This is a genomic window from Paenibacillus sanfengchensis (assembly GCF_036864765.1).
In the GTDB taxonomy this organism is placed as follows: Bacteria; Bacillota; Bacilli; order Paenibacillales; family Paenibacillaceae; genus Fontibacillus; species Fontibacillus sanfengchensis.
This window is the reverse complement of record NZ_JBAGJC010000007.1, coordinates 230,686-288,356: the sequence shown is the minus strand read 5'-3', so window position 1 is coordinate 288,356 and position 57,671 is coordinate 230,686. Positions and strand designations below refer to the sequence as shown.

53 protein-coding genes and 4 pseudogenes (2 of these 57 only partly in view) are annotated in these 57,671 nt (G+C 50.4%); 45 read left to right on the top strand and 12 right to left on the bottom strand.

What is annotated here, in order from left to right:
- Both V4U84_RS17180 and V4U84_RS17175 read left to right on the top strand, forming a co-directional pair.
- Positions 1 to 224, top strand: the 3' portion of a protein-coding gene (locus V4U84_RS17180; protein WP_334074616.1) for a GNAT family N-acetyltransferase. The gene continues 235 nt to the left of window position 1, outside the view; 224 of the gene's 459 nt are visible here — the last part of the coding sequence; its start codon lies beyond the left edge, outside the window; it ends in the stop codon at positions 222 to 224.
- A 107-nt stretch (positions 225 to 331) separates the two neighbouring features.
- Positions 332 to 3,601, top strand: a complete 3,270-nt coding sequence (locus V4U84_RS17175) for a glycoside hydrolase family 44 protein (protein WP_334074615.1) — start codon at positions 332 to 334, stop codon at positions 3,599 to 3,601.
- Positions 3,602 to 3,639: 38 nt separating this feature from the next.
- On the opposite strand, the gene V4U84_RS17170 is transcribed toward V4U84_RS17175, so the two are convergent.
- Positions 3,640 to 4,548, bottom strand: coding sequence for an ArsR/SmtB family transcription factor (locus V4U84_RS17170; protein ID WP_334074614.1), 909 nt, complete (start codon positions 4,546 to 4,548; stop codon positions 3,640 to 3,642).
- A gap of 186 nt (positions 4,549 to 4,734) precedes the next feature.
- Between V4U84_RS17170 and V4U84_RS17165 the strand changes: the two genes are divergently transcribed.
- From V4U84_RS17165 to V4U84_RS17155, 3 genes are all read left to right on the top strand, one after another.
- A complete protein-coding gene (locus V4U84_RS17165) occupies positions 4,735 to 6,234 on the top strand; it encodes an alpha-N-arabinofuranosidase (RefSeq protein ID WP_334074613.1) in 1,500 nt (499 codons plus the stop codon).
- A gap of 6 nt (positions 6,235 to 6,240) precedes the next feature.
- The gene (locus tag V4U84_RS17160; RefSeq protein ID WP_334074612.1) at positions 6,241 to 6,516 is read left to right on the top strand and encodes a DUF6171 family protein; all 276 of its coding nucleotides are present in this window, start codon (positions 6,241 to 6,243) and stop codon (positions 6,514 to 6,516) included.
- Positions 6,517 to 6,687: 171 nt separating this feature from the next.
- Positions 6,688 to 7,575 carry a TetR/AcrR family transcriptional regulator gene (locus V4U84_RS17155; RefSeq protein ID WP_334074611.1) on the top strand — a complete coding sequence of 296 codons (888 nt, stop codon included), beginning with the start codon at positions 6,688 to 6,690 and terminating at the stop codon, positions 7,573 to 7,575.
- A 98-nt stretch (positions 7,576 to 7,673) separates the two neighbouring features.
- Here V4U84_RS17155 and V4U84_RS17150 read toward each other — a convergent pair whose 3' ends face one another.
- Positions 7,674 to 9,125, bottom strand: coding sequence for an MDR family MFS transporter (locus V4U84_RS17150; RefSeq protein ID WP_334077596.1), 1,452 nt, complete (start codon positions 9,123 to 9,125; stop codon positions 7,674 to 7,676).
- Positions 9,126 to 9,749: 624 nt separating this feature from the next.
- Between V4U84_RS17150 and V4U84_RS17145 the strand changes: the two genes are divergently transcribed.
- From V4U84_RS17145 to V4U84_RS17125, 5 genes are read left to right on the top strand one after another with little or no spacing between them, the layout of a single operon-like run.
- The gene (locus tag V4U84_RS17145; protein WP_334074609.1) at positions 9,750 to 11,183 is read left to right on the top strand and encodes an SWIM zinc finger family protein; all 1,434 of its coding nucleotides are present in this window, start codon (positions 9,750 to 9,752) and stop codon (positions 11,181 to 11,183) included.
- A gap of 26 nt (positions 11,184 to 11,209) precedes the next feature.
- Complete coding sequence (locus V4U84_RS17140; RefSeq protein ID WP_334074608.1) at positions 11,210 to 13,054, top strand: HEAT repeat domain-containing protein; 1,845 nt, start codon at positions 11,210 to 11,212, stop codon at positions 13,052 to 13,054.
- A 34-nt stretch (positions 13,055 to 13,088) separates the two neighbouring features.
- Entirely contained in the window at positions 13,089 to 14,192 is a 1,104-nt protein-coding gene (locus tag V4U84_RS17135; protein ID WP_334074607.1) for an AAA family ATPase, read from the top strand.
- On the top strand, positions 14,189 to 16,561 hold the full coding sequence (locus V4U84_RS17130; protein ID WP_334074606.1) for a DUF5682 family protein: 2,373 nt from the start codon (positions 14,189 to 14,191) through the stop codon (positions 16,559 to 16,561). Before V4U84_RS17135 ends, V4U84_RS17130 begins: the two co-directional genes overlap by 4 nt.
- 2 nt (positions 16,562 to 16,563) lie before the next feature.
- Positions 16,564 to 17,787 carry a VWA domain-containing protein gene (locus V4U84_RS17125; RefSeq protein WP_334074605.1) on the top strand — a complete coding sequence of 408 codons (1,224 nt, stop codon included), beginning with the start codon at positions 16,564 to 16,566 and terminating at the stop codon, positions 17,785 to 17,787.
- Positions 17,788 to 17,831: 44 nt separating this feature from the next.
- Here the strand turns inward: V4U84_RS17125 and V4U84_RS17120 are convergent, their stop codons facing one another.
- On the bottom strand, positions 17,832 to 18,011 hold the full coding sequence (locus V4U84_RS17120; protein WP_334074604.1) for a small acid-soluble spore protein H: 180 nt from the start codon (positions 18,009 to 18,011) through the stop codon (positions 17,832 to 17,834).
- A 149-nt stretch (positions 18,012 to 18,160) separates the two neighbouring features.
- On the opposite strand from V4U84_RS17120, the gene V4U84_RS17115 reads away from it, so the two are divergent.
- Complete coding sequence (locus tag V4U84_RS17115) at positions 18,161 to 19,303, top strand: NAD(P)/FAD-dependent oxidoreductase (protein WP_334074603.1); 1,143 nt, start codon at positions 18,161 to 18,163, stop codon at positions 19,301 to 19,303.
- 66 nt (positions 19,304 to 19,369) lie between these two features.
- Here V4U84_RS17115 and V4U84_RS17110 read toward each other — a convergent pair whose 3' ends face one another.
- Positions 19,370 to 21,652, bottom strand: a complete 2,283-nt coding sequence (locus V4U84_RS17110) for a purple acid phosphatase family protein (RefSeq protein WP_334074602.1) — start codon at positions 21,650 to 21,652, stop codon at positions 19,370 to 19,372.
- Between the two features lie 611 nt (positions 21,653 to 22,263).
- On the opposite strand from V4U84_RS17110, the gene V4U84_RS17105 reads away from it, so the two are divergent.
- From V4U84_RS17105 to V4U84_RS17090, 4 genes and pseudogenes are all read left to right on the top strand, one after another.
- Complete coding sequence (locus V4U84_RS17105) at positions 22,264 to 23,727, top strand: Msr family ABC-F type ribosomal protection protein (protein WP_334074601.1); 1,464 nt, start codon at positions 22,264 to 22,266, stop codon at positions 23,725 to 23,727.
- Between the two features lie 202 nt (positions 23,728 to 23,929).
- Positions 23,930 to 24,352, top strand: a pseudogene (locus V4U84_RS17100) (RICIN domain-containing protein); the annotation flags it as partial.
- Positions 24,353 to 24,386: 34 nt separating this feature from the next.
- Positions 24,387 to 25,241, top strand: coding sequence for an AraC family transcriptional regulator (locus V4U84_RS17095; protein ID WP_334074600.1), 855 nt, complete (start codon positions 24,387 to 24,389; stop codon positions 25,239 to 25,241).
- Positions 25,238 to 26,176: a DMT family transporter gene (locus V4U84_RS17090; protein ID WP_334074599.1), complete on the top strand. Its 939-nt coding sequence runs from the start codon at positions 25,238 to 25,240 to the stop codon at positions 26,174 to 26,176. Before V4U84_RS17095 ends, V4U84_RS17090 begins: the two co-directional genes overlap by 4 nt.
- A 79-nt stretch (positions 26,177 to 26,255) precedes the next feature.
- Here the strand turns inward: V4U84_RS17090 and V4U84_RS17085 are convergent.
- From V4U84_RS17085 to V4U84_RS17075, 3 genes and pseudogenes are all read right to left on the bottom strand, one after another.
- Positions 26,256 to 26,348: pseudogene (locus V4U84_RS17085) on the bottom strand (AraC family transcriptional regulator); the annotation flags it as partial.
- Positions 26,349 to 26,534: 186 nt separating this feature from the next.
- On the bottom strand, positions 26,535 to 27,317 hold the full coding sequence (locus tag V4U84_RS17080) for a class I SAM-dependent methyltransferase (RefSeq protein WP_334077595.1): 783 nt from the start codon (positions 27,315 to 27,317) through the stop codon (positions 26,535 to 26,537).
- A gap of 18 nt (positions 27,318 to 27,335) precedes the next feature.
- Positions 27,336 to 28,307 carry an aldo/keto reductase gene (locus V4U84_RS17075; protein WP_334077594.1) on the bottom strand — a complete coding sequence of 324 codons (972 nt, stop codon included), beginning with the start codon at positions 28,305 to 28,307 and terminating at the stop codon, positions 27,336 to 27,338.
- Between the two features lie 223 nt (positions 28,308 to 28,530).
- On the opposite strand from V4U84_RS17075, the gene V4U84_RS17070 reads away from it, so the two are divergent.
- The 11 genes from V4U84_RS17070 to V4U84_RS17030 all read left to right on the top strand — a co-directional run bounded on the left by V4U84_RS17070 (position 28,531) and on the right by V4U84_RS17030 (position 35,785).
- Positions 28,531 to 29,265 (top strand): carbonic anhydrase, encoded by a 735-nt coding sequence (locus V4U84_RS17070; protein WP_334074596.1) that lies wholly within the window; start codon positions 28,531 to 28,533, stop codon positions 29,263 to 29,265.
- Positions 29,266 to 29,566: 301 nt separating this feature from the next.
- Entirely contained in the window at positions 29,567 to 30,103 is a 537-nt protein-coding gene (locus V4U84_RS17065) for a DUF1835 domain-containing protein (protein WP_334074595.1), read from the top strand.
- The gene (locus V4U84_RS26960) at positions 30,042 to 30,233 is read left to right on the top strand and encodes a DUF1835 domain-containing protein (RefSeq protein ID WP_416367260.1); all 192 of its coding nucleotides are present in this window, start codon (positions 30,042 to 30,044) and stop codon (positions 30,231 to 30,233) included. The genes V4U84_RS17065 and V4U84_RS26960 overlap by 62 nt, the downstream gene beginning before the upstream one ends.
- Before the next feature lie 32 nt (positions 30,234 to 30,265).
- The gene (locus V4U84_RS26955; protein WP_416367259.1) at positions 30,266 to 30,625 is read left to right on the top strand and encodes a DUF3658 domain-containing protein; all 360 of its coding nucleotides are present in this window, start codon (positions 30,266 to 30,268) and stop codon (positions 30,623 to 30,625) included.
- A 192-nt stretch (positions 30,626 to 30,817) separates the two neighbouring features.
- Positions 30,818 to 31,849: a zinc-binding alcohol dehydrogenase family protein gene (locus tag V4U84_RS17060; RefSeq protein ID WP_334074594.1), complete on the top strand. Its 1,032-nt coding sequence runs from the start codon at positions 30,818 to 30,820 to the stop codon at positions 31,847 to 31,849.
- Positions 31,850 to 31,873: 24 nt separating this feature from the next.
- A complete protein-coding gene (locus tag V4U84_RS17055) occupies positions 31,874 to 32,263 on the top strand; it encodes a winged helix-turn-helix transcriptional regulator (protein ID WP_334074593.1) in 390 nt (129 codons plus the stop codon).
- A gap of 22 nt (positions 32,264 to 32,285) precedes the next feature.
- Positions 32,286 to 32,642 carry a hypothetical protein gene (locus V4U84_RS27040; protein ID WP_334077593.1) on the top strand — a complete coding sequence of 119 codons (357 nt, stop codon included), beginning with the start codon at positions 32,286 to 32,288 and terminating at the stop codon, positions 32,640 to 32,642.
- Positions 32,643 to 32,839: 197 nt separating this feature from the next.
- Positions 32,840 to 33,547, top strand: coding sequence for a lantibiotic protection ABC transporter ATP-binding protein (locus V4U84_RS17045; protein WP_334074591.1), 708 nt, complete (start codon positions 32,840 to 32,842; stop codon positions 33,545 to 33,547).
- Between the two features lie 4 nt (positions 33,548 to 33,551).
- Positions 33,552 to 34,292, top strand: coding sequence for a lantibiotic immunity ABC transporter MutE/EpiE family permease subunit (locus V4U84_RS17040; RefSeq protein WP_334074590.1), 741 nt, complete (start codon positions 33,552 to 33,554; stop codon positions 34,290 to 34,292).
- A 1-nt stretch (position 34,293) separates the two neighbouring features.
- Entirely contained in the window at positions 34,294 to 35,052 is a 759-nt protein-coding gene (locus V4U84_RS17035) for a lantibiotic immunity ABC transporter MutG family permease subunit (protein WP_334074589.1), read from the top strand.
- Positions 35,053 to 35,188: 136 nt separating this feature from the next.
- On the top strand, positions 35,189 to 35,785 hold the full coding sequence (locus V4U84_RS17030) for a DUF1349 domain-containing protein (RefSeq protein WP_334074588.1): 597 nt from the start codon (positions 35,189 to 35,191) through the stop codon (positions 35,783 to 35,785).
- Between the two features lie 62 nt (positions 35,786 to 35,847).
- Here the strand turns inward: V4U84_RS17030 and V4U84_RS17025 are convergent, their stop codons facing one another.
- Positions 35,848 to 37,740 carry an Ig-like domain-containing protein gene (locus tag V4U84_RS17025; protein WP_334074587.1) on the bottom strand — a complete coding sequence of 631 codons (1,893 nt, stop codon included), beginning with the start codon at positions 37,738 to 37,740 and terminating at the stop codon, positions 35,848 to 35,850.
- A 249-nt stretch (positions 37,741 to 37,989) separates the two neighbouring features.
- On the opposite strand from V4U84_RS17025, the gene V4U84_RS17020 reads away from it, so the two are divergent.
- Positions 37,990 to 38,916 carry a GNAT family N-acetyltransferase gene (locus tag V4U84_RS17020; protein ID WP_334077592.1) on the top strand — a complete coding sequence of 309 codons (927 nt, stop codon included), beginning with the start codon at positions 37,990 to 37,992 and terminating at the stop codon, positions 38,914 to 38,916.
- 109 nt (positions 38,917 to 39,025) lie between these two features.
- Positions 39,026 to 39,955 carry a hypothetical protein gene (locus V4U84_RS17015; RefSeq protein ID WP_334077591.1) on the top strand — a complete coding sequence of 310 codons (930 nt, stop codon included), beginning with the start codon at positions 39,026 to 39,028 and terminating at the stop codon, positions 39,953 to 39,955.
- Between the two features lie 87 nt (positions 39,956 to 40,042).
- On the opposite strand, the gene V4U84_RS17010 is transcribed toward V4U84_RS17015, so the two are convergent.
- Positions 40,043 to 40,966 (bottom strand): AraC family transcriptional regulator, encoded by a 924-nt coding sequence (locus V4U84_RS17010; RefSeq protein ID WP_334074584.1) that lies wholly within the window; start codon positions 40,964 to 40,966, stop codon positions 40,043 to 40,045.
- 181 nt (positions 40,967 to 41,147) lie between these two features.
- Here V4U84_RS17010 and V4U84_RS17005 point away from each other — a divergent pair, with 181 nt between their 5' ends.
- From V4U84_RS17005 to V4U84_RS16995, 3 genes are all read left to right on the top strand, one after another.
- On the top strand, positions 41,148 to 41,885 hold the full coding sequence (locus tag V4U84_RS17005; RefSeq protein ID WP_334077590.1) for an SDR family oxidoreductase: 738 nt from the start codon (positions 41,148 to 41,150) through the stop codon (positions 41,883 to 41,885).
- 383 nt (positions 41,886 to 42,268) lie between these two features.
- Positions 42,269 to 42,511, top strand: a complete 243-nt coding sequence (locus V4U84_RS17000; protein ID WP_334077589.1) for a protein kinase family protein — start codon at positions 42,269 to 42,271, stop codon at positions 42,509 to 42,511.
- The gene (locus V4U84_RS16995) at positions 42,498 to 43,151 is read left to right on the top strand and encodes a phosphotransferase (RefSeq protein WP_334077588.1); all 654 of its coding nucleotides are present in this window, start codon (positions 42,498 to 42,500) and stop codon (positions 43,149 to 43,151) included. The genes V4U84_RS17000 and V4U84_RS16995 overlap by 14 nt, the downstream gene beginning before the upstream one ends.
- 96 nt (positions 43,152 to 43,247) lie before the next feature.
- Here the strand turns inward: V4U84_RS16995 and V4U84_RS16990 are convergent.
- Positions 43,248 to 43,499, bottom strand: a pseudogene (locus tag V4U84_RS16990) (helix-turn-helix transcriptional regulator); the annotation flags it as partial.
- A gap of 182 nt (positions 43,500 to 43,681) precedes the next feature.
- Here V4U84_RS16990 and V4U84_RS16985 point away from each other — a divergent pair.
- From V4U84_RS16985 to V4U84_RS16940, 11 genes and pseudogenes are all read left to right on the top strand, one after another.
- Complete coding sequence (locus tag V4U84_RS16985) at positions 43,682 to 44,593, top strand: tyrosine-type recombinase/integrase (RefSeq protein ID WP_334074581.1); 912 nt, start codon at positions 43,682 to 43,684, stop codon at positions 44,591 to 44,593.
- Between the two features lie 212 nt (positions 44,594 to 44,805).
- A complete protein-coding gene (locus V4U84_RS16980) occupies positions 44,806 to 45,513 on the top strand; it encodes a hypothetical protein (RefSeq protein WP_334077587.1) in 708 nt (235 codons plus the stop codon).
- 148 nt (positions 45,514 to 45,661) lie between these two features.
- Positions 45,662 to 47,356, top strand: a complete 1,695-nt coding sequence (locus V4U84_RS16975) for a M3 family oligoendopeptidase (RefSeq protein WP_334077586.1) — start codon at positions 45,662 to 45,664, stop codon at positions 47,354 to 47,356.
- Positions 47,357 to 47,483: 127 nt separating this feature from the next.
- A complete protein-coding gene (locus V4U84_RS16970; protein ID WP_334077585.1) occupies positions 47,484 to 47,951 on the top strand; it encodes a cupin domain-containing protein in 468 nt (155 codons plus the stop codon).
- Positions 47,952 to 48,047: 96 nt separating this feature from the next.
- On the top strand, positions 48,048 to 48,938 hold the full coding sequence (locus V4U84_RS16965; RefSeq protein ID WP_334077584.1) for a TetR/AcrR family transcriptional regulator: 891 nt from the start codon (positions 48,048 to 48,050) through the stop codon (positions 48,936 to 48,938).
- A gap of 205 nt (positions 48,939 to 49,143) precedes the next feature.
- Positions 49,144 to 49,905, top strand: a complete 762-nt coding sequence (locus tag V4U84_RS16960) for an SDR family oxidoreductase (RefSeq protein WP_334077583.1) — start codon at positions 49,144 to 49,146, stop codon at positions 49,903 to 49,905.
- A 43-nt stretch (positions 49,906 to 49,948) separates the two neighbouring features.
- Positions 49,949 to 51,196 carry a cytochrome P450 family protein gene (locus tag V4U84_RS16955; protein ID WP_334077582.1) on the top strand — a complete coding sequence of 416 codons (1,248 nt, stop codon included), beginning with the start codon at positions 49,949 to 49,951 and terminating at the stop codon, positions 51,194 to 51,196.
- Positions 51,197 to 51,351: 155 nt separating this feature from the next.
- Positions 51,352 to 51,898, top strand: a pseudogene (locus tag V4U84_RS16950) (YitT family protein); the annotation flags it as partial.
- The gene (locus V4U84_RS27035; protein WP_464686146.1) at positions 51,878 to 52,054 is read left to right on the top strand and encodes an ATP-binding protein; all 177 of its coding nucleotides are present in this window, start codon (positions 51,878 to 51,880) and stop codon (positions 52,052 to 52,054) included. The pseudogene V4U84_RS16950 and the gene V4U84_RS27035, both read left to right, overlap by 21 nt.
- 22 nt (positions 52,055 to 52,076) lie before the next feature.
- Positions 52,077 to 53,087, top strand: coding sequence for a helix-turn-helix domain-containing protein (locus V4U84_RS16945; protein WP_334077581.1), 1,011 nt, complete (start codon positions 52,077 to 52,079; stop codon positions 53,085 to 53,087).
- A gap of 115 nt (positions 53,088 to 53,202) precedes the next feature.
- On the top strand, positions 53,203 to 53,997 hold the full coding sequence (locus V4U84_RS16940) for an SDR family NAD(P)-dependent oxidoreductase (RefSeq protein WP_334077580.1): 795 nt from the start codon (positions 53,203 to 53,205) through the stop codon (positions 53,995 to 53,997).
- Positions 53,998 to 54,034: 37 nt separating this feature from the next.
- Here the strand turns inward: V4U84_RS16940 and V4U84_RS16935 are convergent, their stop codons facing one another.
- A complete protein-coding gene (locus V4U84_RS16935; RefSeq protein ID WP_334077579.1) occupies positions 54,035 to 55,429 on the bottom strand; it encodes an aminotransferase-like domain-containing protein in 1,395 nt (464 codons plus the stop codon).
- Between the two features lie 112 nt (positions 55,430 to 55,541).
- Here V4U84_RS16935 and V4U84_RS16930 point away from each other — a divergent pair, with 112 nt between their 5' ends.
- The 3 genes from V4U84_RS16930 to V4U84_RS16920 all read left to right on the top strand — a co-directional run bounded on the left by V4U84_RS16930 (position 55,542) and on the right by V4U84_RS16920 (position 56,969).
- The gene (locus tag V4U84_RS16930) at positions 55,542 to 56,255 is read left to right on the top strand and encodes an AzlC family ABC transporter permease (RefSeq protein ID WP_334074573.1); all 714 of its coding nucleotides are present in this window, start codon (positions 55,542 to 55,544) and stop codon (positions 56,253 to 56,255) included.
- Positions 56,252 to 56,584 carry a branched-chain amino acid transporter permease gene (locus V4U84_RS16925; protein ID WP_334074572.1) on the top strand — a complete coding sequence of 111 codons (333 nt, stop codon included), beginning with the start codon at positions 56,252 to 56,254 and terminating at the stop codon, positions 56,582 to 56,584. Before V4U84_RS16930 ends, V4U84_RS16925 begins: the two co-directional genes overlap by 4 nt.
- Before the next feature lie 61 nt (positions 56,585 to 56,645).
- Positions 56,646 to 56,969: a hypothetical protein gene (locus tag V4U84_RS16920; RefSeq protein WP_334077578.1), complete on the top strand. Its 324-nt coding sequence runs from the start codon at positions 56,646 to 56,648 to the stop codon at positions 56,967 to 56,969.
- A 227-nt stretch (positions 56,970 to 57,196) separates the two neighbouring features.
- On the opposite strand, the gene V4U84_RS16915 is transcribed toward V4U84_RS16920, so the two are convergent.
- Positions 57,197 to 57,671, bottom strand: partial view of a DUF5823 family protein gene (locus V4U84_RS16915; protein ID WP_334074570.1) — the 3' portion only. Its footprint extends 86 nt past the window's final position; the window shows 475 of its 561 coding nt (coding positions 87-561); the start codon falls outside the window, past its right edge; the stop codon is at positions 57,197 to 57,199.

Here is a 57,671-nt window from a genome sequence, read left to right as displayed (position 1 = left end):
TATTCTTGCTCTTTGTTAAACGAGAGTACCACCGGCAAGGGATGGCCAACCGGTTGTTCCGCACCGTGGAGGAACGATGCCGAAGCTTCCCTGGTATACAACGGATTACGGTCAATTCTTCGCGCTATGCGGTTCCTTTTTATCGCCGTCTTGGTTTTACGGAGACCGGGATCGAGAGGACGGTCAACGGAATCAGATTTACGCCGATGGAGTTTAGGTTTTAAATTTGGAAATCTGTTACCTGCCATACAAAATCCAAAAAAAGACCGTGCTAAGATGTTCCTCGCGGCAACGCAAACGAAAACTATGAGGAACAGGAGTTGGTTAGGAGTTGAAAAAGGAAATTGCCATACCCGCAAGAAGTCGATGGACCGCGACAGCCCTGGCGTTCTTGATGCTGTTTAGCAGCTTTTTCGCCGCAGAACCGCAAGCGGCCCTGGCGAAAACGGAGGTGACCGCGACGGCGACCGGCGAGAGCGGGGAAGTCCAGCCGGGATCAAGCACGACGATTCAGGTCCATATCACTTCCTCGGAGTCGACCGCTCTAATGCTTGATTTGGGGATCTACGACGCATCCCTGAAGCGGGTCGACCGAATCATTATCGATCCGGTTCACGTCGTGGCCGGTGAAACGAAGACGGTACCGGTCGTCTGGAACATTCCCGCCACATTGGCCCGGGGCGATTATATTGTCAGCTTCGGCGTCTTCGGTTCGGGTTGGAGTTCGAACGTGGATGCGTGGTTCGCCGGAGCGGCGCAACTAAAGGTTGGAGGCGGCGGCACAGGGCCGGTATCGCTCCCGGCGCCAACCGGATTGACGGCCGAACCGCAACAAGCCGCCATCGCTCTGCAGTGGAATTCCGTTACCGGAGCGACGTATTATGAATTGGAAGCGGATGGAGCCGTACTTACTTTAGGTGCGGTTACAAACTACCGGCATACGGGTTTGGAGCCGGATACGCAGCATGGTTACCGCATTCGGGCGAGGAATGCCGAAACGGCCAGCGAGTGGAGCCCGCTTGTAACGGCACGGACACTGTCCGATGTAACTACTCCGGCATCCGACATCAAGGTGGAGGTATCTTCGGATCCATCGGATCCATCCACTTCCATGTTGGGTCCGAATTTTACAGTTACGAATACGGGAAGTCGGCCGATAAAACTGGGTGACCTGAAAGTCCGGTATTATTTTACGGTGGATGACGAAGATATTCCATTGAACATCGGTTTTTGGAGCACGGTGGCAAAAGAAAGCGTGGTTCCGCGCTTTATTACGATGCCGATCCCTTCGGCAAAAGCCGACACGTATTTGGAGCTCGGTTTTAAACCGGAAGCCGGCAATTTGAGCCCGGGCGGATCGGTGATCATCGGGTCGTGGATCTATAAAAAAGATTACCCTAAGTTCGATCAAAGCAATGATTACTCGTTTACAGGCTCGAAAAATTCAATGGTAACGGCAAAAGTGCCCGCCTATTTGAATGACAAGAGAGTGTGGGGCGAAGAACCGGAACCGCTGGATATGCCTTCTTCTCCGACCGGGATCGAAGCAAGTCCTACGGATACGGCGATAACGCTCTCTTGGCAGCCGGTGGATAGAGCGGTTTCCTATGTGGTTAAAGCGGATGGAATCCCGCACGAGGTAGAGGGAACCTCCTTCACTCATGAATGGTTGAGAACGGGAAGCCGCCACACGTACAAAGTGAAGACGAAAACGGCAACACAAGAAAGCGCCTGGAGCGGCCTCGTCACAGTCAAAACGACGGGAGAGCAAGCCATAGCGGCACCCGTGAACATCCGTGCTACCAAAACGGATACATCCATCAAATTGACTTGGGGAGCTCCACCGGACGCGGAAATCACGGGTTATGACATCGAAGTGGACGGTCAAGTATCGGATAATGGTCTCGAGACGTCCTATGCGCACGAAAATCTTGAACCGGGCTCTGCGCATACCTACCGGGTCCGTGCCAAGGAAAACGCTACACTTGGCGCTTGGACCGATCTGCTGACGCAGAACACGACACGGACGCCAACGGGACCGTTCGACGTACGGATCGACGTGGACACGTCGAAGGACCGCGCACCGATCAGTCCCTACATTTACGGCACGAATGACGATTTGACGAACACGGAGAAATGGACCTCCCGCCGTGTCGGCGGGAACCGTTTAACCACCTATAACTGGGAGAACAACGCTTCAAACTCAGGCCACGATGAAAATTATCACAGCGATTACTACGTTGCTCACTACTACGGCGGTGTGCCGTGGAGCGCGAAACCGACGGAGCCGGGGATCGGCATCAGCGGCTTCCACCAAAAATCGCTGCAATACGGTGCATACACGCTCGCTTCATTGCAGATCGCCGGTTATGCGGCGAAGGATGCGGACGGATATGTGCGTGAAGGCGAACAGGCGCCTTCTGCGAGATGGGTTGAAGTGAAGCCGGAAAAAGGCGCACCCTTTGACGTGACCCCGAATCTGAATGACAATGCGGTATATATGGATGAGATGGTGAACTACCTGGTGAAAAAGCACGGGGACGCTTCGGCCAAAACGGGAATTCGCGGATACGAGCTCGATAACGAGCCGGGATTGTGGGTCGATAACCACAAGTATATACATCCTGGACCGGCGGGTGCGGAAGAGGTCTTGAACAAGGGCTTGTCGGCGGCCAAAGCCGTCAAGAAGGTGGATCCGCATGCTGAAATTTTCGGTCCGGCTACCTTTGGCTTCGACGATATGTACAGCATGCAAGCGGCCCCGGATTGGCCGCAGGTGCAAGGCAACTATGACTGGTATCTTGATTATTATCTCGACAAATTCCGGGTGGAACGCGAAAAGCCGGGCGGCAAGCGCCTGCTCGACGTATTGGATATCCATTGGTATCCGGAGACCTCTGCGGGAGGACACCGTATTCAGGAGCTGGAATCCAACAACGTCCTGGAGACAAACCTGGCCCGCATGCAAGCCCCGCGTCAGCTGTGGGATCCGAGCTATTCCGAGTCGAACAGCCGCTTCTTCCTGTTTCACAGTCAGTTTTTTCCGCTGATTCCGAAATTGCGGCAATCGATCGATACGTACTATCCCGGCACGAAGCTCGCCTTTACGGAATATAATTATGGCGCGGAAAACAACGTATACGGCGGGATCGCCCAGGCGGATGTGTTGGGGATCTACGGCAAGTATGGCGTGTACATGGCTCATTTTTGGCGAATGACGGGCGGGGTGGAACCTTCCGCGTATATCACTTTGGCAATGAGACTGTATAACGACTATGACGGCAATCACTCCAAGTTCGGCGATACGAAGGTGAAAGCCGAGACTTCCGATATCGAAAACAGTTCGGTCTACGGGTCCGTATACCGGGACAGCGACGATAACCTGCATCTTATCGTACTGAACAAAAACAATGATTTCGAAATGAACGCGAGCTTTAATATTGCCGGCGGAACCCGCTACAAGTCGGCCCGTGTCTGGGCGTTCGACGGTGAGAACGCGGCGATTACGGAGCGTCAGCCGGTCAGCGATATCGAGAATAACAAGTTTACTTACAAGATTCCGAAACTGACCGCCTGCCATATCGTTCTGAGCACAAATTGAAATATAGGATCCTCGAGCCCGGCGGTAAGCCGGGCTTCTTATACTTCCGTATAGAACAGCTCCAATATTAAATGATCGTTGTAGTTGCCGAAGCCCTTCCCGAATAAAGTCAGGCCCCCGATATGAAGCGACTCATCCTCTACGGATAGCCGTAAGGTCCATTGCCTCCGGCGAATGTCGATATCCTGCAGCGTAATGTCCGATAGCTTCAATCCATCCATATACGTACCCTTGCCGGTAATACGCAGTTGTTTCAGCAAACCGTACTGATTCGTCTGGGAAGGCCACCATTCGGGTGTATATTTGCCACGCTGATCTCCATAGTCTCCGGGGCTCGTCCAGGTACCTAATGTGATGTCGTTAAACCGGAAGGTGATGTCGGAAGGATAATTGTTATTGGTACCGGGTGCTTCCGAGGCTATTTCCATCGTCAACACCAGCTCTGTAGGCTGTTGGCTCGACAGCAAAAAGTTCGGGGCTTTATATTCAATAAAGCCTTTATTGAACCATAATACGGCGGCTTCGATTCTCTCCGGCTCCCAGAAATAGCGGGGATCGTCAAAGCTGCCGATAATTTTGTCGGTGGTCGCCAGGCCGCAGGTCGGTTCAATATAAAAATCGGAGTAATGTCCGACCGGGATTTCAACGCGATGGCTTTGACGGGACGGGAGAGCGTTCCCGAGAAAATGGATTTCCGCCGCGGAGACGGCCAGCGAGCAGATTTTTTGCAGACCGCTTTTGCCGGGCATCATTTGTGTCGCAATAAGCCTCGCTTCGGAGAGCTTGCGGACATGCATCGTCATGATCGCGCTCGATAGGCCTGTGCTCGCGGCCAATTCTTTAATATTCATCGGTCGTTCCGTCAATAAACGCAGTACGCGTAAGCGTACTGGACTGGCGAGAGCCTCATAGACAGGAAGCGACTCCTGTGAAAGGTCAAGTTTCATATTATACACGCCTTTTCCTAATTATGATTAATGAATATATTACTTAAGTTGAACAGGTTTTGCAACACACCGTAAATTTTTGCCGGGAATTTACGTAAAACAATTGACGAAGGTGGAATTAGGTGGATATAATATTTATGAAATTATAAATTAGTTAATGAATATATTAATTATCAAGGAGTGATAATGGTGGTATTACAAGGAATTTTAAACGCCGATCAGAGCCGAGGTAAGATTAACCGCAATATATACGGGCATTTTTCCGAGCATTTGGGCAGATGTATTTACGAAGGAATTTGGGTCGGGGAAGATTCACCCATTCCGCATACAAACGGCATTCGAAACGATGTGGTGAAAGCGCTTAAACAGATTAAAATTCCCGTCCTGCGTTGGCCGGGGGGATGCTTCGCGGACGAATACCACTGGAAGGACGGCATCGGTCCGAAAGAGAGCCGCAAACGCATGATCAATACCCATTGGGGCGGTGTGGTCGAGAACAATCATTTTGGCACGCATGAGTTTATGGAGCTGTGCGCGCAGTTGGAATGCGAACCATACATCAATGGAAACGTGGGAAGCGGCACCGTACAGGAGATGTCGGAGTGGGTCGAGTATTTGACTTTCGGCGGCGTTTCACCGATGTCTGAGCTGCGGGCTCAGAACGACCGCAAGGAGCCGTGGTCGGTTACCTATTTCGGAGTGGGAAATGAAAACTGGGGATGCGGCGGGAACATGCGTCCCGAATATTATGCGGATCTCTACCGTCGTTATCAAACTTATGTCCGCAATTATGACGGCAATAAGATTCACCGGATCGCCTGCGGCCCGAATGTGGATGACTACAATTGGATGGAAGTGCTGATGCGTGAGGCGGGAAGATACATGGATTCCATCACGCTCCACTATTACACGCTGCCGAACGACGACTGGCACGATAAAGGGCCGGCGACGGGATTCGAGGAGAAAGCCTGGTTCTCCACCTTGAGAAAGGCGCTTCGCATGGATGAACTGATTACCCGGCACAGCACGATTATGGACAAATATGATCCGGAGGGTCGGGTTGGATTAATCGTGGATGAATGGGGAACTTGGTATAACGTGGAACCGGGCACGAACCCCGGATTTTTGTACCAGCAGAATACGATCCGCGATGCCCTGGTGGCCGGACTGACGTTTCATATTTTTCATAAGCACAGCGGCCGCGTAAGGATGGCAAACATCGCGCAAACGGTGAATGTCCTGCAGTCCGTGATTTTAACCGAAGGCGAGAAGATGATTTTGACGCCGACCTATCATGTGTTTGACATGTATAAAGTGCACCAGGATGCCGAATCGCTTAATCTCGACTTGGAAACCGGCAGCTATCGGTTGGACGGTGAAGAAATTCCGGCGGTCACGGCTACCGCGTCGCGTGATGCGGAGGGAAACATCCACATCAGCTTCTGCAATTTGCAACCCCAGGCGGAAAGCCGGTTAGAACTCGCCTTACGCGGTCTGACTTCCGGCGAATTCGCGATTGCCGGTTCCACGCTGGCGGGCGGCAGCTTGGATGCGCATAACACTTTTGACCGGCCGGAAACCGTGAAGCCTCGGGTGTTTGACAATTTCGCGGAGGCGGACGGCAAGCTGTCCGTGACGCTGCCCCCGATGTCGGTAACGACCTTAAAGCTGGCCAGCAAGGGTTGATCCGGCATGGCGGATACGTCTTGCAAGGGTTGCCGCGACGATTATAAAGTGACGGAAGCCCAGATGGAACGGTTGCTCAAGACCACCATGTTCGCTCCAGAACGCCGGGTCAGCCAGGAGCGTTATGAGGAACGGCTGCGGCTCTGCGGGGATTGTCCGAAGCTGACGGACGAGGGGACCTGCATGGCCTGCGGCTGCATCATTCCGGTAGTGGCTTGGCTGAAGGAGCGATCTTGCCCCTTGCCGGGCGGAGGGTTATGGCAGGCCGAAACCGGGTCGTGAATAAGTCAGGGAAACCGGCTTCGATGAGCCGACATTGTGAATGAAACGCTGCCGATGATTCTCGGCGGCGTTTTCCTTTTGGCAGGAATTAGGGCAAAGCTCATTTGCATTCTTAATCCTCTTGTACTATTATTTGACACTGAGAAAGAACGGAGTATCGGGGGGCTCTTAATGAGCATGCAAAAGGAAAAAATTATTCAATCCGCAATCAGACTTTTTGCGGAGAAGGGGTACCAGGCAACGTCCATCCAGGATATTGCCGATGATTGCAGTATTGCCAAGGGTTCATTGTACAAGTTTTTCGCTTCCAAGGACGATTTATATATCCATATTCTCGAGAGACGGCAGCAAGATATGATCCTTGCGGTTGAACGGATCAGACTGAAAGAATTGGGAGCAAGGGAGACGTTTCTGGAGGAAATCGCTTGTCAGATCAATTTCTACATCGAGCATGGCTATTATATCGCACGTGATCACAACGAACTTACGATGATCAACAATGATCGTATCGGCCGCGTGATGAGTCAACTGCGCGTTGAAATGTTTCGCTACTATCGGGATATTTTGCAGCGGAGCTACGGAGACGCCATCGACGCTTGGACATGGGATGCCACGGCTTTATTTAGCGGAATGATTCGGGAATATACCTTTCATCTTCTCTTCGGCAGCAAACCGCTCGAACCGATGGTGCTTGCCGCTTTTATCGCGGACAGAATGGACGATCTTGTAGCCGGCGTCATGGAGAAGAAGCCTGCTCCATTACTGTCGGATGAACGGATGTCGGAGTATGCGCGGGTGGAGAACAAGTCTTTGCAAGACCTTCATGAAGCACGAAAAGTAGGGCTTTTTGACAGCTTGACCTCTTTGATTCCTGATTTGACCGTACCCAATTCCAGAAAGAAAGATTTGCTCGGCGTTCTGGAGCTTCTGATGGCCGAAATGAAGGAGGAGCATCCCAGAGCGTTTCTCGTGCATGCTTTAATGAAGGACCTTGCATCGGAAAGCGAGCTTGCTTACTATGTCCATCAGCTCCGTCCTTTGGTATTGGAGCAATTATAAGACCGAAAAGAACCTCCAGGGGCGGAGGTTCTTTTTGCTTGCCGTTCAATGGGCGGTATTTTGTCGAATTCGGCTCAGCGGCATGGATAAGCCGACTTTTAGGACTCTGGCGAAAATCGTTTCGGCTTTCTCAGGAAAAAACTTAATCCCAAACCCGCCAAGGCGATACAAGCCGCCAGCAGAAAGGTGTCGCCGTAGGCGGCCATACTTCCTTGCAACAAGCCGATGGCATCCGAACTATGCCCCTGATTCGCCGTTAACCTGGACGAAAGGACGCCTGTGAATCCGGCGATGGCAAAGGAAGATACAACCTGTTGGGACGCGCTCGTGAGCGGTGTTACCCTGCTGACCAAGGCCGGTGGAGTCGCGTTGAGCACGTGGGTATTCAGCGACATCATAGAGAGCCCCATACCGGATCCGAGTAAGAATAAGGACAGCAGGATCATGACGAGCGGGGAGTCCATCTTTTGAAACGACATCGTGAATAGTGCGGCCGAGATTAACGTCATACCAACGATAAGGGGAGGCCGAGCTCCGACCTTGTCAAACAGTCTGCCCGCCATCGGCATAAAAATCATCGCGCCTATGGCTTGCGGAAGCATAATCAGTCCCGTCTGAAAAGGCGAGTAAAATTTGATTTGCTGAAGAAGGAGCGGAAACAGCAGCACGGTGCCGAACAAGGCGGTTTGCATTATCCATAAATTAATAATTCCCCGCGTAAAATCCGCCGATTTGAATACCCGCAGTTCCATCAGGGGCTGAGGGTGACGAAGGCAGTTTGCGACAAACAGAACCAGTGCCGTTCCCCCCACAATCAGGCCCGTTAGGGTCCGGGTTGAAGTCCAGCTTACGCTGCCTTCGCTGACTCCAAAAGTAATCATGGCAAAAGCCAGCGGTCCCAGAATCACACCAAGGATGTCCAGAGAAGATCCCTTATTGCCGGGGAAAGAAGGCAGGTGCTTTGCACCGACCAGAATGCCTATAATCCCGATAGGGAGATTGATCAGGAAAATCCATTGCCAATTTGCATATTCGACCAGCCACCCGGATAGAACTGGGCCCAAGGCGGGGGCAAGAAGCATGGGAATGCCGAACATGCCGATAACCGACCCTCTTTTATCGGGAGGCGCGAGCCGATACACCATGGCGGTGCCGATGGGGGACACCATTCCTCCGCCAAGTCCCTGGATGATCCGGAAAAGAATCAACTGTTCCGGCGTTCTGGCGAGACTGCACAGAATGGAGCCCAGCGTGAATAATCCTATGGACATCAGAAAAACGCGTTTGGGTTGAAATTTATCCGACAACCACCCGGCCAGCGGAATCACCGCAGATAGGGCGAGAGTATAGGCGGTGACGGACCATTGAATTACCTGAAGAGACGCGTCAAAGTATCTTACGAGTGTAGGGACGGCTACATTTACAGCAGTACTGTCGAGAATAACCATAAAGGTCCCGATAATCACAGCCATCAGAGGAGCGAACAATTGTTTAATAGAAATGTCCTTGGCCTGTGACGAGCTTGAAGTAGAAATAGATGAACTGGACAATTTACATAACCTGCTTTCCGAGATATTTTGGAAGGTAACCTTCCATGTTAATGAAGGGCATTGATAAAAGACCGATCATTCGATATAATGACCAATAAGTTTTACAAAAAACCGACAAGTCAAATATTACTGCTTGAGAGGGGATTATGTCAAACACCATTTTTAATGAAAAGAGAAAATACTTGAAAAATTAACTTTCGTTAATCGTCTGTCGCGGTTTCCTTTGCTAGAATGACCTTTGGGGTAATACGGATTAAGTCGTGTTTATAGGGTTCTATCCTGTTTCTGGTCATCAAAGGTGTTACCTATGTTCCGGCGCTGGTTTTTGCAAGAGGCTTGGATGCAAGTTAGGAGTACGATAAAAGCAATGCTTCGTTAAATATAACTCTCTCTTAACCTACACCCTTCGGTGATATGATTTTTATATATTTCATAATAAATATTATGTAAACTTAATTGCGGAACCCGTTTTTTGGGTTCCTATTTGTTTAAACCGAATATATGTTCTTATTAGGACTTTAGTAGGTAGGGGAGTTTGTCAATATTAGGTATGATATAGAAGAAAGCCCTATAAGATAATTTTGGTAGTGCTGTAAACTTACCGATGGTGGAGGGGAACGACATTTGATGGAGATTACGGAGACTTGGATCGACTCACTGGCACCCAACAGCGCAGCGATTAAGAACGGTCAAGATTTGAACAAAAAAGGAAAATACATAGAACTGCACCGGTCCGAAGACGGGCGGGTACTTTTTGGACTTTGTGCGGGAAGCGGAAAAACGCCATACGCGCCTTCCGCGGATTTCGCGATTCCGGAGAAACCGGTCATGCGCTGCAGCTGCCCGAGCCGGCAGTTCCCATGCAAGCATGTGTTAGGGCTCCTGTACGCCTATGCGGAGGGAAGACCTTTCACGCCTGCGGAGGTGCCGGAAGATCTGGCAGCCAAACGGGAGAAAGCCGGGAAACGGGAGGAGCAGAAAGTGAAGGAGGCCGCCGCGGGAGTCGAAGCCAAGCCGAAAAAAGTCAATAAATCGGCGCTTAAAAAGAAGATCACCGCCCAACTCGAAGGACTGGAGCTGCTCGAAAAGCTGACGCAATCACTGGTTCGGCGAGGCCTCGGTACGCTTGACGCCAAAGAGCTTAAAGTGATTCAAGAGCATGTGAAGCAAATGAAAAGCCACTATCTGAACGGAGCGCAAATTCAGCTCGGCAAGCTGCTTCTCATCCTGTCGAAAAAGGACAATACGGAGCAGTCCTATACCCACGCGTCGGAGCAGCTTGCGGTCATCCACGCTTTTATCAAAAAAGGCAGAGCCCATTTAACCGCAAAGCTCGAAGACCCCGACCTTGCGCTGGATCATGTGTCGTCGATCGAAGAATGGCTGGGACACGCCTGGCAGCTGACCGAACTGAGAGAGGCGGGGTTGGTCGCTCCGGCGAAGGAACTGATTCAGCTGGCATTTACCAGCTATGACGATGCAGCCCGGCAGGAGTATGTCGACTGCGGTTACTGGATTCAGCAGGACAGCGGGGAGATCCACTATACGGTACAATATCGCCCTTATAAAGCCGCGAAATTAATGCGGGAGGAAGACAGCTTCTTCGAAGTCGCTGTTGTGCCTGAGCTGTACTGCTATCCCGGTGACCTGAACCGGCGTGTCCGGTACGATTCCATGACCTCCAGAGCGGTAGAGGAGCAAGACTTGGATTTAATTCGCCGGCATGCCGCGGCGTCGTTTGCCGAGATCGTAAAGCGGGTGAAAAACCAGCTTAAAAATCCGCTGGCAGACCCCAATCCGGTCGGGCTTCTATCCGTTGATCAGGTGGTCACCGACCCGGAGGGCCGGCTGTTTGCAACCGATACGCAGGGAGAAACGCTGGAGCTTCGCGACGTCTTGGAAGACGGAACCGTGCATTTATTGAAATTTTTGCCGGAGGACGCTCTGTGTGAGATGGCGATGCTCGCGATGTTTCATCATGATTCTCTCAGCGGTCGGCTCGTCGTGCAGCCGCTGACGATTTTGACCCGGGAAGAGCTAGTCCGGTTGCTCTACTAACATGCCGAATTGGAGGAACGCATATCATGAGTCAAACCTTACTAATGGAGCTGAACGATGAGATCCGGCGTCTTTATATTGCGGGGAGCGATTTGGCGGCCGGGGATTTCAGATTAAAAAAATTGCTTCCCTCTTTTCAACAGTTGGGGGAGCGGGCACCCGTGTTTAAAAAGCTTGCCGAAGGCATGGAGGCCTTGATCGGCGAAGACAGCGGAGGTGATTCGGCCCGGCGGCTGCAGGACGTCAATCTTCTCCTTCAGTCGGTGCTGCGTACCCAGGGGAAAAGCTCCGCCGAAGGAGAGACGGCCCCGCTGCGCAGCAAGCCCGTTTCGTTGAAAACGACCCGCTCCTTCCGGAAATTGTCGGCGGTCCGGCAAGCCCTTACCACCCGGGGCGGCGGGCGGCACGAAATCGTCGTCGAAGCCTTACGGGAGGGATTGTTTCAAGATCTTCGCCTGCTTCCGCTAGCGATGGACGCTTTGAACGATCCTTATGTGGAAATCGCCGATTTTGCCATGAACGACATTTTACCGTCTTACGGACCCGAAATCGTGCCGCATTTGCTTGAGAGCTTTCAACCGGGCGGGGGGAAACTTGAATCCCGCAAGTTGACCGTCATCGCACGAAATGGCGGTGATCAGGTGCTGCCCGTGATCTCTGAAGCGGCCGTTTCGGGGTCCGATGAAGTGCGTACGACGGCCATTCGCCTGTTAGCGGGGCATGGTGAATATGAGCAGACCTTGCTTGACTTCAGCCGCGACAAGAAGAAGAGCATCCGCGAAGCGGCCTATCAGGCATTGGCGGACAGCGATTGGGCGAGCGCGGCCGAGCGTCTTTATGAAGCGTCCAAAGGGAAAGACAGCGAACTTGTGAACCCGGCGCTAAACCGAAGCCAGTCGGAGCTGCTGGTCAATTGGCTGGCCCGGGACTATGCGGAGCTGCTTCAATCGATCGAAAATGAGCCCCCCGGGGAAGCGGTCGATCGGGAGGTTTCGCTGCAAAGCAGACGTTATCTTTGGGCATTGCACGAAAAAACCGGCCCTGAGCTGGAGCGGTTGTACTTGAACGTTTTACGGAAATATTCTTTTTACGCTCATACGCTGGGCTGGACCTATTTGGCGAACGAAGCGTTTCAGTACATAAGCGGGGTGGACTCGGCGGAAGGGCGGCAGCTTATCAGTGCTGCGGTTGAGCTTGAAATGAGAAAAACGGCAGGAACCAGCGCCTTTGTGCGGGAAACTTTTGTCAAGGCGCAACCCGTTTTGCCTCCGGATCGACTTTACGAGGAATATGCCGGCGTCCTGAAAGACCGGCTGAACGCTTCCGCCTTAAGCAAGAACGCCACCACCTGCAAACAGCTTCTCGACACGATGGAAGATCTGGTCATTCAGCGGAAATATCAGGAGGCCAGACCGGTTTGGGCGGATGAAAAAAAGAACTATATGTTTGTGGTCGAAATGGTTCCGCAGGAGGTGATCGCAGCGGCTTGGGACCCCCGCTGGCTGGATCACTTTATCGCCCTCGATCATCTGGCGTTGGTCAGCGTTTTTGCCCGGCCGGGACATGAAGGAGCCGCTTCCTATCTGCTTAGCAAGCTGAGCAAATCTCCGGAATTCCGCAACCGGTTTGCAAATTTGGCCGTCATGGGTCTGGTTCGCGCGGGGATCCCGGAAGCAGAGCTTCATGAAGCGCTGATGCGTGCGTTGGAGGATGAGTGGAATACGGAGTGTCATGAAATCGAGCCGTTTCTGTTTCATCAGCTATCCCGTTTGCCGGGATCTTATGCGGGCCGGATTCGGACGGCAATGCCCAAATTCGACTCCGATGCCGCCCTCCAGCTCGGATATATATTAAAAGCGATGGAATCGTAAATCATCCATTCCTTCCTAAAGGAGAGAAAACCTTATGAGTAAGACGGAACCCGTGATGCAGGATATCATGCGCAAGCCTGCGGAGGCGCTATATCAGGAAGAATTGCAGGCTTTGATCCGCGAGGATCAAGGTAAAGTTCCGACGGGGTGGCAAATGTCCCCGCAGTCGGTGCTTAAGTTTATTGTCGGCGGGAAAGCGGGAAGCCGGAGTATCACGCCGAAATACATCGGAAACCCGCGCCTCGTGGAGATGGCGATTGCGACGCTGGTGACCGACCGGGCGCTGCTGTTGATCGGCGAGCCGGGAACGGCCAAATCCTGGCTGTCGGAAAATCTTTCGGCGGCCATCTACGGCAGCTCCGGCTTGGTCGTGCAAGGCACGGCCGGAACGACGGAGGAACAAGTCCGCTATTCCTGGAATTACGCCATGCTGCTTGCTCAAGGTCCGACGCCGGAGGCCTTGGTGAGGAGCCCGATTATGCGGGCGATGGAAGCGGGCGGCATCGCCCGGTTCGAGGAAATTTCCCGCTGTGCTTCCGAAGTGCAGGATGCGCTGATCTCGATTTTATCGGAAAAGACGATCTCCATTCCGGAGCTTGGCAAAGAATTGAACGCGCGCAAAGGGTTCAGCATCATCGCTACGGCCAACACCCGCGACCGGGGCGTCAACGAAATGTCCACGGCGCTGAAACGCCGCTTTAATATGATCGTTCTGCCCGCGCCGGCCGATCTCGAAACCGAAGTGGAGATCGTAAAGAAACGGGTCGCCGAAATCGCGGCTTCGTATGATTTGCAAGCGGCGGCTCCTTCCGACGAGGCGCTGCAAAAGGTCGTAACGATCTTTAGGGAGCTGCGCAGCGGTATGACCCTGGACAAAAAGGAGAAAGTGAAATCCCCGGCCGGCGTGATCTCCACGGCGGAAGCGATCTCGCTGCTCACCAACAGCATGGCGCTGGCGGCGAGCTTTGGCGGTGGAGAGATGACGGATGAGGATTTGGCTGCCGGACTGCAGGGAGCCATCGTAAAGGATGACGACAAGGACCGTCTCGTTTGGAAGGAGTACCTGGATAATGTGATGAAAAAGCGCGGAGCAAGCTGGCGCGGCCTTTACAGCGCCTGCAAGGAGATGAATCAATGAAGACGGAGACGGCTAGCGGCGCTGGGGTGCATATTTTTGGCGTCCGGCATCTGTCGCCGGCCGGCGCTTGTCATGTGGGCGAATTTCTGGAGCGTATCCGGCCCACGGCCGTCCTGATCGAGGGTCCATCGGACGCTTCTTCCGAAATCGTCCATCTGACGAATGCCTCGACCCGGCCGCCCGTCGCTCTGCTGGCTTTCACCGAGGAGCTGCCGGTTCGGACCGTGCTTTGGCCCTTTGCCGTGTATTCCCCCGAATATCAGGCGATGCTATGGGCGCATAAACATGGGGCTTACTGTGCGTTTATCGATTTGCCTTCGTCTTCCGCGGTTTGTTTGCAGGATATCCGCGGCGGCGCCCAGGGCGGGGAGCCTGATGGCCCCAAGGATCAGGCTCCCGTCGCCGGACAACCGGTGGAGGAGCCGGGTGCACCGGGCGAGATCGCGGATTCGGAATCCTCCCTTTACGACAGGATCGCGGCCATCGCGGGCGAGTACGATTATGACACCTATTGGGAACGGAACTTCGAGCACAATTTGAACCCGGACGCGTATCGTCGGGTCATTCTGGCCTATTCCGGCGAGATGCGGGAACTGACGGAGGACAAGGAGAAGCGGAGCGACCGGCTGGAATATGCCTACAATGCGGTGCGGGAAGCCTATATGTGCCGGAAAATCGCGGAGGCGGTCGCGGCGGGGCATAAGCCGGAGCAGATTGCGGTCATTTGCGGGGCGTATCACGCTTCGGCTCTCCAAGATCTTAGCCATGCTATGAGCGATGAGGAGTTATCGCGGCTTCCTTCCCGCAAAACAAAGCTGACGCTTATGCCCTATTCTTATCTGCGGCTGTCGTCGCTTACCGGATATGGTGCGGGAAACGTCGCGCCTTATTATTTTGAAATGATGTGGGAACAGATGCGGCAGGGGGCACTGGGAGAGCTGCCCCATCGGTATCTCGCTTCCGTTGCGGCGGATCTGAGAAGAACGGGGACACACCGCTCCACGGCGGAAGTGATCGAGGCGGTCAGGCTGGCCGAAGCGCTGTCGGCTTTGCATGGCGGCAGTTCTCCAACGCTGATGGATTTGAGGGATGCCGCCAAAACCCTGTTGGGGCGCGGAGAGTTGTCCGTGGTCGCCGAGTCGCTCGCGCGCACCGAGGTGGGTACGGCGATCGGCGCTTTGGCCGAGGGCGTCAGCCAAACGCCGATTCAGGATGATGTAGCCCGTCAACTTAAACGCCTGAAATTGGAGAAATATAAAACCGCCGTTGCTCAGGATCTAGTCCTGGACCTGCGCGAAAACCGGAGAGTCTCTTCAGGGGAGGCGGCTTTCCTCGATTTGAACCGGTCATTCTGGTTCCATCGTTTGAAGCTGCTCGGGATTCATTTTGTCAAAGAGCAGAGAAGAACCGCGGAACAGGCCGTTTGGTCGGAGCATTGGATCGTCCAGTGGTCCCCGGAAGTGGAGATCGAAGTGGTGGAGTCCAATCTGCTCGGCGAGACCGTAGAGACCGCTGCGGGCTACATGCTGCAGCAGCGCCTGGAGGAATGCTCTGCGATCAGGGAGGCCTCCGAGCTGATCGCGGTCGCCTATGAATGCGGGATGATTCATCAAATGGAGGCCGCAAGATCGGTCTTGCAGAGGCTCGCGGTCCAAAGCCAGAATGTCGCTGAGATTGCGGCGACAGCGAGAAAGCTGTCGCAGCTGATCACTTTTGGCGGTATTCGAAGAATCGATACGACGCCGCTCGCTCCGCTTTTGGAGCAGCTGTTCTTGCGCGCTTGCCTGTTTCTGCAAGAGGCGTGCCAATGCAATGATGAGGCTGCGCAGGCGATGGCGGAGGCCATGAATGAACTGAACCATATCTCATCCGAACATAGCGACGGGGTCGACGAGGCGCTCTGGGTTCGGGAACTGACCGTCCTGTCGGACAGGGATGATGCCCATCCGAGATTATCCGGTCTGGCCTGCGCGATCTTGCTGGAGCGGGGGGAGCTGTCGGCCGAACAATGTTCAGCCGAGGTATCGCGCCGGCTCTCGCCGGGCATTCCGGCCGACCTTGGCGCCGGCTGGTTCGAGGGGCTGGCGATGCGCAACCGCTATGCCCTTCTATCGCGAATGAGCTTATGGGACCAGCTCAACGCCTATATCTGCTCGCTGGAGGACGACGAGTTTGTGCGGTCCCTGGTCTTTTTGCGCCGGGCCTTCAGCGTTTTCAGCCAGCGGGAAAAGACGATGGTCGCCGAACTGCTCGGCGAATTGTGGGGCGTGGAACCGGAGCGGGCCGCGGAAATGATCACGGAGGATCTGAAGGAGGAAGAAGCCCGGATGTTGGACGAATTGAATGATTTTGATTTTGAGGATTTTTAGAGATGGGCGGAGCGGTAAACCGTGAGGCCCTGTCCCGATGGCGGCTCATTCTGGGCGCGGCCGCCGAAGGGGACCTTGGCCGTTACGCCGGTCAAGGGCAGGTAGCACTCACGGAGGATGAACTGATTATGGACCGGGCGCTTGCCGCCATATATGATCAGACGGACAACGGCGGTGAAGGGACCTCCGGAAGCGGATCGGGGGCGCGCGGCGCGGGAAAGGGGAAATCCGCCCCGCGGCTTGCGCAGTGGCTCGGGGATGTGCGTACTTTTTTTCCGGAGGATGTGGTCTCCGTCATTCAACACGATGCGATGGAGCGTAAAGGCTGGAAGCAGCTTTTGTTCGAACCGGAGGTGCTGGCCACTGTAAAACCGGATATCCATCTTGTCGGTACGCTGCTATCGCTTAAGGGGAAAATACCGGAGAAGACGAAGGATACCGCACGCATGCTTGTGCAGGCCGTGGTGGATGAACTGGTCAAGCGCATGAGCCACGAGCTCCAAAGAGCCGTTACCGGTTCCCTAAACCGCAGGCAGCACACGCCGCTCCCTTCGTTGAGCGGAATCGACTGGAAGCGTACGATCCAGCGGAATTTGAAGCATTATGATGCCGATCGCAAGGCGATCATTCCCGAACGCTTCTATTACTTTGACCGCGCGAAAAGAAACAAGGAATGGACGGTCATTGTGGATATCGATCAGAGCGGTTCCATGGCGGAATCGGTGATCTGGGCTTCGGTGGTCGGCTCCATCTTTGCGAGTATTCCCGCGCTGGATACCCGGGTGGTCGTCTTCGATACCGAGGTGGTCGACCTAACCGAGCAATGCGCCAATGATCCGGTGGATATGCTGTTTGGGATTCAGCTCGGCGGAGGCACGAATATCGACAAATCCGTCGCGTATTGCGAGCAGTTTATTACAGAACCGAAGAAAACACTGTTCATCCTGATTTCCGATCTCTATGAAGGGGGCAATCAGTCCCGATTGGTTCGGAGAATGCGGGAGATGAAGGAGTCCGGCGTCAAAACGTTGTGTCTGCTGGCCCTGTCTGATGAAGGCAAGCCGTTTTATGATGAGCAGTTGGCCCGAGCTTTTGCCAGGGACGGAACGCCTTCGTTTGCCTGCACGCCTGCGATGCTGCCGGAATTGGTGGAAGGAGCGCTGCAAGGAAAAGATTTGACGGAGCTGGTGAAGAGGTTGGAGGGCCGAGGGAGAACAAAGGTCTGATATGCAGGAGGGTGCCGCGGCTGCGGCACCCTATCTGTTTATTTTTACTGCTCGGTCAACTGGGACAGCGCGACCTCTTGCTCTTGTTCTGGCTGATCGAGGGGATAGATCCGGGCGGTTTCTTTACGATCGTCCACATGCTGAATATAGATGGGTACGCCGTTGCAGGTGACGTTTACCATCGTAGGCGAGGCTACGATTTCCTTGGCGCGTTGGCTGTTCATCGCTTATTCCCTCCTGAGTGAGTATCTCGCATTTCCGTAATACGTTGTCCCACCTTTCTGGAATTTATTCGTCATAAAGGCGCGGCTTCGTACTTTCTTGCCAGTTTCGCTATAATGGGGGAAGTGAGCTATTAGAGAGGGATGCCAACATGAAGAAAATCATCGTCATTGGAGCGGGAATACTTGGAGCGTCAACGGCTTACCACCTGGCAAAAATGGGGGCCGATGTCGTAGTGATCGACCGCAAGGACGCCGGACAGGCTACGGATGCCGCTGCCGGTATCCTCTGCCCCTGGCTCTCCCAGCGCCGGAACCAGGCCTGGTATCGGCTGGCAAGAGCAGGGGCCCGCTTTTACACTGATTTCATCGAGGATTTGAAACGCGAAGGCGAAACGGATACAGGCTATGCCCGAGTTGGGGCTCTGCTTATTCACACTGAAGCGGAAAAAATCGATAAACTGGAAGAGCGGGCGAGGCAACGGATCGCGGATGCGCCGGAAATCGGGGAAATCACCCGCCTTTCGGAGCAGGAAACAATAGCCCGATTCCCTGTCCTCGGAGCGGGCTATCAGTCCTTGCACATTAGCGGGGCCGCCCGTATCGACGGGCGAGCGCTGCGCGACGCGTTACTCCGTTCGGCGCAGCGGAAAGGAGCGGTTATGATCAACGGGGACGCCGCGTTACTACATGAGAACAACCACGTGACCGGGGTTAGGGTCGGAGAAGAGAGCTATTTTTCCGACAGTGTTATCGTTTGCGCCGGGGCCTGGGCGGGTGCATTGCTGCAACCGTTAGGCCTTCGCTTTCTCGTCCGGTTTCAAAAGGCGCAGATCATGCATTTGCGTTTGGAGGAGGATCAAGATACGGGAAATTGGCCGGTTGTGATGCCTCCTTCCGATCAATATTTGCTGGCTTTTGACAGGCGGAAGATCATCATAGGAGCGACGCACGAAAATGAAGTGAAAGGCTATGATACACGGATTACGCCGGGCGGCATTCAGGAAATTGTGAATAAAGGGTTAGCCGTGGCGCCGGGACTGGCAGACAGTGCATTTCAAGAAATACGAGTCGGTTTTCGCCCATTTACGCCGGGATTTCTTCCGGTTATGGGTGCGGTCCCCGGCTGGGAAGGCTTGTTTGCCGCCAACGGTTTGGGGGCGTCCGGATTGACCGCAGGTCCGTTCATTGGAAGCCAGTTGGCCAAAATGGCGCTGGATCTGCCGCCGGATATGAATCTCGCCGACTATGATTTACGACAGGCGTTGGATGATGCGCAGCAAGGACCATCATAACCGAGGGGCTAACAAGGAGGCGTGAAGAGAGCTCGAGGACTACCCCCGAGCTCTCTTCAAAATAAATTAATCGGTGCTGAGTTCCACCGGTTCGGAATTCATCCGGCTGCCGGCCGCGCGAATTACGAACGTATAGTTATCCGCGGCGTTGATGTCGTTAACGGTCAAGCTGTAATCCGTCTTGCCGGACTCGACATTAACATAGGCATTCCAGTAGGGCTTGATCTTTCCGTTTGCTTCATAGATTCGGAAGCCTTGTACCGGTCCGGCGCTTGCGGCGGAGAGCTTCCAGGAAATGGTGGCTTTCCCGACGTTCACCCGGATTTTGGCGTCGCTGACTCGGTCCGGTTTGCTGTCCGTCCGTTTGATTCCGTACTCGTCGTATTTTTTGACGCCGTTGTTGCCGGAGGACTCATCCTTTTTGGCGGCGGTGTATGCTTTGATCTTCAGGAGGTCACCGGATACGGACACATCGGTGAACATCTTTTTAAAAGGCTGTTCATTGATCGCGGCAAAATAATCATCGTATCCGGGATATTTGGTATAAAATTTATCCCCGAAGGCGTTGGACATCAGGTAGACCGTTCCCTTGGGGTTGACGGCATTTCCTTGTGCATCGAACGTGATCTGGGCAGGAGGGACTACCTTGTCGTTCAGCATTTGATGAGATCGCATGTACATGTGGTCATGCGCTTCGAATACCAGGTCGATCCCCATTTGGTCGAAGGCCGGGACGAGGGCTTTTTTGTAAAATTGCACGCGGTCATCCTCCCATTCTCCCGCATTGTCACCCGCGGAATAGGGGCCTTTATGAAGGGCCACGAATTTCCATTTGGCATCGCTTTTGGCCACGATATACTTCATCCATTCGACCTGATCCTGAAACTGCCGGTCTTGCTTCTTGATACTTCCGTTACTGGACAGTTCCCCGGCATACTGCGTGTTGAAAATCAGAAAGAGGGCATTTCCGTATTCAAATGAATACACGGAGCCGTCATGCGTATTAGCTACAACTTGTTTCGGCAAATGGAAATGATTATAAAAATTCGAGTTCGGCGTCGTCTCGTCGCCATCATAGTCCTGGACCTCATGCCCGCCGAGCACCGGCACGATCGGGACATTCAAAAGCTGTTCCTGCGGGAGGCCCAGCATCCATTGCCATTGCTCCTCCAGGTCGCCGTTATCCACGAGATCCCCCGCATTGAGGATGAACTTGGGATCCCCGACCGTTTGCAGCGCTTTTCTGAACGTATCGGCCCAAGGTTCGAAGCCCGCCTTACTGGAGGCCTGCGAATCCGCTCCCGCGATAAAACGGAAGGGTTCGGCCTGGGCCGTATCGGTCGTGAAACTGCCGACCCGGCTCCAGCTGTTTGCGGCTCCGCTGCCGACGCGATATCGATACGTCGTTCCGGGCGTCAATGCGGTTGCTGCCACCTTATGGCTGTAAAACTTCTTTTTCTTGTTCGCTTTCCGGTCCGACTTCGTCACATAAGTGGCAATCTCTTCGGTCGTTCCTTGAAAGGTTAAGGCCTCATGCTCGGGGAAATCGCTCCCGGCTGCTTTGGAGGCCTCGACCACTTGCAGGACGGAAGGCGAATGTACATCCGTATACCACGCAAAACTGCGGCTCGTCTTTGTATCTCCGACCAGCGTCATATTGATCAGCTTAGGCTCCGTTTGCGGTTCCTGCGTACCCGTCGCCGTCCCCGTTATACGGATATCCTTGATCAAGCTGGACCCCGTGTCCCCGATGCCCTGACTCCCTTTGGTGTTCGTATTTGAACTTACGATCCAACGGATATAAAGCGTATCCTGATTCTCGGCGGCTGCCGGCAGAGGAGCATTATCAAGTTTGCATGAATTCCCCGGACAGTTGAAACTGGACCGGGCCATCTTCAATGACAGCTCCGGCACATCCGTCCAATTTTTGTTATCGGTGCTGTACTGAACCTTGAAGTCCCGCGGCCCTGTCCCGGAAGAAGTTTGCTGGGAGGAAAGGGCAATGTTCCCATATCCCTTGGTTGAAAGACTGGCGAGCCAGTACTTTTTGTTTTTGCCGTTGTCCCAGCCTTGATAGCTTATCGAGTGCTGGTCGCTGTCATAATACTCGAAATAACCGCCCACATTCCGGAAGCTGGAGGAGTCTTGATGGACGCCGCCCGTCGCAGGAAAAACGCCTTCATTTCCTTCATCGGAAAAGATCCATTCGGACAGCAGCACCTCCGCTTCCGATGAATCCGGTTCAGCCGCGCGCGAAACGCCTTGAATTTGGACGAAGAGCAGCAAGACAGCCAGTAGAGCACAGAAAAGACGGGCTCCGGTTTTTCCTTTACTTGAGAAAGTTAACATGCCAATCTCCTTCCGCTGAATGTTTAAAGCGCTTTAACTTTTTGGGTGTAACGCATCGAAAGGTCCGGCCGGCCATTCGCTGATAAATATATGGGAGGGGGGAGGAAATCAGAACAGAAAAACTCGCTCCATGAATCAAACCTTGTTTCGTGAACACACCATCACAAGCCGAAACATGGCGTTTATACGGAATTGACACCAGGCGTCGCCCATGTTATCATCCAATAAATTAGTGATAGGAGGATCGTTATCTATGTTGCACTCGATGCGTATTCGATAAGCCGGCAATAAAAAAGCGGATTTTCATCCACGAATGTGGGCTTTTTTTGGGCTGCTTATTTTTACGTATGGACACATAGATGGCGATTTGAATAGCTTGATTTGCTATGTCTGTTTCGCTGTGTTTCTTTCGTGATCAATGCAGATCCTGGCTCGCATAATGGCCTAGATCTGTATTTTTTATTGCAAAAAAACAGTCAAACAGCATAGAAAGGAGCTAATAAGTTATTATGCGAAGGATGCATTGGTACTTCTTTATATAATCCTCTCTTCATAATCGCAGGTGGACCTGCGAATCGACGTTACTGCGATTACTGAAGGAGGCTGCCAAGATGGAACTATTGATAAAAGCAAAAGATATTTATATCGAATATATGGGACGGGACGTCCTGGACATTGCTGATTTGGAAATTTACCAATATGATCGTATTGGTTTAATCGGATCGAACGGAGCCGGTAAGAGCACCTTGTTAAAAGTGTTACTGGGTGAAATTTCAATACCGTATGGAAGGATCAGCCGGGAGGGTGATTTTTCATACATCCCGCAATTAGAGGACGCGGCCATACATGAGATAAAGAATTATGCTTTAAAGGGTAAGCTTGGGATCGACAGAATTGAAAAGGATCATATGAGCGGTGGTGAAGAAACACGGCTTAAAATTGCACAGGCTTTGTCGAGTGAGATGCACGGGATCCTTGCCGATGAACCGACCAGCCACCTGGATCGGGACGGAGTAGACTTTTTGATTCATCAGCTTAAATCTTATCTCGGAGCTTTGCTCATTATCAGTCATGACCGATACTTTCTGGATCAAGTCGTCGACAAGATCTGGGAGTTAAAGGACGGGAAGATTACCGAGTATTGGGGCGGATATTCCGAATACTTGGCTCAAAAGGAAGAAGAACGGCAAAAACAAGCCGATCAATTCAGTCGGTTTACCGCTGAGCGTGAGCGCTTGGAGAAAGCTATTGCGGAAAAACAGCATCAGGCCCGGAAAATGGAGCAAAAGGCGAAAGGGGCTTCCCGAAAAAACAACACCGAGAGCGGTGGGCGGCTCGGTCACCAAAAAACGACGGGCAGCAAGCAAAAGAAGCTCTATAATGCCGCCAAAAATATGGAGCGCAGAATTGAAGCGATGGGTGAAGTAAAACCGCCCGAGACCATTCGTTCGGTCTTGTTCAGACAAAGTAAAGCCCTCGAGCTTCATAGTCCGTTTCCGGTCACGGGGACGGATATCTGCAAAAAGCATGGGGGCAGGGTCATTTTTGACAAAGCTTCATTTCAATTTCCGCTGGGTGCCAAGATTGCGATTACCGGACCCAATGGTACGGGGAAAACAACGTTGCTCAGGATGATACTCGATCGCGAACCCGGCATAACAGTATCTCCTAAAGCGGTCCTTGGTTATTTTGACCAAAAGGGTTATAGGTGCGACTGTAGCCAAAGCGTTATGGAGTTTATGATGGAACACAGTGATTATCAGGGGACGGAAATACATGCCGTCCTTGCATCCTTGGGATTTTCTCAACATGATATAAGAAAACGGGTATCCGTATTAAGCGGCGGTGAACTGGTTAAATTGCAGTTGGCTAAAATGATGCTGGGACGCTACAACATTTTGCTTATGGACGAACCGAGCAATTACCTGGATCTTCCAGCCGTCGAAGCCCTGCAAAATTTAATGATTCGCTACGCAGGAACTATCGTTTTCATAACGCATGACGTACAGTTAATTGAGAACGCTGCCGATGTGGTATATGAAATTGAACAGCAAAAAATCATACGGAAAACCTAATGGGTTCCCGCGAAAAAAGCGGGTCTGATTTATCCGTGAACATCATTTCGAGCTTTAGCAATGGACGCTTGTTTATTCCTCAGGCCGGTTTCTTCAGTGGGAAAAACACAGTGAACAATGGGGATATGTCCGTGGGGTACTATAAACTGGTTAATGTGAAGAGCGGTAAACCGGTAGCCCCGCTTCGCGTGATCAAAACTGGTTTATCGTCCCGGCCTCGGAGGGATTCGTTAAATTGATCAATACCAACAGCCGCAAAAATCTTGGGATCCTGGGAGCATCCCTCTCTTCCGGTGCTCCAGCCGTCCAATGGGCTGATAACGGATCGAAGGATCAGCAGTGGCTGTTGGAAGCAACGGGCGGTTATTTTATCGTCAACAATACGGGGAGCGGGAAGGTTTTGGCGGTGGAGCAGGCTAAATGGCGGACGGGGCCAAAATCGTTCAGATGGATGCAACGGGAGTGGCCGACCAGCTCTGGGAGCTGGTTGCAAATCAATAAAACCGGAGCTCGGAGGCGGATGCTTTCGAGCTCTTTCTTTTTAATGATGCGTGGAGGCATTCAGATATTGAGGTTGATGGGAGAGCAACATTGTACAATCGCGGTAAAAACCTTTCTGGTATAGTGGATAAGGTGGAATACATACGAGGAGGTACATTATGAGCAAGGAGATCCGAACGGTCTGTTACGACGCTGAACTGGACGTGGAAGCCTACCGGTTTGAGGGGATTATGCAGAAGTTTCCGCATCATTTTCATGACTATTACGTCTTTGGGTTTATAGAGAAAGGACAGCGTTACCTGGAATGTAACCAACGGGAGTATATCATCCATCCCGGTGATATGATTATTTTTAATCCGAAGGATATCCACACCTGTATGCAGGTTGATGGTGATGTGCTTGACTATCGCTGCATCAATATAGAGACCGACCGCATGCGAGAACTGTCCCTCGATATATTGGGAACGGAGGAGCTGCCGGTTTTTGCCGGACCTGTGCTGCGCGGAACCGAGTTGGCTCCTTTACTGAAGGAACTGCACCAGCTAATCAGTGAGGGCGAAGCGGACTTTATCAAGGAGGAATTGTTCTTTGTATTGATGGGGCAGATCGTCCAGGATTATTCGGAAGTTCGGGCAGAGTCTGCGCGAAGCGGGAAGGCGGCCGAATTTCGCAGGGTGTGCGAATATATGGAGAGTCATTACCCGGAGAAAATAACATTGGATAAGCTTAGCGGACTTGCCGGACTTAGCAAATATCATTTTATTCGTTCCTTTACCCGTGATCAGGGAATATCGCCGTACAACTACCTGGAGACGCTTCGAATCGGCGCCGCCAAAAAACTCCTGGAGCGAGGAATCGCCCCCTCGTTAGCCGCTATGGAGACCGGATTCAGCGACCAGAGCCATTTGACTCATTTTTTCAAACGGTATATCGGGTTAACTCCCGGCCAATATATGAAAATCTTCCGTGAGGAAGCCGCACCTGTGCTTTCAAAGCGGACGGTCAACGAATGAGCGGCCGGCGTCGTACCGCAACTGCACACACGGCCGCTCTTTTGACCATTTTGATATGGGGGACTACATTTATTTCGACCAAGCTGCTGTTGGAGGACTTTCTGCCTCAGGAAATTTTGCTGTTTCGCTTTTTAATCGGGTATTGCGTCCTCTGGGCGATTTACCCGAAGGTTGTCTCTTTGAGACCGATCCGGGAAGAGCTGCTATTCGCGGCAGCCGGGCTTACCGGGGTTACCCTGTATTTCTTGCTGGAAAATATCGCCTTGACGTACACGTTGGCTTCCAATGTCGGCATCATCGTGTCCGCAGCGCCGTTAATTACGGCGGTGCTGGCCCATTTTCTGCTGGGAGAGAAGTCACTGCACCTACGCTTTTTGGCCGGGTTTGCGGTGGCCATGGCGGGAATTGTTCTGATCTCCTTTAACGGAGCCCGTCAATTGGCGCTCAATCCGTTGGGTGATGTACTGGCCTTTCTTTCCAGCGCCATATGGGGGATATATTCGATTCTAATGCGCAAAATCAGTTCACTGGGTATTCCGGCCATAGGCTGTACCCGCCGGGTCTTTTTTTACGGATTGGTTTTCATGCTTCCGCTTTGCTTCTCGCCTGGATTTCGTCTCGGCCTTTCAAGGTTTCAAGACGGTACCCAGCTATTTAACCTAATGTTTCTCGGCTTGGGAGCTTCGGCACTGTGTTTCGTTACCTGGAATTGGAGTGTCGGCGTACTAGGGGCGGTGCGCACGAGCACCTACATTTTTCTGGTGCCGGCGGTAACCGTTATTGCGTCTTTTTCCATTCTGCATGAGCCGATTTCGGTGATCACGGCTTTAGGGATGATGCTGACGCTGGCAGGCTTGCTCTTATCCGATCGATCGATCCATCCGTTCGGGTTCAAGCGTATAAAGCGAAATCCCGGGGGGCACACCGATCTTTAGACGAGCTGGGATAGAAGCTCCGATATGGCGCAGGTGAACCCCGCGCCATATCGGATTTAAAGATAGAATTCATATTACTCTATTCTTCAAAGGAAAGATTCGAAGGTTCGTCCAGAATCTCGTAAACGAGCTCAAGGTTTGTGCTCGGCACGTTGGGATCGACTTCTTCAAACCGGCCCTCCTTTGGTTGTTATGATAACAGAACATGTAGATGGGGGTTTGATATTTTTTGCCCACTTGCAAAGATTTGAATTTCCTTAAGTCTATCAATGAATTTCAATGCAGACCGAACGTAAAATCAAAAGCAAAACCGCCTTCCGGAAAAAGGCGGTTTTTAATTCGTTGTGTTTAGATGGTCTTACCGTTTCTTTGCTAAGAATAAAGTGCTGATAAATTTAAGCGTTACCCTTCCACCATGTTTTAACATGATAGTTGTCGCCTCGTGAATTAATTGGGTTTGATCCGACTCTGGCAGAGCGAGGAAACCGCTCCCGGTTTTTAAAAAGCCAATGAAGCCGTCAATATTGTATTGTTGATTCCAAGGGAAACGATGAACAGAGGGCGTTTCGAAATGTTCACAATTGGAAATTTCTATTGTAATATTATTAATCCTATTTTCGATTTCTTCCAAACTATGAAATGGGAACACATCATAATTAATACAAAGGGAAATTAATTCTTTGTATTGTGGTTCGATTTCACTTAAGTACATATTCCAAAATAAAGCCAGATAACCATTCGTCTTTAAGCTGTTAGCGCACTTTGTATAACCAATAGGCTTTGGTACCCAGTGAAAGGCTTGCGCAGAGAACACCATATCATAATAATGGTTTGGCTCAATCCAATTTTCAAACCGTGTAACAACAAATTCCACCTTTTTGTCCTTGTGTTTATTCATGCCCATCTCTGCTAATTGAGGACTCGGCTCGATACATACAAGGCCATAGCCTCGATTTAAGAACAATTCGGATGCCTTTCCACTGCCAGCACCAATTTCAAGTATTTTTGAGTCCAAGCCAATATTCGAATTCTTTTCTATACAGTGGATTAATTCTTTGGGGTAACTTGGTCTGTAAAGATCGTAATATGCCGCTGTTGCATTAAAACGCTTGCTTTCTTCTTCCCAATCCACCCTTGACATCCTTGTCACACCCTCCCGCTATTTCAGCCGATATTCGGCAAACGGTTCGCTATATACGAATCGGCTGCTTATATCATTCAGCTTGCGCTCCATATCCGTATCATAAGGAATGGATACACTTTGCAGGCTGTCCTGCAATTGTTCTACCCGGGTGGCTCCGACAATCACGGTGGATACCGCCGGGCGGTTCATCAGCCAGGCTAAAGACAATGCGGTCGGGCTGGCCTCTACTTCTTTTGCGATCTCGCCGATTTCGTTGCCGAGTTGGATTCGCTCATCCGTAAGGAACCTCGCAAAATTGGGATCCGTGTCCGCTCTAGATCCGGCTGGCGCCCGATCCGCTTCGTACTTCCCGGTCAAAATGCCTCCCGCCAAAGGGAAATAAGGAATGATGCCGATTCCTTGGTCCAAACAAAGGGGAACCCATTCTTTTTCCGGCGTACGGTCGGCGAGGGAATAGCTGCATTGGAGGGAAATGTATTTCGATAACCGCAGCTGTTCGCTGACACTTAGCGCCTTCATCAGTTCCCAAGCGGCATAATTGGATGCCCCGATGTAGCGGACTTTCCCCAAGGTAATCATATCGTCCAGAGCACGAAGGGTTTCCTCCAACGGTGTGAACGGATCGAAGGTATGTATCTGGTAAAGGTCGACATAATCGGTCCCCAGCCGGCGAAGACTTCCTTCCAACTCCTGCTGCAGATGATGCCGGGAGGAGCCTCTTTGGTTGGGGCCTTGGCCGGTGGGAAGTCCGGCTTTGGTCGCAAGAACAGCCTGTTGCCTTCTTCCTTTAAGCGCTACACCGATGATCCGCTCGGATTCCGTTCCCGCGTAGATGTTGGCCGTATCGATGAAATTGATCCCGCTGTCCAGTGCGAAATGGACAATTCGAATGGAGGTGGGTTCATCGGCGCGTTTGCCGAACGCATTCGTACCCAGGCCCAGAGTGGAGACTTGCAGGCCGCTGCTGCCGAGATGCCGATAGTTCATGGTGATGCCTCCTCTTTTTTCACAATTAAGATTGTATTCATTATCGCAAAGACAAGGAGCGTAATGCAATGACCCCGTATTCCTTAAGAACTACCCGGCGTTTTTCTGAATTTAGTTTGTAAGATTCATTGCATGAAAAAATGAAAGGAGTATAATGATCAGCAGGAAATTCCTGTATATTCAGGTGTCGACCCCGGAAATTATATTTGAAAGAGGATGTTGGATGAAGAAGAATTATATCGTACTGGGATTAACGGCTTTTTTATTGCTGGCGGGTTTTTCGTCAAGTTATGCGGCAACCAGTTTAACTGAAGCAACCCATTTCTCGTATGATCATCAGGAGGAATGGGAATTTGTGTCGGGCAAGATGCAATCTCCCATCAATATTGTTACGTCCAAAGCCGTTAAGTATAAAGGTTCCGATTTGACGTTGAAGTATGATAAGGTAGGGACTTCGGTCGTTGATGACGGACACAGCATCCAAGTCGGTCTGCGCGGTACCGCGGAAATTGATGATCGCACGTTCTCCCTTAAGCAAGTTCATTTTCATGCCGTAAGTGAGCATACGATCAATGGCAAGCATTATCCGCTGGAAGGTCACTTCGTGCATGAATCGCAAGACGGGCGAAAGGCGGTGATCGGAGTGATGTTTAAGGCTGGCAAGGCGAACAAAGCGTTTCAACAAATTTTGGATGCGGCCAAGGCCAATGCGAAAGGGGAAAAGGGGGTAAAGATCGATAAATTGGACATTCAAAAATTGCTCCCCACCCACTTGAGTTACTATCATTATTTAGGGTCCTTGACGACACCTCCATTAACGGAAAATGTGGAATGGTATATTCTGAAAGAGACGGTGGAACTGTCCCAGAAACAACTGGATGAGTTCTATCAATACTACGACGACAATCACCGCAACCTTCAGAAACTCAACGGCCGGACCGTTTTCATAAAATCGTAAATCAATCCTTGGGAAAGGATGCACGTGATGTGCATCTTTTTTCTTTGGGGCTTTAGCCAGTTGAGCTCGAGAAGCGTGCGAAATAAAAAACCACCTGATGGGGTCGTTATCATAGGAGTGTTCAAGCTACTATGTATAATCGAAGTGATATGTCACATACAAAGAGGCGAATAGTCCAAACTTCCAACTCCAAAAAGATGCAAATCTGCAGGTATTTAGGCCGACCCCCGAGGGGATGCGAAAAAGATGCAAATCTGCAGGAATTCTATGTTATCAAGGTTGTTTGACGGGTGGTTATAATTTGGGGCGAAGGATTCGGCATAGGAGTGAAGAAATAAGGGGGATAGCATGGAAAATCATAGAGATTCGGGGGGTTCACATCGATAAACTTGATGAACGTATGAAAGAGTTTGGGAATGGCGAATATCGCCTGATACTTCGTCAATTGTTGGAAACCGCAAATCAAGAGGAACATTTGTATACACTGCTTGAAAAATACATTGAAGCTATACACAAACATAGAATCCAAGCCGAGCAGCGTCAGACCTACGTTCATCTTGTATTTAGTCTTTCGAATGCCGGTTCATTGAAGGTCGCGCTAAGCAAGCTCAATAGGAGTGAGGGACATCGGGTCGTCGCATTTAATGAGTTGTTCTCGGTCGGTCCGATCGCCGATTTGAACACTTTGGGAGGGCAGCGGAATAGGGAACTCTGGATGATGGAACATCTGCCGGATACCTTTTTCGGAGCGAGTTCTAATCAGGAACATCGAATCGATGATGGAGACGTTAAGAAAAATTCCGGTAAACAAGACGATTGTTATCTGGAGCGGGGATAACGCTCACGATCAGACGGGACTCCGTTTCGCCTTGCATTTATTAAGAGAACAAGAGAACCCGATTCATGTCGTCAATGTATCGCAAGCGCATAGAGACATGGGACATTCGGGGCGGCTCCTGTCGCATTAGCCCAGGGCGATTGGGAAAGTTTCCTGGAAGTCGTGAAGAGGTATGGTGAGGGGATTCCCCTGGACTCTCGTCAAAGGAAGCAATATGATCAGGAATGGTTGGAGCTCTCATCCCGGAATCATTTGCTTCGGTTGTGGGATTCGGGGGACATCATCGGCTGCGACGAAAACGAACTGGATCCGGTTATTGTAAGTGCGGTTGCCAAATTGCAAAGCGAAAATACGGAACGCGATTTTATAAAAGGCAGTGATGTCGTATCCGTGTTTTGGAGGAAACACGTCAGCTCATTTCGGTTTCCTTCATCACATATCGCATATGGAAATTGGTCAGCGATCGTGTCCTTAGGTTTCAGGGGTTACCTTGGGCTCCCCATCAATTTTCACTGCGGTTAAACGAAGAATGACCCCGACATAAAAATCCGATTTCCTCAATAAAGGAGGGTCGGATTTTTTGGCTTGTCCGACGCCAATAGTATACAAATTGATACTATATCACATGAATGTGCGTACTGTTCACTACCAAACCTATAGATTATACTGCCGATAACAACAAAAACTACCGTAAACGTAAAGGAGAGAAAAAACATGACGAAAGAGACAATGAAAGCCGTAGGTCTATATAAGTACTTGCCGATTGAGGATCTGGAAAGTCTGCTGGACGTGGAAGTGGGGAAGCCCGTACCGGAGGGGAGGGATTTGCTCGTTAAGGTAAGGGCGATTTCCGTCAACCCGGTCGACTACAAGGTGCGTTCCCCAAAGAACCGCGAGGAGAGCGAGCCCAAAATTTTGGGCTGGGATGTCGCGGGCGTGGTGGAGCAGGTCGGTCCGGAAGTGACGTTGTTCCGTCCGGGTGACGAAGTCTTTTATGCCGGCAGTATTACCCGGCCCGGAGGGAACAGCGAGTTTCATCTGGTGGATGAGCGGATTGTCGGTATGAAGCCGTCCAAACTGGATTTTGCCCATGCGGCCGCATTGCCGTTAACGTCGATCACCGCTTGGGAAAGTTTGTACGACCGGCTTGGCATTTCCCGTAACAAAGCCGATAATGAAGGGAAGACGATTTTGATCATCGGTGCCGCCGGCGGTGTCGGATCGATTGCGACGCAATTGGCGAAATATGCCGGTTTGACGGTCATCGGCACCGCTTCCCGGCCCGAATCGGCCGATTGGGTAACGGGGCTGGGTGCCGACCATGTCATTAATCATTTTAAGGCATTTCTTCCGCAGTTAAAGGCGGCGGGATGGGAGCGGGTCGATTATATCCTCTGCCTGAACAGTACCGAGAAGCATTGGTCGAATATGGCGGAAGCGATCGCACCGCAAGGGAAAATTTGTTCCATCGTCGAAACGGATGAATTATTGAACTTGACCTTGTTAAAGAACAAGAGCGTTACGTTTGTATGGGAATTGATGTTTACCCGGTCAACATATCAAACCCCGGATATGATAGAACAGCATAACTTGTTAAATGAGATCGCCCGGCTTGTGGACGACGGAGTCCTTCGGACGACGACGAACGAAACGCTGACGCCGATTAACGCCGCGAATTTGCGCAAAGCGCATGCTACGCTCGAAACGGGCAGAGCGGTTGGTAAGGTGGTTCTAGAAGGTTTTTAAATATGTTTTAGGAGCGGAGAAGTCATGAGAGACCGAAAGAGCGGATACGGATTTTGCCCCAACGATGAAGGCTGCCCGGTGGAATTCACGCTGGACGTGATCGGCGGTAAATGGAAGGGTGTGCTGCTGTATCATTTGATGTCCGGCCCCAAGCGATTTAATGAATTTCGCAAAATTTGCCCGTCCATTACTCAGCGTATGCTTACCCTGCAGCTTAGGGAGTTGGAGGAAGACGGCATCGTCCATCGCGAGGTCTACCATCAGGTCCCGCCCAAGGTGGAGTATTCTTTGACAAATTTCGGCCAGACTTTGACTCCGATCATTACAGCAATGAAGGACTGGGGAGAGATCTATAAAAGGTCGGCTCACAGCCCGGCGGACCTGGAGACGGCCAATTCCAATCCGAAAGAATAATTGTGGTAAAGGCGGGAAGACGTTGGCCCCCTTTTTGGCCGATCAAGGATTGAAGGTTGCCGTTGTGGAGAAATCTCCGCTGATGTATGGAGGAACTTGCATCAATATAGCCTGCATCCCGACGAAAGCATTGGAACATATGGCGCATTTGGTTTCACAAGAAGAAATGGACCATAAGAAGAAGGCCTTCTTCCGTTTTTATCGATTCCTCCGTTTTCGCACATGTTGGTCTCACGGAAGCCGAGGCCATCGAAAGAGGCTTCAAGGTGAAGGTGGCCAAGCTCCCCGCGGCGGCCTCGCCCCGGGCACGTCAATTGAAGCAAACGGAAGGGCTTCTGAAATGGCCGAGACGTTGAATGACCTGCTCGCCAACATTTAAGATATCAAGTCAAAATTCAATTACTATATCAACGAGCTCGCGGTTACCGTGGAGCTGGAACCCTAACTAAATAAAGACGGCAGTTAGACGGACGATACGTCGTTCGCGACTGCCGTTTTTTTTATTCCGGTTTATAAATTTGTTAGAAATAGGCCGTATGCTGATCTCCAGAGAATAAAGGAAAAGGATGGAGAAGCATGAACGACATTATTTTACAAACTAACCGATTATGTAAAAACTTCAAGGGACAAAAGGCGGTTCATAACGTATCCCTGACGATTCGGCGCAACACCGTATACGGCCTGCTGGGTCCGAATGGAGCGGGAAAGTCGACCACGCTTAAAATGTTGACGGGAATGCTTAAACCCGGATCGGGCGAAATTCTGTTCGAGGGAAAGCCGTGGGACCGCAAAGTCTTATATCAGATTGGAGCGCTGATTGAGGCTCCGCCGCTTTATGAAAATTTGACGGCGCGAGAGAACCTGAAGGTACGAACTACCCTTCTCGGTCTACCGGAATCCCGCATCGATGAAGTCCTGGACATGGTGGATTTGACGAACACCGGACGCAAACGGTCCGGCCAGTTCTCCATGGGAATGAAGCAGCGCTTGGGCATCGCGATCGCCCTGCTGAACCGTCCCAAGCTGCTTATCCTGGATGAACCGACGAACGGGCTGGATCCCATCGGAATCCAAGAGCAGCGGGAGTTGATCCGTTCTTTTCCCGAACGCGGAATTACGGTCATTCTTTCGAGCCACATTCTTTCGGAAGTGGAGCAGATTGCCGACGATATCGCGATCATGGCCGGAGGCGTACTGGCCTATCAGGAGCCGGTTATGCCCGGCGGGCATTTGGAAGATTTATTTATGGAAATTGCGAAAAGACACCGCAAGGAAGGGGTGTAATAGGATGCATCATTTTACAGGCATCGTTCGGGCTGAACATTTAAAGATCAGACGAACGTTTACTCGGAAGCTGGTCTTCATCGCACCGCTGGTTACCCTGATGTTGTGCGTCGTACTGATGGCGGGGCGGTTCTTTCAAAGCGGGAGCTTCAATTGGTGGTACGCTATGATTCTCCCGGGAACTTTGGCTCTCATGTGTATCGGTGTGCTGCAGAAAGATGCCCGGAAACTGCGTTATCGCTCGATTCTTGCCCTGCCGTTATCCCCATCTTTAACCTGGTCGGGAAAAATCGCGGTGGTCTCCAGGCTGTTTCTGGTGTCTTCCCTGTTCTTTTGGTTGATTCTTACGGCGGGGAGCACGGTATTTCCCGGGACCTTGTCGGCGATCACCAGCTTGATGGCCTGCCTCGTCATTTTCGTCACGTTTCTTTGGCAGATTCCGCTTTGGCTTTATCTTGTTGACCGGATCGGCGTATTCGTCACGTTAATCCTCAGCATGATCGGTAATGTGGGGTTGGGGATCATGTTGGCGACTTCCGATTTGTGGTGGTTGATTCCTTTTACGATTCCCGGCCGGCTGATGTGCCCGATTATCCAAGTACTGCCTAACGGCTTGCCGGTTCCGGCGGGCGATCCGCTGATGGACGGCAGCGTCATACTACCGGGATTGCTAATCTCGGTGGGATTGTTTGTTCTGCTGTCCTTCATTACGGCAAAAGCCTTTGATGCCAAGGAGACGAGGTAACATGAAATTATATTTGCGCTATCTGCGTTCCGACCTGATCAAACTGCGGAGGCAGCCCTTATTGTGGATACATCTTGTCATACCTCTGGTTGGAATCGCCGTGTTTCTGTCCTATTATGCGTTCAGCCCCTGGACCTCACAATCCAAGGTTGAAGCCTATTTACAAATCGTAGCTATTTCGCTTCCAGTCATGATCGGGATCGTGTGTGCCTTTGCCGCCGACCAAGAGGCCAATGCGGGGAATTATCAAGTGCTCCTGACCTCGTCCGTCAAACCGCTGCCGTTCGTAAGCAAGATCAGTCTGCTTCTTTTGTTGGGTCTTGGAAGCATTATGCTCGCTGCCGCCGGTTTCGGTTTCGGCTACATCTTTATCCTCGATTCAACCTTATATGATTTGACATTTTATGTTTGCGCGGGTGGGATTCTTTTTATAGGCAGCATTTTTATGTACATTCTTCATTTTATAATTAGCCTTCGCTATGGGCGCGGGGCTTCCATGGGACTGGGGATCGTGGAAAGTATGGTGGCGGCCCTGCTCCTGACGGGGTTGGGCGACTTCAATTGGATTTATGTACCGTGTGCCTGGTCAGCTCGATGGATCACGATTTGGGCGCAATATCCTTATGCCCGGCTTCAAGAGATTCCCCCGGAGATGTTGTTGAACAGAGGGCTCATCCACGTCATCGTCGGGACAGCCATCATCGCGATTTTGTTCAGCGTTTGGCTTTACCGCTGGGAAGGGAAACGTTCGCTGGAGTAGATCGCATCGTAGTACCATATTATTACATCCGACAGCGGGAATGTTATATATAAGAACGGAATGCGTTCCTAGTATACTTGGAAGAGGGATATTTCACCATTGGAAAATATGCCTATTCTTTTTCTGGAGGATGAACATGAGTCATAATTTGTTCCGGGTTGGGGAGAGGGAACGTTTAACATGGATGAACGAACCGACCGGTTGGGAGTATACCGCAGATGGCGGGTTGTGTGTTCATACACCGGCCAAAGCCGATTTTTTCGGGGATCCCGCGGGAAAACACGTGGTTCATTCAGCTCCGTTTTTGCATGTACCGGCCGAAACGTCCTTTCAGCTTACAACACAACTGCAGGTGGAGATGCATCATATTTATGATTCGGGATGTTTGATGTTAATGGCCGACGAGGACAATTGGGCCAAGCTTTGTTACGAATTCAACGGAGAACATGCCACCATCGTTTCCGTCGTGACCCAAAACAGGTGCTCCGATGATTGCAATTCGGAACGGGTAACGGTAGAGAACCCCTTCTTAAGAATCACGAAAAGGGAGAATACGGTTTCCTTTTTCTATTCGGCGAATGGGGAAGACTGGAAACTCATCCGTTATTTCGGGATGAAAACCCCGGTTGGGTTTAAGGCGGGGGTCGTAGCCCAGTCCCCGATGGGAACGGGGTGCCGGGTCGACTTCAAATATCTAAGCATGACCAAGCCGGACACCGACAGCAGATTTTAGGCATTTAAAATCAATAAAAGCCGCCATTCAGGCGGCTTTTTGACTTTAATCCGATGATGCTTCTATTGGCCCGGCAATATAGGCGCTTCGCTGTCTAGAGCGGTTTCCGGCACCGGGGGTTGCTCCGGTTGCTGGTCAAGCTGTCCCGGCGGAGTGTAAGGTTTGACGACCAGCACGCTTGAGGTGAAAGTATGCTCCCCATAAGTGGCCGTCACGGAAGTGAGCCCAGGCTTGATGCCGATGAGATATCCGCGCTCGTCAACTTGAGCAATATCGGGATTATCCATCGTAAACCGGGTTTCTCCGTTCACGATGGACGTATGGCCCGTATCATCGGTAAATAAAGCAAGGACGTCCAATTCACTGCCGATCTCCAGAGAATAATCCTCCGAATCCAGATAGAAACGCCCGGCGTTTTGACCCGGGGTCTCGGAGACGGTTACCGGCAGCGTTGTTGTGTAACCGCCGAATTCGGCTACAATTTCCGTGGTCCCGACAGATAGACCGGTAACGAAGCCATCGGGGTCGACGGCGGCAATTTCCGGGTTGAGAGAAGTAAGGGTGGCCGTACCGGTGATATCCGCAGCGTTTCCGTCGGCATATACGGCCTGTACGACACTCGGCTTACGTTCGCCGATTTGCAGAGTCAGTTCCGGATTCGCAAACCGAATTTCTTTTAATTCCGCGGACGGCTCCTCTGCTTGGCCCGATACTTTAATCAGCAGCATCCGTTGTTTATTGTTCTCGGTCATATTGCCCGAGAGCATAAAACCGCCGTCATCGGTAATTGTTCCTGTACCCGTGCTGGTCAGTCCCGGTACCTCTAATCGCAGACTTCTTATGAGTTCTCCAGTCGTGTCCAATTCATAAATTTGATACTGATGGTGGTAATCGGGGTATTCTCCTGTAGTATATTGACCTATTAACGAGAACCCGTCGGAGGTGGAGACGAGTTCTCCCAGAGCAAAGCTTCCCTCTTCAAGATTAAAAGACTTCTCCCAAAGGACCTCACCGTTGGTTGCTATATTAAGAACAAACACGGTCATTTTATTGTCTTGCCGCTTCGACCCTCCAACGAGATAAGTCCCGTCCGGTGCCAACTGGACGGCATCAGCCGAAATGCCGCTCCCCGGCAAGATCTGCTTTTTGGTCCACTCAATCTCACCCTTGCTGTCAAGCTTCACAATGAGGGAAGCATCGGGGTGTTGTTCGGAGATAAACTCCTCCATCTGCCCGACCGCCAGGATTCCCCCGTCAGGTGTGACTAACAGATCGTTAAAGTACTGAAAATCGCCCATCGGGTACTCCTCATCGGAAAAATGGTAATGTTTGATCCAAACTTCATCTCCATTTTCATCCACTTTCATCAAATAGGCCCAAACCGCTGCCGCTGGATTGATATTATAGCCGGTAACAACAAATCCGTGATCCGGAGTTTCCACGACACTATTTACATATCCGGAGGCCTGATAGTGACGCGTCCATTCGATATTCCCCTTATCATCCAACTTGGCCAACAATGGAACATTGTGGGGTCGGGAACTGTTGTCCGTCGCTGTTCCGCCAACGAAGTAACCGCCGTCGTGGGTAGGGATGACTTCTTCCAGCGAAAAGTTATATACATAAGAATCGTCTTCGGTAATCGCCACTGTTTGCTCCCATTGAAGCTTACCGTTTTCATCCACTTTCACAACATAGCCTGTTTGTTCGGTTTCAAAATTGGAGGACCTGACTTCGTCGACGTTTCCAACGGCGATGTAACCTCCGTCCAAAGTCGGTGTGACCGCATTTCCCGCTGATCGTGCGAAGTTATTGCCGTACGTCGAACTCCATTCTACTTTCGGCGTAAGCGGCTGATCGGGGGATGCGGCCGCAATGCTTGATCCGCCCCAACCGGTCCCAACCAGAGCGGAGCATAGGATCACGGCCGCAAGTCTTTTCGTCAATGATGACATTCGCATTTCTCCTCTCAAATGGGGATATTAAGAAACATTCCCTATCATTATCCAGGAAGACGGCTAGGGGAGAAATCCGCTAAACTCCCTAATTCTATCAAGCTATGAAATGGTTATTAAGTGGTAGAGTTCGGGTTTATATGCATCAAAGGGAGGGGGACGGAAGTGTGGGGAATTTGCGTTTCAAGAATAGGAAGAAAGTGGATTATATGCTACACTATCTAAAATGAATTCAAGGAGATTTCTATGATGTCAAAAACGACATACCGCCTGCGCCGTCCAACCCCGGAGGACGCCCAGGGTGTTTGCGACCTTGTGGCCGCCTGCGATACCGAAGACCTGGGCGCTCCCGACATCGTTCTTGACGATGTTCTGGATATGTGGTCGGGCTTCGATCTCGAGACCCAAGTTTGGGTCGTCGAAGATACGGACTCCGCCCTGATCGGGTATGCTTTTCTCGAGGAAGACAGCGAAGAAAAGCTGTTCAGCTATGGATGCGTGTTGCCCGCCGCGCGCGACCGGGGAGTCGGCTCGGCACTCGTGGCGGCCCTTGAAGCGCGCGCTGCCGAACTTCGGAACGAATCCGGCGTCGCCAAGCGACTGCAAAGCATGGTCCCTACGTTATGCGAAGATGCCGTCCGGCTGTTTGAAAATAGGGGCTTCGCCCCGGTCCGGTACTTCAAGCGCATGGGAATCCGCTTGGACGCCGAACCGGCACCGGCCTACCTGCCGGAAGGCTTCACCGTCATGCCTTACGTGAAGGGGGCCGACGAACGAGCTGTCTACGAAGCCTATATCGAATCTTTCGCCGATCATTGGGATTTTGCGGAGCCGTCTTTTGAGAAATGGGTTGAAAAAACACAACTGCCTACCTTCGAAGAACGGTGGTGGATGATCGCCCGGGACTCGGGTGGAAGTGTTGCGGGCTTTGCGCTCGCCCGTATGCGTGAAGATTTGTTATTCATCGAGAAGGTCGGCGTACGCCGGTCGTTCCGCGGACGCGGACTTGCGCTTGCACTGTTGCAAACCGTGTTCGAGGCATCCTATCGATCGGGGCAGCCGCTCGTTTCGCTTGGCGTGGATGCCGCCAACCCGTCGGGCGCCTATCGTCTTTATGAGAAGGCCGGCATGAAACCCGATTACGAAATCAGCATCTACGAAAAGACGCTGACCTAGACCAGCAGGTCTAAGTCTCTCAAAGGGTCCCTCCTGGTCCAACGAAACTTTTCATCAATACACTGCCTCCAATTACTGGTATTATTTCCTTGAGATGGGAGAGGATCGTTTGAAAAGGAGGAAGCGGATACAGGTGGGGGCACTGGCTGTCGCCATCACGGTAATTTTCACAATGGCTATGGCGGGGTGTAGCAAGGAGGAGGCTCCATCATCGCAACGCGTACTTGTTGCTTCCGATAGCGGAGAATCCAAGAACGGACCGTCAGAGTCTGAGATCTCCGTAATGCCGGAATCCCCAATAGAGGGGGCAGGAACCGTAACCAATCCGAATGCTCCCGAGCTCTCCGAGAATGAAAAGCAGTCATTAGAGCTAGTTTCCGAAAAAGACGGAGAGAAATTTCTGGCTGCACTGAAACAGAAGGACACGAAGGCATTGTCCTTGCTTATGATTTATGCCGAGAACGAGTATCCTGAATCTGATATGACAAAAGTCTTGGAAGGCTTTTTGTTGAGTTTTGACGACTTGAAAGAACTGCAGATGAAATTTAAGTCTAACGAGCAAAATGACGAGTATTATGTTGGACATTACACGATTACCGGCACGAAGGACGGAGAGACTCGCTCTATTCCATTCCAGGTAAAATACGACAAATCCCAGGGGATGGAACGGATTCGAGATGATAACAAGCGCGAGCCGTTGTACGATTCCCCTCTGATCGGACAATACCCCTTTGCCGGGCTGGCAGTTGAACGTTACATTCAAGCGTTGGAGCAAAAGGATGCGGCAAGCGTGGCGCTGCATTTGGGTATGTACGATGACAACGAGGAAACGAAATCGACAGCGGAGCGGGTGATTCAGAAGTATGAGGACTCGCTTGATTTAAGCTCGGTGGGGATCATATCCAAGGGTTACAATGAGCGTGATAATCAATTTAATTACGAGCTTCGTGATGAGAACCGGCAGACGCATGAGCTATATATTGTCGGAGAGGAGCTTAAGATTGTGGACGATTGGGCCACGAATAATATGGCAAAGTAATCCGTTCATTGATGAATCTATAAGCAGCAGGCTGCCGGGACAGATCGGCAGCCTTTTCTGCTTGAAGGGTTCCTCAAGAAATTTCCATCAGCGAAGAACGCGGGAAGTCGTGATCGTACCGCGAAGCTCTTGAATATCCAACATAGGCGGACGTCCATACATACGGGCGTATTCCCGGCTAAACTGGGATGGGCTCTCATAGCCTACGCGGAAGGCCGCATCGGAGGCTTGGATGCTCTCCGTCAGCATTAAGCGCCGGGCTTCTTGCAAACGCACCGTTTTCTGATATTGCAACGGGCTCATCGCCGTAACGCGTTTGAAATGTTTATGGAACGCCGAGGTGCTCATGTTTACGGACTTTGCCAGTTGTTCGACCATAAGTGGACGGTTGTATTGCCGATTAATCACTTGAATCGCTTGAGCGATGTTGTACGCGTGACTGCCGATGACGGCAAATTGCCGAATGATATCGCCTTGCTCGCTCTGCAGCACCCGATACAGAATTTCGCGGGTAATCAGCGGGGCGATAATCGCAATGTCCTTAGGCGTATCCAACAATTGCAAGAGCCGGACAAGAGCTTCCAGTAAGGCAGGAGAGGTTTGATTCACGGTGATGCCGCGGGCTTCGGGGGAACAGGTAAACGGTTCGTTCATTTCTTTCACAATGTCCCAAATAACGTCGGCGTCGAAGCCAAGCTTTAGGCTTAAATAGGGAATTTCCGGGGAGGCATCGACAATTCTGCCGACAATCGGCAATTCTACGGATGTAACGAGGTAAAAAGAAGGGTCATAACGGTAGATCTCATCGGCCAATGCGGCTGTTTTCGCTCCCTGCGCCACGACGCAAATGGACGGTTTATATACCGATTCGAGCGGCTCGGACGACTGTGTGGCCTGCATGAGCGTCAAGGAAGGGACGGCCGTCGGATGCGTGCCGGTTACCGATGCGTGCCGACGTATCAAGGACGCCATTTGTTGCAGCGCTCGCTCTTTGCGCATTAATTCATCCATGTTGCAGATTCCTTTCCGAAAGCATGTTTGTTTATTTTATATTAGCGTGGCGGAAGAGAATTAGGCAAGGATTGAACAGCAATGATCTAACGGGGCGAAGTGAAGGACCCTATAATGAATGTACGAGGTCGAAACAACTGGACAACGGATCGGCCAAATAAATATAAAGGAGAACGTGAACATGAGTTTAAATGAAAAAGTCGCTATCGTCACAGGAGCCTCCAGGGGGATCGGACGTCAGGTGGCCGTTCAATTGGTGCAAGCGGGCGCAAAAGTGGTTGTCAATTATTCCTCTAATCCTGAAAAGGCGGGCGAATTGGTAGATTCCATTGTACTAGCCGGAGGAGAAGCCGTGGCCATTCGCGCCGATGTGGGCGAGATAAGCGAAGTTGAGTCGTTGTTTACGGAAACAATCGAGCGTTTCGGGCATGTGGACATTCTGGTGAATAACGCCGGCATCATGGAATGCAGGTCTATCGAGGACGTGACAGAGGAGATGTTTGACCGGCACTTTGCGATTAATGTGAAAGGAACCTACTTCGCTTGCCAGCAAGCCATGAAACATATGGCTAAAGGCGGAACTATCATTAACTTCTCGACCTCCGTCTCGGGAGCGATGCTCCCGGCGTACAGCGTATACGCGGCAACGAAAGGGGCGGTTGAACAGCTGACCCGCCAATTGGCCAAAGAATTTGGTCCCAGGGACATCGTTATTAACTGCATAGCGCCTGGGCAAGTATCCACCGAGTTATTCTTGAACGGAAAATCGGAGGAACTGATCGAGTCGTACCGCCGAATGAATGGGTTCGGCCGGCTTGGGGAGCCGGAGGATATTGCGAATGCGGTTGAACTGCTCGTCAGCAGCAAAGCCCGCTGGATCACCGGACAGACGATACGAGTCAACGGCGGGTTTAACTAAACTCCAAAAACGCGAATATTCAGGAAGAAGGGAGCTTAAGTTTTAAGCCCTTTCTTTTTTTGTTGTTGGATCAACTATTAATGAATTTCGTAAAAAGGAGATATTGCGATATTGCCAAGCAAATAAGCCATGACAGGAGTGTTCAAATGGTCGAATCATATCTTATTCGAGGAAAAAAACGGCAGTGGTGTCTAAGTCCCGTGATTTGTCCATATGTAATCAATTAAGTTTACAAATGAAAACAAAAAAATAAACAAATGAATCAATTTGTTTTGACATATGTAAATCAAGGTGTTAATGTAGTTTTAGAATCAGGAATAATGTGGGAAATAGAGCATGGGTTCTTAATATTATGATTGCTGGCTGAAGAGGGGGTTGTAGACATGAACATCGTCGATGATATTATTCATGCTGTTCCGGAATTGAACCGAAATTTTACTCATTATCAGGAGCTTAGCGGCGGGCTTTGCAACCAAACATTTAAGGTTAATACGAAACAACACACGTATGTGTTACGTTTGAACAGCCGGCAAAACGAATATTTGAATCTCACGCGTCATTCCGAAATCGAGGTCATGCACGAAGGCCAGCCAGAAGGGGATAGCCCCCGAAGTGATATTCGCTGATGACCCGCAGCGCTTTGTAGTCACCAATTACATCGACGGCCGAATGCTCGAGAAGAGTGACCTTAATAACAACGCTATCAAGAACATGATTATGGATCGTCTAAAGATTATACATAGCATGGAAGGGTTGGATCGGACTTGTACGCCATACGACTTGATTTTTGGGTATCTGAAAGGTGCAGATCTGTTGGGGGTCAAATATCCGAGCGGACTGCTGCAAATTCTCAATCGCATTGAAAAGATAGCCCATATGCGCAGTAATGACAAAACTTACAATAACAAGTTCTGTCACAACGATTCTTTCTTGTGCAACATGATTTTTACAGGCGAGCAGTTACAAATCATTGATTGGGAATTGTCCGGTGTTGGCGATATATTTTTTGAATTGACCCTGATTCCGTTTTCGAATCAATTTAGCGAAGCGGAAGAGCGTGAGTGGCTTACCCTTTACTTCGGTTTATTTGAGGAAGATGCTTTTCGTATTTTTCTGGAAATGAAATTTGTGGCGATGGTCCGTGAGGTGGCTTGGGGCCTATTTTATAGCGGACTAACCAAAGATGATCCTAACCGTAATTTTGATTATTTCAAATTTGCCGAATCTTGCATTCAGCGAATTGAAGAGGGGATTTATCATATTTAATCGCATTTTACGTCGAATCATATCTTATTCGGGATATGACACTCATAGGAGTAAATCGGAGAGAAGAGCATCTCCCCAGAATAGCCGTGAAGTATGTTAAGAATAGTTCTCCATCATTTCATTTAAGTAATTTCGAAAGTCTTGCACATATGTTTTGGGCTCTACGATCACTAGATTTGTACCGAAACTCGCTAAAAATTGAAATCCAATACTGTTTTGAGGGATATGGATTGTCGCTTTGAAAAATTCAGAACTATAGTTTTCTATGCTCTTTCGACCGTACCTTTCAATGATTTGATCTTTAATGCTAGGCGATATCAACGCCTTTATAGCAACCAGTTGCGCTTGAAGACCATTTTTTTATATTATATCAGCGGTTGTGGATCTCATTCCCCTTAGAGAACATATGTGCTATAATAAGTACGCCAAACACGTATTTTGCGCACTTTTGATTTTAAGTGGTTTGTTTATGAGAAGATGGGAGTCAATTTTGTATAATAAACAAATGTTTTTTGCGAGGGAATGCATCGATGAATAAACATGACATAGAAGAAGTCTATTCGGGGCCGATCCAAGCATTTACGATTTGGATGAAGCAATCGGGCTATACCGAGACAACGAGAAAAGAATATTTGAGAGAAGTATACGATTATTTGTCCTCGCTGGATGAACTTCCTGTGCAGCAAGCAGGGAAATTGAATATCGTCAGCTTTCTCGTTTCCAAGCAAGAATCGGCTGGCGATAAGACGAGAAACCGGACTCTATCCGCGATCCGTTCGTTCTATACTTCATTGATCGATTTTGAGCTTGCCTCAAGAAACCCCGCATTAGAGGTCAAGAAATCGAAGACGGAAAAAAATAAAATTCCGGTTTATTTGGAAGAGCAGGATCTCAGGAAAGTACTTTCCTATGTGGATGGCCGGTATCGAGATCGAAATTTAGCGATGTTCCTGCTCATGGGTTACTGCGGCTTACGGGTCGGCGAAGTTCACCGGATGAATTTGTCCCATTTTAAAAAAGAAAAGGGAACGCTCGAAGTGTTGGGCAAGGGTCGGAAATGGAATGAGATTCCGCTGCCTGATTTAGTTGTAGAATATCTTGTGAAAGTGGGGGAGGGGCGAATTCAACCTTATAATGCTAGGGAAGAAGCCTTCTTTGTATCCCAGAAAGGGAGAAGACTGTCGATCCGTCAGATTCAGAAGATCACTACGGCGGTTTTCGATGCTTTCAAACAGGATCATCCGCAGATGACCGATTTGAAATTATCCTGTCATAAGCTGCGGCACTCCTTTGCGACAATGCTGCTGAATCACAATGTTGATATCCGGGTCGTAAAAGAGCTGTTAGGCCATGCTTCAATTGAAACAACCATGATCTATACGCATATTAATGACGAACAGAAACGAAGCGCCATGACGACGATTGAGGTACCGACAGTCTGAACGGTTTAAATTTTATGTCCAAGTTGGATTACCTGACCGCCTAAACTCAATCTGGTTAACATAATTAAATTTTTGTTAATATGCCCTGCTCTTACATTCAAAACTTGATGCGAAAAACTCGTTCAACTTGTCCAAAGTAACTACTATAGGCACCATAGGCGAAAACCCACCATAATATATTGCTAAATAACTACAACAAAGGAGAAGAATGAATGATTCAATATAATGACGCTCCATCAAGTTACGCCCCGCATGGTTACGGTCCATTTGGGTACCCTCAAAACGGCTATCCTTTAGAAACATCCGGCGGCGGCTCAGCACGCCAGCAAGACTTGGGCGTTGAATGGCGTGAACAAGAAGGTGGATGGAGCGGGGTGTGGCGGCGCCGGGGAAGTAGCAACATTTTTGATGCCAGATGGACGATGCCTGGAGTCCAACCCATAACGGCAGTTTTGACGATCTATATTTTCGGTAATTTTGTATTTGTCTTGCGGCAAAACAGCAGCGACGGCAATGATTGCGTTTACACCGGAACACTCTCGGGAGACGGGCGTACGGTTACCGGGACCTATCGATGCGATCAAGGGGGAGGGACATGGACCGCTATTATCATTCGGCGCGAAACTATAGGCTTAGGCAGAGTCTGGTATGAACAAGAAGGCGGATGGAGCGGCGTTTGGCGGCGCCGGGGGAACAGCAACATTTTCGATGCCAGATGGACGATGCCTGGCGCACAGGATGTCACGGCCGTTTTGACGATCAATATATACGGCAACAACGTTCAGGTTCTGCGGAGAAACAGCAGTGACGGAAATAATTGCGATTATACAGGTACCCTAGCGGCGGACCGCCGAACGGTTACAGGCACCTACACTTGTACTCAAGGCGGAGGGTCCTGGAGAGCCACGATCACTTTTTAAGCCGATACGAAGGACTGCTCAATCAGGGGCGGTCCTTTATTATTTATTTCCGTGATCTGTCATCAAAAAAGGGAATTTAGTATAATGATCGGTAACTGCATACAAAGATTTCCTTTAAAAGATCATTTTGAAAGGTTAGGTGCATTCTATGAAATTTAGCGATTACCATTATGAGCGGCCTGATGTGCAGGTTTTCGAGCAAAAGTTCAGGGAACTCCTGAACGGCTTTACGTCTGCCGGTACTTATGAAGAGCAGGATCGGGCGATGACCGAAATCAACAAGCTTCGGAGCCAGTTCGATACGCTTCAGCAGCTCGCCAGCATTCGGCATTCGATCGATACCAACGATGAGTTCTATAAGGCGGAGCAGGACTTTTTCGACGAGAACGGTCCCGTCGTGCAGGAGTATATTACGGATTATTACCGGGCACTGGTCACTTCCAAATTCCGCGAGAACCTGGAGAAAAAATGGGGGCACCAGCTGTTCCGCCTTGCCGAGCTGTCGCTCAAAACATTCAGTCCTGAGGTTATCGAGGATCTACAGCAAGAGAACAAACTGACGACGGAATATGCTAAGCTGATCGCTTCGGCAAAAATTCCTTTCGAAGGTGAGGAACGTACGTTGCCTCAGCTGATTCCTTTTCAACAGTCCACGGATCGGGAGATGCGGAAACGCGCCACGGAAGCTTCCAGCGGTTTTATGGCCGAAAATGAGGAGACACTCGACCGCCTCTATGATGACCTGGTCAAAGTCAGAACGAAAATCGCCAAGAAGCTTGGATTCAACAATTTCGTGGAACTCGGTTATGCACGGATGGCCCGTACGGATTACAATGCCGAAATGGTGGCGAATTTCCGGAACCAGGTGCTTGAGCATATTGTTCCTGTCGCAACGAAGCTGAAGGCGCGTCAGAGGAACCGGATCGGCGTGGACCAACTGCTGTATTATGATGAGAATTTTGCCTTCAAGTCAGGTAACGCAACGCCTAAAGGCGATCCCGAATGGATCGTAAGCAACGGGGCCAAGATGTATGCGGAATTGTCTCCGGAGACGAACGAGTTCTTCACGTTTATGCAAGAGAACGGATTGATGGACCTTGTCGCGAAAAAAGGCAAGCAGAGTGGAGGATACTGCACCTATATTAGCGAGTACAAGGCCCCGTTTATTTTCTCGAACTTCAACGGCACGTCCGGCGACATCGATGTGTTGACGCATGAAGCCGGGCATGCCTTTCAGGTGTATGAGAGCCGGGGTTTTGAAGTACCGGAATACGGCTTTGCGACTTACGAAGCTTGTGAAATCCACTCCATGAGCATGGAATTCTTCACCTGGCCATGGATGGATCTGTTCTTCAAGGAGGAAGCCGATAAATATCGTTTCGATCATTTGGCCAGCGCGCTCCTATTTATTCCGTACGGGGTCACCGTGGATGAATTTCAGCATTTCGTCTACGAGAATCCGGATGCGACGCCGGCGGAACGCAAGCAAGCGTGGCGGGAGATCGAGCGCAAGTATTTGCCTCACCGCAATTACGCGAATAACGAGTATTTGGAGCGGGGAGGCTTCTGGCACAAACAGGGCCATATTTACAATACCCCGTTCTACTATATTGATTACACTTTGGCTCAAATCTGCGCATTCCAGTTCTGGAAGAAGATGCACGAGGATCGTCAGGCCGCTTGGGCGGATTATCTGCAGCTTTGCCGTCAGGGGGGAAGTCAATCGTTCACGGAGCTGGTAAAGGTGGCGGGACTGATCTCTCCGTTTGAAGAGAGCTGTGTGACATCGGTCATCGGCCGGATCGAAGAGTGGCTTGATCGCGTGGACGACGCGGCGTTATAAAACTAAACAACAAGGTACGAAAACACCGGTTAGCAATCTAACCGGTGTTTTTTTGGGTTGCTGACTATATTTCTACCCATAAGCTGGGCGGTTGCATAGTATATAAAAAACGATAAGGAGAATGAATATGTACCGTACGAACCTTCGATATCCATACCGCGATCCGGAACAAGGGTACATTCCCATTAGGGATTATGGTTTAAAACCTTTAGTGATTGACCTAGAAGAGGCCGTAGAACAAAACCGTACGTTTCGCACCGCTTTATGGACCGGAAATCACTTTCAAGTCACCTTGATGAATATTAACGTCGGTGAGGATATCGGATTGGAAGTTCATCCCGAAACGGACCAATTCATACGCATTGAAGAAGGGCAGGGGCTTGTGCAAATGGGCAACAGCAGGGAGGATCTGAACTTCCAGGCAATGGCCCGAGAAGGATATGCCGTTATTATTCCCGCCGGAAAATGGCATAACATTACCAACACGGGGAATAAACCGCTTAAAGTATATGTTATTTATGCTCCTCCCGAGCATCCCTTCGGCACGGTCCATGAGACCAAAGCCGCGGCGATGGCTGCGGAAAGACATAATTGAATAGAACGGGATAAAATCACCATCATTCCCTGGACTTTTACCTAATGGTACAATCATAGTAAAAACCGGTGCTGTCCAAAAGGAGATTTCACAATCGTGAGCAATCGCAGGCAGACATTGTTAGACGCCGCATTGGCTTTATTTATAGAGCATGGCTATTCCAATACAACCATTCAAATGATTCTGTATCAATCGGGAGTATCCAAAGGGACCTTTTATAAATATTTTGACTCCAAGGAAGCATGCATTGCGGCCATATTTGAGCAGCGCTTGCGGGAAGATCTGGTGCTGCTCAGCAACTTGGAGAAGCGTGATTACACTTCCAAATTTGATTTGCTGGTGGACCAACTAGCCATACCGATGACTTTACCCGACAAGCAGCGTGTACTGGAACTATTCTGGACGGGGTTTTACTCGGGAGAATTCGATTCCACTTCCTTGATCCGCACGCAGTTGCAGTGGTTGGCTGAACGGTTGACGGGATTATTTGGAGACGAGATCAGACCGTATGCTACAGAAGGAGCTATGCTCTGTTACGGTATGCTTCACCAAATCGCGAATATTTCAAGGGGATTTCAGGATCAGCAGCCCAACTGGAAAGAGGTCGTGCCGCGGGTTTTAAGTTACATAGAAGCGATCATGAACATCATGCATGAACAAAATGAACATATCCTGAACGTACAAGTTCTTGTGCAGTTTAGTTCCGGCGAGAATGATAGCGCCATAGATAAGGCTGCACTAGTTCAAGAGCTTCGCACATTTAATTCAACTATACAAGCATCCTATGAATCCGTCAGAACTAAGGAAATTACGCAAGGGCTTTTCATGCTTTTTCAAGAGGAAACGTTGAACAAGTCGCTTATTGAAGTCGTATTGAAAGAATTACGCAGGCGATTTGAAGCCACGCCGTTCCGTCTGGTGGCCAGAAGGCTCGAAGATAAGCTCTGGAGGTACATTGGAGAAAAGGGGCATTCCGCGGAAACCTGACATAGTCGTGAAAAAAATATACGAGTAGTATAATTTAGTGCTAACTTTAAATTGAATCCGATAGACAAAGATGTAGAATTTGACATTAAATATACTAGGCGTATAAAATAAAAATTAGTTAAATTATTTAAATTTAAATTGTGCGGGAGGAGGAATAGACGCTTTTCAAGTTTCAACCGACTACGATGTTTGGAGGGAAAAGGTTATGCGTTTGAAAGGTAAAGTGGCCGTCGTCACGGGTTCCGCTTCCGGTATGGGAAAAGCCATTGCCGAGTTATTTGCTCGCGAAGGAGCGAGCGTTATTGTTAGCGACGTGAACCTGGATGGCGCACAGGCGGTGGCCGGTGCCATTCAGGCCAGCGGCGGAACGTCTTTGGCTCTAAGAACCGACGTGGCCGATCTTAACGAGATCAACACGATGATCGATACGGCCGTCAACCAATTCGGTACGTTGGATATCCTGGTCAACAATGCGGGAATTATGGATAACATGGCCCCTGTAGGGGATGTGGAAGACGAAAAATGGGATCTGATCTTCGACATCAATACGAAAGCCGTCATGCGCGCGATTCGCAAAGCGGTCCCGATCTTTTTGGAAAAAGGCGGCGGTGTCATTATAAACACGGCATCGACGGGGGGCTTCAGCGGAGCGCATGCAGGCGCCGCGTATACCGCTTCCAAGCACGCGGTAATCGGCCTGACGAAAAACACCGGGTTCATGTATGCTCAACAAGGCATTCGCTGCAATGCCATTGCGCCCGGAGCGACGATGACCAATATCAGTTCCACAATCAAGAACGTGAACGAGTTTGGTGCTTCCCGCACCAAAGTGACGCAAGGGGTTATTCCTCGTATCGGACAGGCGGAGGAAATCGCCGAAGTGGCTCTATTCCTGGCTTCGGACGAATCCAGCTTTATCAACGGCGCTGTTATCGCCGCTGATGGCGGTTGGACGGCCGCTTTCTAACCATAGGCTTATTCAAAAATCAACCTGTGAAGGGATGGTTGTCATGAATACCGCAAATCACGACATGCCGGAAAAAACAGGATTCCAATTATTCAGTGGGGAGGACGTGAAAGACCCGTTTCCCTTCTTCGCCCGGCTTCGGGGGATGGGACCCGTGATTCCGGTACCGAACCCGCTGGGTGAACGAGGACAAGCCTGGATCGTGACCCGTTTGGAAGAAGCTATGCAGGTCCTTAGGGAACATTCCCGATTTACCGTGGATCCGAGTACCATTCCGGACATGTCTGATATCAGGCCTCAGACGGATTCCACGGCTCCGCAAACTTTTTTCACAGGCAAGTCCATGCTCTTTGTCGACGAGCCCGACCATAAAAGGTTACGGGCCTTGGTATCCAAAGCTTTTACACCGAGATATATGGAGAGTTTGCGCCCGCGCGTTCAAGAGATCGCCGACGAATTGCTGGACAGGGTACAAGGCCAAGGCAGCATGGATATTGTAAAAGATTACGCCTATCCGCTGCCCATCAATGTTATTTCCGAAATGCTCGGGGTTCCCCGGGAGGACCAGGAACAAATTCGGGTATGGTCGGGTTCGATTGCGCGGGGGCTAGGCTTCGGAAAACAAGATCCCGAGGTAGCGGAGCATTTGAAAGCCTTCGGGCATTATACTTCCCAGCTTGTGGCCGCCAAGCGGAAGTCCCCTTCCGACGATTTAATCAGCCAATTGATTGCCATCGAAGAAGAAGGGGATCGGTTAAGCGAAGAGGAACTGATTTCCATGGTCACCTTGCTGATTTTTGCCGGGCACGAGACGACCTCGAACCTCATTGCTACCGGCTCCTTCCTGTTATTGAGCCATCCCGAGCAGTGGAATAAACTAAAAGCCGATCTCCGTCTGGTTCCTTCCGCGGTCGAAGAACTGCTGCGGTTTCATGGACCGGCTACAGCTACCGGCCCGCGTTTTGCCACCGAAGATATCGAATTCGCCGGGCAGCAAATCAAAAGAGGGGATGTCGTTATCCCTTTAGTCAAGTCGGCCAATCGCGATGAGCTTCAATTCAATCAACCGGAGGAACTGGATATTACCCGGAACATCAAGCGGCATCTTGCTTTCGGTCATGGAATCCATATGTGTTTGGGTGCGCCGCTCGCCCGAGTGGAAGGAGATATTGCTTTTACCACGCTTCTTAAACGCATGCCTCATCTTCGACTCAGCCTTCCTGTAGAAGACATTAGCTGGGAGGCGACTTTATCCTCGCAGAGCTTGAAATCTTTGCCGGTTTCCTTTTAACTGGAAGAAAATGAGTTTACAACGGGCAAACTGCCCACTATAATGAGAAGTATTAAAAGAACTGAGCGACCTATGGTACCTAAAGCGATTAAAGGATGGTTTTTTCCTTTAATCGCTTTTCTTTGTGAGTTCAGCTTTATTTTGAGGTTAACGGTTTGAAGAAAAGAAGTTTCGATTTGTCCATGCTGATCATCGGAGCGCTGCTGTTCGCTCTGGCAGTCAAGCTGTTTATCATCCCGAACGATTTCGGTGAGGGTGGCGTGACCGGGATTTCCATTATTCTGTTTTTTTTATCTGCTCGAATGGCCTCCGGCCATCGTCAGCGCCGTTCTGAACGGCGTTTTATTAATTATCGGATACAAGTTGCTGGATAAGAAAACTACGGTGTACACGATTATCGCCGTCGGCTTCAATTCCTTGTTCCTGCATCTGACCGAGCACTGGAGGATCTCATCGCACGAACCGTTTATCAATGCGATTTTTGCGGGTTTGCTGGCCGGCGTAGGCATCGGGATCATCATTCGGGTAGGGGGAGCGACCGCGGGAACGACCATACTTGCCCGGCTCGCCAAGAAATGCTGGGACTGGAACGTGAGCTATGCCTTGCTGTTTTTCGATCTGATCGTGGCCGGCCTATCCATCTTCGTCATCGGCATCGAGAAGGTCATGATCACCGTCGTTATTCTATACGTCGGAACGAAAGGAGGCAGCGGTCTAGGCTTAACCATCTCCCAAAGGATCATCAGGCGGCATGGAGGTCAACTTTCCGTCGGCAATCATTCGGAGGGGGGAGCGATAGTCACAGGTTGGATAAGGTTCAAGTCCACCGTGGCTCATGATCAGGAGAATTACACATAAGCTGCTGGAGGAGAACTGTTATATGAAGTCACAGACCTTAGACCGCATTAAATTTCCGCCGGGATTTTGGGCCGGAATGCATAGGCTGGGGATTGCCGCCCAAGATGTAGCTCGAACAGCGGGATTGCCGGTTACTGTAATTACCGAGCCCGCCGTCACTACAGCTCAATATTTCGCGATATGGCAGGCCTATTCCGAGCTTAAGAATGGACCGGCGGAAGGGATCATCCAGTTGGCGACAGCCTTTGAAGCCGCAAAATACCCGCCAAGCGTTTTGGCGACATACCACGCCCGCGATTATCGTGACGCCCTGAACCGAATGACCCGGTACAAGCCGCTTTGTCCTCCCGAATGCTTGTATATTATCGAGGAGGGCGAGCGCTGTACGATCGAATTGGACTGGCTAGAGCCCGGGAAACCCGGTCCGCAGATCCTGATTGGTATTACGCTGGCCTTTCTTCTCGAGCTTGGACGCCGGGGTACAGGGCAACCTTTGACGGCGAAGCTCGTCGAATTTTCGGACGATATGGGCGATATCCGGGCTTTGGAAGCTTATTTTGGCTGCCCTATCCGGGTGGGCGCAGACGGCAATCGAATGACGCTGCAGCGCAAAGATCTGGACCTTCCCTTTGTCACATACAATGAAGAACTGCTGGAACTCCTCACCCCCGCCTTGGACCGCTCCCTGGCTGAACACCGGCGCAGCCGTTCCTTCACCGAAACGGTCATACGGATGATGAAACGTTCCCTTACAGGGGGACGCCCCGACATTCGTGTAATCGCGAAGGAACTGAACATGAGCGAACGTACGTTGCAGCGTCGGCTAGCGGAAGAGGATACAAATTTCAAGCAATTGCTCGTACAAGCCAGGCATGAGCAGGCGCGCGACTATTTGGCGGATCCGGAGCTCGGGATCAAAGAGGTGGCTCTTTTGGTAGGATATGAAGATCAGAACTCGTTCTATCGGGCCTTCCGCCTTTGGGAAGGGGATACGCCTTCGAACTGGCGCAACCGACAATTGGGGATGTATTGAATTTTCATTTGGCGCAGGATGCAAGGAGTTTGGCGTAACAGACTAGTTACCGACCCATCCCGACAAGGTATGATAATCACGTTCCGGACAAGTAAATGACAAGGAGAAGTTGAAGATGGACATGGGATTATACGGGAAAACAGCTTTGGTTACGGGATCAACAAAGGGGATTGGTAGAGCCATCGCCATTGAACTTGCCAAAGAAGGGGTTCATGTACTGATTAATGGACGAAATCATGAAGAGGTGGAGCGGACGGTCCATGAGATCAAGTTAGCTTACCCGACTACCTCGCCGCAAAATGCAGCAGCCGATTTAGTGGATTGGGGGCAAAGGGAAGCATTGTTTCAAAAATACCCCCACGTCGATATATTGGTTAACAATATAGGAATTTATGAGATTATGCAGTATGGGGATATCGACGATGAAGTATGGAACAATTATTTCCGTACCAATTTTTTAACTGCTAACGAATTATCCCGGTTTTATCTGCCCAATATGTTGAAGAAGAACGAGGGCCGTATTATCTTCATCGCCAGCGAAGAAGCCGTAATGCCTTCAGGGCTAATGCCGCAGTATGGGGTAACCAAATCGATGCTGCTGTCCTTGGCAAAAAGCTTATCGAAACTGACAAAAGGTACCGAAGTCACCGTCAATACGATCATGCCGGGACCCACCCTCTCCGAGAAAGTGCTTCAAATCATCGAGGGGGCGTATCCAGAGGAAGAGCTGTCTTTTTCCGAAAAAGAAAAACGTTTTATGGCGGCCAACCTGCCTCAGTCCGAGCTTCAGCGATTTATCAAGCCGACGGAAATCGGGAGACTGGCTGCGTTTTTATGCAGTCCTTACGCCTCCGCGTTTAAAGGATCCCCCATCCGGATGGATGGGGGGATGGTCCCGACCATTTTTTAAATGCGCAAGGGGGGGGGGGGAAGAATGCCGCTCTCGGTCAAGTTCCGAGATGTTCCTTTAAAACTTCCAAACCCTTCCGTAATTCATCCAGAGAAGTTGTGGAAGAAAGCGCGATTCTTAAGTAATTGCCCTGTGTTTTGCCTCCGGTCCAAAAACGGTCCGAATGATAAACACGAATCCCCTTACTCAAAAAGAAACTCTCCAGGCGAGTTCCGGTGGCAGGGTCGGATATGGGCAGCCATCTATAATAGCTTAGCGGGTGGCCCGTGCGCGGAGAGTGGGGGAACAGCTCGTCGAATAAACGGTTGGCGGATAGCGCCAACCGTTTTTTCTTCTCCGACATGGCGCTGGCCTTTCCGGATAAAATCAGCTCGGTCACGATCTCGGCATCCAAGGATGAAGTTTTGACATTCATATTAAAAATCGCCTCGTGTATCCTCTTTTGAAAAACATCGCCGAAAACAAGATAAGCCACCCTCAGCCCCGAACAAATGGATTTGGAGGTGCTGCAAATATAAATCGTTTGTTCCGGGACAAGCCGATAGATCGGCGGACTATAGAGATCAGGGGTATGGACCGACAAGAAGGCGTGGGGATCATCTTCGATAACGATCAAACGATGTTTCCGAATCAAAGCGGCCAATTCCTTCTTCCGGTATTCCGGCATCACAATGGCTGTCGGGTTGCTGCAGGAAGGCATGACAAACACGCCGTGTATATCCGATTGCTGACACTGATACTCCAGGGCGTGAGGGAGCATTCCATGCTCATCTCCGGGGATCGGAACCAGCTTGACTCGCAGCGATTTCGAAATTTCGATAAAATTCGCATAGGTGTACATGTCTACCGCAATTCTTTGTCCGGGTTCAAACAGACCCAACAACGTGATCGCCAGAGCATTCTGCGCTCCGGATACAATGCACACCTGTTCGATGTCCGCATCCATGCCGAAGCTCTTCATCCAATTCAGCGCGGCCGCTTTTTGGTGGGGCATTCCCGTAGGGTGATTATAATTAAAAAGCTGCTCCAAATAACCTTTCTCCATCACTTTTCTGGCGGCTTCGGCCACAAAGCTGTTGGTTCGTTCAAACGATTCGACAAAACCCAATTCGATGCACTCATGGGACATCTCTTTGGAAATGGTGATGGAGCAGCGTGCGGCATTGGGAGAGACAAACGTACCGCTTCCGGTAACCGCATAAATTAAACCTTTCAATTCGCATAGTTTGTACGCGCGCGTAATCGTCGTAAAGTTGACGTCCAAAAAATCTGCCAGTTCCCTCTGGGGCGGGAGTCTTGTGCCGGGGGCCAGCAAGCCGTTCGTAATATCGTGTTCCAGTAACGAGGCAAGCGACAGGTAAAGTGGGCGTGAAAGCGCCGTTCGCTCCGGTTTCCAAGACATAGGATAATCGGTAAAAGAATTGATGGGCATGGGATAGGGACACCTCTTAAAATTGTAATCCATACAATTATAACATTGATTGTATGGATTTTCGCTGTTAAAATGACTTGGATAAGTCATCTACCAAGGAGTTGCAAGCACCATGAACGACAGAAACGATGTTGCGACGGCGTTTCGCGCCGCCTTTCCCGTTACCCTTCCGATCCTTGCCGGTTTTTTATTTCTCGGGATCGCCTACGGGATTTTTATGAACGTTTCGGGCTTTGGTCCCGTATACGCCATTTTAATGAGCCTGCTTATTTTTGCCGGTTCGATGGAATTTGTGGCGGTCAATCTTTTACTCGGCGGGTTTAATCCGCTTGGCGCTTTATTCCTGACTTTGATGGTCAACGCGCGTCATCTTTTCTACGGGATCTCCATGCTTGAAAAATACAAGGGGACGGGACTTAAAAAGTTATATCTCATCTTCGGCTTGTGCGATGAATCCTTCACTATCAATTACACGGCTCATATCCCGCTGGGAGTGGACAAAGGGTGGTATATGTTCTTCGTAACCTTGCTGAATCATAGTTACTGGGTGATCGGAGCGACGATCGGGGGAGTGTTCGGATCGATCGTACAAATCAATATGGAGGGGCTTGAGTTTGTAATGACCGCACTTTTTATCGTCATCTTTTTGGAGCAGTGGAAGAACGAGTCGGTTCATTACAGCGCAATCATAGGCTTGGGAGCGTCGATCGTATGTCTATTCCTTTTTGGGAGCGGCAACTTTATCATTCCCGCCATGGCATTGATTCTCTTCGTACTCACTTTGACAAGAAAGCAACTGGAAAAGAAAACAGGTGAAACGGCATGACAATGAGTATTTTTGAACAAGTAATCACAATTGGCTTGATCGTAATCGGAACCATGATGACCCGTTTTATTCCGTTTATCGTTTTTCCTCCGGGCCGTCCCACTCCCCGTTACGTGCAGTACCTTGGTAAAGTGCTGCCCTCGGCGACCCTGGGGTTGCTGGTTATATTTAGTGTTAAAGACGTGAATTTTACGGCAGGCAGCCATGGAGTTCCTGAACTTATGGCGATGGCTATCGTAACTTTCCTGCATTTATGGAGAAGGAATATGCTGTTGTCGATCGCTAGCGGGACCCTGGTGTATATGTTTTTGATTCAGTTTGTTTTTTGAGGTATCGGAGATTTTAGGGAAGGCGTCAAGGGGTCAACCGATTTTTAGGAGGGGAGTTAGGATGAACCATCGGGAACTTTTTCCCATCGTAGAGAAACTAGAGGAGCATCGGATCAAATACGCCCTGGGCGGCAGCGGATTAATGCATTTCCTCGGCTTGATTGATTCCGTGAATGACTGGGACATCACGGTCGCATGTCCAAAGGATACCTTGCTCAAGGCTATTTCGGGTTATGAATGGATAGAACAAACAAGCGGGGACGGCCTGCAACAGCAGGCGATCGGCATGTATACGAAGGCGAGGTTTGTCAAAGTGGCGGAGCATCCGAGCAACGACTGGGGCAAGCCTTTGCTTGAATTGACGTACGAGTTGAAGTTGGGTTGAGAAGAACGAAACGAAGTTTTCATCGGCAAGAAGAGGGGCAGAGTTTCCAAAAGGAGACTCTGTTTTTTGTCGAGCGTTCCCTTTTATGACATCGGTTTTGCCGTATAATGGCACAGACGAAATCGGGGCAGATTTTTCTTAATTTCTGTTCCCCGTTTTCGGCAAGGCCATGAAACGGCAAAAATCCAGCCAGTCAAGGGTTAAGAGTGGAGATTTAGCGCCACTTCTCAGTCCTCAAAACTTATTTTATAAGCCAGTCTGAGCAGAAGAGCTGTTATACCCGCTAAGATAGAAAGTGTGATCAGATAACTAAGAGATAATTTTTCCGTATGCAAGATATACTTGTCGATGGCTTTAAACTGGATGAAAGCAGTTATAAAGCCGGTAAGAAAAGCGGTCAGTCGGATGGAGTCTTCTTTTAACCGGAAGTTTCTTAAAGACAGTACTAATATTGCTGATAGATATAGAGATGTAATCGGTATTAATCCAATATAGGTAAAGGTATATTTCTGCGGAGAGAGTACACCGTTTGGAATGATATCCGTAATAAATTCCGATAGTACAATACCGACTGTCCAAAGTAGAAAAAAGAGCAGAAATTCAAGGATAGCCCGATTAAGGTAACTGCTTTTTTCAATGCCGGCTTTTTTCTCTCTGATCACCTGAAAGATAACAAGGAGTAACAGTACCAAACACCAGTAA

Coding starts and splice junctions, on each gene's coding strand:
- V4U84_RS17170 (WP_334074614.1), bottom strand. CDS start 4,548: ATGAAACTTGACCTTTCACAGGAGTCGCTTCCTGTCTATGAGGCTCTC.
- V4U84_RS17165 (WP_334074613.1), top strand. CDS start 4,735: ATGGTGGTATTACAAGGAATTTTAAACGCCGATCAGAGCCGAGGTAAG.
- V4U84_RS17160 (WP_334074612.1), top strand. CDS start 6,241: ATGGCGGATACGTCTTGCAAGGGTTGCCGCGACGATTATAAAGTGACG.
- V4U84_RS17155 (WP_334074611.1), top strand. CDS start 6,688: ATGAGCATGCAAAAGGAAAAAATTATTCAATCCGCAATCAGACTTTTT.
- V4U84_RS17140 (WP_334074608.1), top strand. CDS start 11,210: ATGAGTCAAACCTTACTAATGGAGCTGAACGATGAGATCCGGCGTCTT.
- V4U84_RS17135 (WP_334074607.1), top strand. CDS start 13,089: ATGAGTAAGACGGAACCCGTGATGCAGGATATCATGCGCAAGCCTGCG.
- V4U84_RS17130 (WP_334074606.1), top strand. CDS start 14,189: ATGAAGACGGAGACGGCTAGCGGCGCTGGGGTGCATATTTTTGGCGTC.
- V4U84_RS17125 (WP_334074605.1), top strand. CDS start 16,564: ATGGGCGGAGCGGTAAACCGTGAGGCCCTGTCCCGATGGCGGCTCATT.
- V4U84_RS17120 (WP_334074604.1), bottom strand. CDS start 18,011: ATGAACAGCCAACGCGCCAAGGAAATCGTAGCCTCGCCTACGATGGTA.
- V4U84_RS17115 (WP_334074603.1), top strand. CDS start 18,161: ATGAAGAAAATCATCGTCATTGGAGCGGGAATACTTGGAGCGTCAACG.
- V4U84_RS17110 (WP_334074602.1), bottom strand. CDS start 21,652: ATGTTAACTTTCTCAAGTAAAGGAAAAACCGGAGCCCGTCTTTTCTGT.
- V4U84_RS17105 (WP_334074601.1), top strand. CDS start 22,264: ATGGAACTATTGATAAAAGCAAAAGATATTTATATCGAATATATGGGA.
- V4U84_RS17095 (WP_334074600.1), top strand. CDS start 24,387: ATGAGCAAGGAGATCCGAACGGTCTGTTACGACGCTGAACTGGACGTG.
- V4U84_RS17090 (WP_334074599.1), top strand. CDS start 25,238: ATGAGCGGCCGGCGTCGTACCGCAACTGCACACACGGCCGCTCTTTTG.
- V4U84_RS17080 (WP_334077595.1), bottom strand. CDS start 27,317: ATGTCAAGGGTGGATTGGGAAGAAGAAAGCAAGCGTTTTAATGCAACA.
- V4U84_RS17075 (WP_334077594.1), bottom strand. CDS start 28,307: ATGAACTATCGGCATCTCGGCAGCAGCGGCCTGCAAGTCTCCACTCTG.
- V4U84_RS17070 (WP_334074596.1), top strand. CDS start 28,531: ATGAAGAAGAATTATATCGTACTGGGATTAACGGCTTTTTTATTGCTG.
- V4U84_RS26960 (WP_416367260.1), top strand. CDS start 30,042: ATGATGGAGACGTTAAGAAAAATTCCGGTAAACAAGACGATTGTTATC.
- V4U84_RS17060 (WP_334074594.1), top strand. CDS start 30,818: ATGACGAAAGAGACAATGAAAGCCGTAGGTCTATATAAGTACTTGCCG.
- V4U84_RS17055 (WP_334074593.1), top strand. CDS start 31,874: ATGAGAGACCGAAAGAGCGGATACGGATTTTGCCCCAACGATGAAGGC.
- V4U84_RS17045 (WP_334074591.1), top strand. CDS start 32,840: ATGAACGACATTATTTTACAAACTAACCGATTATGTAAAAACTTCAAG.
- V4U84_RS17040 (WP_334074590.1), top strand. CDS start 33,552: ATGCATCATTTTACAGGCATCGTTCGGGCTGAACATTTAAAGATCAGA.
- V4U84_RS17035 (WP_334074589.1), top strand. CDS start 34,294: ATGAAATTATATTTGCGCTATCTGCGTTCCGACCTGATCAAACTGCGG.
- V4U84_RS17030 (WP_334074588.1), top strand. CDS start 35,189: ATGAGTCATAATTTGTTCCGGGTTGGGGAGAGGGAACGTTTAACATGG.
- V4U84_RS17025 (WP_334074587.1), bottom strand. CDS start 37,740: ATGTCATCATTGACGAAAAGACTTGCGGCCGTGATCCTATGCTCCGCT.
- V4U84_RS17020 (WP_334077592.1), top strand. CDS start 37,990: ATGTCAAAAACGACATACCGCCTGCGCCGTCCAACCCCGGAGGACGCC.
- V4U84_RS17010 (WP_334074584.1), bottom strand. CDS start 40,966: ATGGATGAATTAATGCGCAAAGAGCGAGCGCTGCAACAAATGGCGTCC.
- V4U84_RS17005 (WP_334077590.1), top strand. CDS start 41,148: ATGAGTTTAAATGAAAAAGTCGCTATCGTCACAGGAGCCTCCAGGGGG.
- V4U84_RS17000 (WP_334077589.1), top strand. CDS start 42,269: ATGAACATCGTCGATGATATTATTCATGCTGTTCCGGAATTGAACCGA.
- V4U84_RS16985 (WP_334074581.1), top strand. CDS start 43,682: ATGAATAAACATGACATAGAAGAAGTCTATTCGGGGCCGATCCAAGCA.
- V4U84_RS16980 (WP_334077587.1), top strand. CDS start 44,806: ATGATTCAATATAATGACGCTCCATCAAGTTACGCCCCGCATGGTTAC.
- V4U84_RS16975 (WP_334077586.1), top strand. CDS start 45,662: ATGAAATTTAGCGATTACCATTATGAGCGGCCTGATGTGCAGGTTTTC.
- V4U84_RS16970 (WP_334077585.1), top strand. CDS start 47,484: ATGTACCGTACGAACCTTCGATATCCATACCGCGATCCGGAACAAGGG.
- V4U84_RS16960 (WP_334077583.1), top strand. CDS start 49,144: ATGCGTTTGAAAGGTAAAGTGGCCGTCGTCACGGGTTCCGCTTCCGGT.
- V4U84_RS16955 (WP_334077582.1), top strand. CDS start 49,949: ATGAATACCGCAAATCACGACATGCCGGAAAAAACAGGATTCCAATTA.
- V4U84_RS16945 (WP_334077581.1), top strand. CDS start 52,077: ATGAAGTCACAGACCTTAGACCGCATTAAATTTCCGCCGGGATTTTGG.
- V4U84_RS16940 (WP_334077580.1), top strand. CDS start 53,203: ATGGACATGGGATTATACGGGAAAACAGCTTTGGTTACGGGATCAACA.
- V4U84_RS16935 (WP_334077579.1), bottom strand. CDS start 55,429: ATGCCCATCAATTCTTTTACCGATTATCCTATGTCTTGGAAACCGGAG.
- V4U84_RS16930 (WP_334074573.1), top strand. CDS start 55,542: ATGAACGACAGAAACGATGTTGCGACGGCGTTTCGCGCCGCCTTTCCC.
- V4U84_RS16925 (WP_334074572.1), top strand. CDS start 56,252: ATGACAATGAGTATTTTTGAACAAGTAATCACAATTGGCTTGATCGTA.
- V4U84_RS16920 (WP_334077578.1), top strand. CDS start 56,646: ATGAACCATCGGGAACTTTTTCCCATCGTAGAGAAACTAGAGGAGCAT.